49 protein-coding genes and 1 riboswitch (1 of these 50 running past the window's edge) are annotated in these 57,671 nt (G+C 72.7%); of the genes, 19 read left to right on the forward strand and 30 right to left on the reverse strand.

Going from position 1 to position 57,671, the window contains the following annotated elements; all coding sequences use genetic code 11:
• Nucleotides 1-217: 217 nt before the first annotated feature.
• From ABZ805_RS04715 to ABZ805_RS04760, 10 genes are all read left to right on the forward strand, one after another.
• Nucleotides 218-307 carry a putative leader peptide gene (locus tag ABZ805_RS04715; protein WP_358434363.1) on the forward strand — a complete coding sequence of 30 codons (90 nt, stop codon included), beginning with the start codon at nucleotides 218-220 and terminating at the stop codon, nucleotides 305-307.
• 127 nt (nucleotides 308-434) lie between these two features.
• The gene (locus ABZ805_RS04720; protein WP_358434366.1) at nucleotides 435-2,147 is read left to right on the forward strand and encodes a nitrite/sulfite reductase; all 1,713 of its coding nucleotides are present in this window, start codon (nucleotides 435-437) and stop codon (nucleotides 2,145-2,147) included.
• Nucleotides 2,144-2,317, forward strand: a complete 174-nt coding sequence (locus ABZ805_RS04725; protein ID WP_224962664.1) for a hypothetical protein — start codon at nucleotides 2,144-2,146, stop codon at nucleotides 2,315-2,317. Before ABZ805_RS04720 ends, ABZ805_RS04725 begins: the two co-directional genes overlap by 4 nt.
• Before the next feature lie 15 nt (nucleotides 2,318-2,332).
• A complete protein-coding gene (locus tag ABZ805_RS04730) occupies nucleotides 2,333-3,073 on the forward strand; it encodes a phosphoadenylyl-sulfate reductase (RefSeq protein WP_358434370.1) in 741 nt (246 codons plus the stop codon).
• 46 nt (nucleotides 3,074-3,119) lie between these two features.
• Nucleotides 3,120-4,070, forward strand: a complete 951-nt coding sequence (gene cysD, locus ABZ805_RS04735; RefSeq protein ID WP_358434373.1) for a sulfate adenylyltransferase subunit CysD — start codon at nucleotides 3,120-3,122, stop codon at nucleotides 4,068-4,070.
• Nucleotides 4,070-5,416: a GTP-binding protein gene (locus ABZ805_RS04740; RefSeq protein WP_358434376.1), complete on the forward strand. Its 1,347-nt coding sequence runs from the start codon at nucleotides 4,070-4,072 to the stop codon at nucleotides 5,414-5,416. The genes cysD and ABZ805_RS04740 overlap by 1 nt, the downstream gene beginning before the upstream one ends.
• A 5-nt stretch (nucleotides 5,417-5,421) precedes the next feature.
• Nucleotides 5,422-6,177, forward strand: coding sequence for a sirohydrochlorin chelatase (locus tag ABZ805_RS04745; protein ID WP_358434379.1), 756 nt, complete (start codon nucleotides 5,422-5,424; stop codon nucleotides 6,175-6,177).
• A 447-nt stretch (nucleotides 6,178-6,624) separates the two neighbouring features.
• Nucleotides 6,625-12,087 carry a type VII secretion system-associated protein gene (locus ABZ805_RS04750; RefSeq protein ID WP_358434382.1) on the forward strand — a complete coding sequence of 1,821 codons (5,463 nt, stop codon included), beginning with the start codon at nucleotides 6,625-6,627 and terminating at the stop codon, nucleotides 12,085-12,087.
• A 10-nt stretch (nucleotides 12,088-12,097) separates the two neighbouring features.
• Complete coding sequence (locus ABZ805_RS04755; RefSeq protein WP_358434385.1) at nucleotides 12,098-14,521, forward strand: ADP-ribosylglycohydrolase family protein; 2,424 nt, start codon at nucleotides 12,098-12,100, stop codon at nucleotides 14,519-14,521.
• A 71-nt stretch (nucleotides 14,522-14,592) separates the two neighbouring features.
• Nucleotides 14,593-15,366 carry an enoyl-CoA hydratase-related protein gene (locus tag ABZ805_RS04760; RefSeq protein WP_358434387.1) on the forward strand — a complete coding sequence of 258 codons (774 nt, stop codon included), beginning with the start codon at nucleotides 14,593-14,595 and terminating at the stop codon, nucleotides 15,364-15,366.
• A 13-nt stretch (nucleotides 15,367-15,379) separates the two neighbouring features.
• On the opposite strand, the gene ABZ805_RS04765 is transcribed toward ABZ805_RS04760, so the two are convergent.
• The 11 genes from ABZ805_RS04765 to ABZ805_RS04815 all read right to left on the reverse strand — a co-directional run bounded on the left by ABZ805_RS04765 (nucleotide 15,380) and on the right by ABZ805_RS04815 (nucleotide 26,384).
• Nucleotides 15,380-15,742 (reverse strand): barstar family protein, encoded by a 363-nt coding sequence (locus ABZ805_RS04765; protein ID WP_358434389.1) that lies wholly within the window; start codon nucleotides 15,740-15,742, stop codon nucleotides 15,380-15,382.
• 124 nt (nucleotides 15,743-15,866) lie between these two features.
• A complete protein-coding gene (locus ABZ805_RS04770; RefSeq protein WP_358434392.1) occupies nucleotides 15,867-16,088 on the reverse strand; it encodes a hypothetical protein in 222 nt (73 codons plus the stop codon).
• On the reverse strand, nucleotides 16,085-16,303 hold the full coding sequence (locus ABZ805_RS04775; RefSeq protein ID WP_309148749.1) for a hypothetical protein: 219 nt from the start codon (nucleotides 16,301-16,303) through the stop codon (nucleotides 16,085-16,087). The genes ABZ805_RS04770 and ABZ805_RS04775 overlap by 4 nt, the downstream gene beginning before the upstream one ends.
• Before the next feature lie 102 nt (nucleotides 16,304-16,405).
• The gene (gene mmsB / locus ABZ805_RS04780; protein ID WP_358434395.1) at nucleotides 16,406-17,338 is read right to left on the reverse strand and encodes a 3-hydroxyisobutyrate dehydrogenase; all 933 of its coding nucleotides are present in this window, start codon (nucleotides 17,336-17,338) and stop codon (nucleotides 16,406-16,408) included.
• 53 nt (nucleotides 17,339-17,391) lie between these two features.
• Nucleotides 17,392-18,438 carry an enoyl-CoA hydratase/isomerase family protein gene (locus ABZ805_RS04785; RefSeq protein ID WP_358434398.1) on the reverse strand — a complete coding sequence of 349 codons (1,047 nt, stop codon included), beginning with the start codon at nucleotides 18,436-18,438 and terminating at the stop codon, nucleotides 17,392-17,394.
• The gene (locus ABZ805_RS04790; protein ID WP_358434401.1) at nucleotides 18,435-19,619 is read right to left on the reverse strand and encodes an acyl-CoA dehydrogenase family protein; all 1,185 of its coding nucleotides are present in this window, start codon (nucleotides 19,617-19,619) and stop codon (nucleotides 18,435-18,437) included. The genes ABZ805_RS04785 and ABZ805_RS04790 overlap by 4 nt, the downstream gene beginning before the upstream one ends.
• A gap of 63 nt (nucleotides 19,620-19,682) precedes the next feature.
• Entirely contained in the window at nucleotides 19,683-21,182 is a 1,500-nt protein-coding gene (locus tag ABZ805_RS04795; RefSeq protein WP_358434404.1) for a CoA-acylating methylmalonate-semialdehyde dehydrogenase, read from the reverse strand.
• 195 nt (nucleotides 21,183-21,377) lie between these two features.
• Nucleotides 21,378-23,081, reverse strand: coding sequence for a dihydroxyacetone kinase family protein (locus tag ABZ805_RS04800; protein ID WP_358434406.1), 1,704 nt, complete (start codon nucleotides 23,079-23,081; stop codon nucleotides 21,378-21,380).
• Nucleotides 23,082-23,171: 90 nt separating this feature from the next.
• Nucleotides 23,172-24,509: an SLC13 family permease gene (locus ABZ805_RS04805; protein WP_358434409.1), complete on the reverse strand. Its 1,338-nt coding sequence runs from the start codon at nucleotides 24,507-24,509 to the stop codon at nucleotides 23,172-23,174.
• A 101-nt stretch (nucleotides 24,510-24,610) separates the two neighbouring features.
• A complete protein-coding gene (locus tag ABZ805_RS04810) occupies nucleotides 24,611-25,375 on the reverse strand; it encodes an SDR family NAD(P)-dependent oxidoreductase (protein WP_358434411.1) in 765 nt (254 codons plus the stop codon).
• Between the two features lie 202 nt (nucleotides 25,376-25,577).
• Nucleotides 25,578-26,384 (reverse strand): sugar phosphate isomerase/epimerase, encoded by an 807-nt coding sequence (locus ABZ805_RS04815; RefSeq protein WP_358434413.1) that lies wholly within the window; start codon nucleotides 26,382-26,384, stop codon nucleotides 25,578-25,580.
• 135 nt (nucleotides 26,385-26,519) lie between these two features.
• On the opposite strand from ABZ805_RS04815, the gene ABZ805_RS04820 reads away from it, so the two are divergent.
• Both ABZ805_RS04820 and ABZ805_RS04825 read left to right on the forward strand, forming a co-directional pair.
• Nucleotides 26,520-27,188 (forward strand): GntR family transcriptional regulator, encoded by a 669-nt coding sequence (locus tag ABZ805_RS04820; protein ID WP_358434416.1) that lies wholly within the window; start codon nucleotides 26,520-26,522, stop codon nucleotides 27,186-27,188.
• Between the two features lie 248 nt (nucleotides 27,189-27,436).
• Nucleotides 27,437-28,444, forward strand: a complete 1,008-nt coding sequence (locus tag ABZ805_RS04825; RefSeq protein WP_358434418.1) for a methyltransferase — start codon at nucleotides 27,437-27,439, stop codon at nucleotides 28,442-28,444.
• On the opposite strand, the gene ABZ805_RS04830 is transcribed toward ABZ805_RS04825, so the two are convergent.
• The gene (locus ABZ805_RS04830; RefSeq protein WP_358434421.1) at nucleotides 28,419-29,051 is read right to left on the reverse strand and encodes an MOSC domain-containing protein; all 633 of its coding nucleotides are present in this window, start codon (nucleotides 29,049-29,051) and stop codon (nucleotides 28,419-28,421) included. The two genes, ABZ805_RS04825 and ABZ805_RS04830, sit on opposite strands and share 26 nt — an antisense overlap.
• A 91-nt stretch (nucleotides 29,052-29,142) precedes the next feature.
• Entirely contained in the window at nucleotides 29,143-30,195 is a 1,053-nt protein-coding gene (locus tag ABZ805_RS04835) for a nitronate monooxygenase (protein ID WP_358434424.1), read from the reverse strand.
• Between the two features lie 316 nt (nucleotides 30,196-30,511).
• Here ABZ805_RS04835 and ABZ805_RS04840 point away from each other — a divergent pair, with 316 nt between their 5' ends.
• The gene (locus tag ABZ805_RS04840; protein ID WP_358434427.1) at nucleotides 30,512-30,730 is read left to right on the forward strand and encodes a hypothetical protein; all 219 of its coding nucleotides are present in this window, start codon (nucleotides 30,512-30,514) and stop codon (nucleotides 30,728-30,730) included.
• 87 nt (nucleotides 30,731-30,817) lie between these two features.
• On the opposite strand, the gene ABZ805_RS04845 is transcribed toward ABZ805_RS04840, so the two are convergent.
• Nucleotides 30,818-31,381, reverse strand: a complete 564-nt coding sequence (locus ABZ805_RS04845) for a Uma2 family endonuclease (RefSeq protein WP_358434429.1) — start codon at nucleotides 31,379-31,381, stop codon at nucleotides 30,818-30,820.
• A 332-nt stretch (nucleotides 31,382-31,713) separates the two neighbouring features.
• Nucleotides 31,714-33,036, reverse strand: coding sequence for an isocitrate lyase (gene aceA / locus ABZ805_RS04850; RefSeq protein ID WP_358434432.1), 1,323 nt, complete (start codon nucleotides 33,034-33,036; stop codon nucleotides 31,714-31,716).
• Between the two features lie 120 nt (nucleotides 33,037-33,156).
• On the opposite strand from aceA, the gene ABZ805_RS04855 reads away from it, so the two are divergent.
• Entirely contained in the window at nucleotides 33,157-34,617 is a 1,461-nt protein-coding gene (locus ABZ805_RS04855; RefSeq protein ID WP_224960355.1) for an XRE family transcriptional regulator, read from the forward strand.
• 33 nt (nucleotides 34,618-34,650) lie between these two features.
• On the opposite strand, the gene ABZ805_RS04860 is transcribed toward ABZ805_RS04855, so the two are convergent.
• The 7 genes from ABZ805_RS04860 to ABZ805_RS04890 all read right to left on the reverse strand — a co-directional run bounded on the left by ABZ805_RS04860 (nucleotide 34,651) and on the right by ABZ805_RS04890 (nucleotide 43,179).
• Nucleotides 34,651-35,715: a MerR family transcriptional regulator gene (locus tag ABZ805_RS04860; RefSeq protein ID WP_358434436.1), complete on the reverse strand. Its 1,065-nt coding sequence runs from the start codon at nucleotides 35,713-35,715 to the stop codon at nucleotides 34,651-34,653.
• A 90-nt stretch (nucleotides 35,716-35,805) separates the two neighbouring features.
• Complete coding sequence (locus ABZ805_RS04865) at nucleotides 35,806-36,699, reverse strand: LysR family transcriptional regulator (RefSeq protein WP_358434439.1); 894 nt, start codon at nucleotides 36,697-36,699, stop codon at nucleotides 35,806-35,808.
• Nucleotides 36,700-36,810: 111 nt separating this feature from the next.
• Nucleotides 36,811-39,171, reverse strand: a complete 2,361-nt coding sequence (locus tag ABZ805_RS04870; protein WP_358434442.1) for an arylsulfatase — start codon at nucleotides 39,169-39,171, stop codon at nucleotides 36,811-36,813.
• A gap of 312 nt (nucleotides 39,172-39,483) precedes the next feature.
• Nucleotides 39,484-41,340, reverse strand: coding sequence for a translation elongation factor 4 (gene lepA / locus ABZ805_RS04875; protein ID WP_358434445.1), 1,857 nt, complete (start codon nucleotides 41,338-41,340; stop codon nucleotides 39,484-39,486).
• 99 nt (nucleotides 41,341-41,439) lie between these two features.
• Nucleotides 41,440-41,820: a VOC family protein gene (locus tag ABZ805_RS04880; RefSeq protein ID WP_358434448.1), complete on the reverse strand. Its 381-nt coding sequence runs from the start codon at nucleotides 41,818-41,820 to the stop codon at nucleotides 41,440-41,442.
• 92 nt (nucleotides 41,821-41,912) lie between these two features.
• Entirely contained in the window at nucleotides 41,913-42,116 is a 204-nt protein-coding gene (locus ABZ805_RS04885) for a cold-shock protein (RefSeq protein WP_358434451.1), read from the reverse strand.
• A gap of 256 nt (nucleotides 42,117-42,372) precedes the next feature.
• Nucleotides 42,373-43,179, reverse strand: a complete 807-nt coding sequence (locus tag ABZ805_RS04890) for a TSUP family transporter (RefSeq protein WP_358434454.1) — start codon at nucleotides 43,177-43,179, stop codon at nucleotides 42,373-42,375.
• Between the two features lie 228 nt (nucleotides 43,180-43,407).
• On the opposite strand from ABZ805_RS04890, the gene rpsT reads away from it, so the two are divergent.
• On the forward strand, nucleotides 43,408-43,668 hold the full coding sequence (gene rpsT, locus ABZ805_RS04895; RefSeq protein ID WP_224960363.1) for a 30S ribosomal protein S20: 261 nt from the start codon (nucleotides 43,408-43,410) through the stop codon (nucleotides 43,666-43,668).
• A 264-nt stretch (nucleotides 43,669-43,932) separates the two neighbouring features.
• On the opposite strand, the gene holA is transcribed toward rpsT, so the two are convergent.
• Nucleotides 43,933-44,916, reverse strand: a complete 984-nt coding sequence (holA, locus tag ABZ805_RS04900; RefSeq protein WP_358434458.1) for a DNA polymerase III subunit delta — start codon at nucleotides 44,914-44,916, stop codon at nucleotides 43,933-43,935.
• Between the two features lie 106 nt (nucleotides 44,917-45,022).
• Nucleotides 45,023-45,150, forward strand: a riboswitch (SAM riboswitch).
• A 12-nt stretch (nucleotides 45,151-45,162) separates the two neighbouring features.
• On the opposite strand from holA, the gene thrC reads away from it, so the two are divergent.
• The gene (gene thrC / locus ABZ805_RS04905; RefSeq protein ID WP_358434461.1) at nucleotides 45,163-46,431 is read left to right on the forward strand and encodes a threonine synthase; all 1,269 of its coding nucleotides are present in this window, start codon (nucleotides 45,163-45,165) and stop codon (nucleotides 46,429-46,431) included.
• A gap of 56 nt (nucleotides 46,432-46,487) precedes the next feature.
• Here the strand turns inward: thrC and ABZ805_RS04910 are convergent, their stop codons facing one another.
• The 5 genes from ABZ805_RS04910 to rsfS all read right to left on the reverse strand — a co-directional run bounded on the left by ABZ805_RS04910 (nucleotide 46,488) and on the right by rsfS (nucleotide 51,807).
• A complete protein-coding gene (locus tag ABZ805_RS04910) occupies nucleotides 46,488-48,857 on the reverse strand; it encodes a ComEC/Rec2 family competence protein (protein WP_358434464.1) in 2,370 nt (789 codons plus the stop codon).
• Complete coding sequence (locus ABZ805_RS04915; protein WP_358434467.1) at nucleotides 48,854-49,768, reverse strand: ComEA family DNA-binding protein; 915 nt, start codon at nucleotides 49,766-49,768, stop codon at nucleotides 48,854-48,856. Before ABZ805_RS04915 ends, ABZ805_RS04910 begins: the two co-directional genes overlap by 4 nt.
• Nucleotides 49,769-49,927: 159 nt before the next feature.
• A complete protein-coding gene (locus ABZ805_RS04920) occupies nucleotides 49,928-50,788 on the reverse strand; it encodes a DegV family protein (RefSeq protein WP_358434470.1) in 861 nt (286 codons plus the stop codon).
• A 27-nt stretch (nucleotides 50,789-50,815) separates the two neighbouring features.
• Nucleotides 50,816-51,427 carry a histidine phosphatase family protein gene (locus tag ABZ805_RS04925; RefSeq protein WP_358434473.1) on the reverse strand — a complete coding sequence of 204 codons (612 nt, stop codon included), beginning with the start codon at nucleotides 51,425-51,427 and terminating at the stop codon, nucleotides 50,816-50,818.
• Entirely contained in the window at nucleotides 51,424-51,807 is a 384-nt protein-coding gene (gene rsfS / locus ABZ805_RS04930) for a ribosome silencing factor (protein ID WP_358434476.1), read from the reverse strand. Before rsfS ends, ABZ805_RS04925 begins: the two co-directional genes overlap by 4 nt.
• Nucleotides 51,808-51,954: 147 nt before the next feature.
• Here rsfS and ABZ805_RS04935 point away from each other — a divergent pair, with 147 nt between their 5' ends.
• Together ABZ805_RS04935 and ABZ805_RS04940 are read left to right on the forward strand one after the other, a co-directional pair.
• Nucleotides 51,955-52,449 (forward strand): GNAT family N-acetyltransferase, encoded by a 495-nt coding sequence (locus ABZ805_RS04935; protein ID WP_358434479.1) that lies wholly within the window; start codon nucleotides 51,955-51,957, stop codon nucleotides 52,447-52,449.
• Between the two features lie 181 nt (nucleotides 52,450-52,630).
• Entirely contained in the window at nucleotides 52,631-53,101 is a 471-nt protein-coding gene (locus ABZ805_RS04940) for a GNAT family N-acetyltransferase (protein ID WP_358434482.1), read from the forward strand.
• 333 nt (nucleotides 53,102-53,434) lie between these two features.
• Here the strand turns inward: ABZ805_RS04940 and nadD are convergent, their stop codons facing one another.
• Nucleotides 53,435-54,058: a nicotinate-nucleotide adenylyltransferase gene (gene nadD, locus ABZ805_RS04945; protein ID WP_358434485.1), complete on the reverse strand. Its 624-nt coding sequence runs from the start codon at nucleotides 54,056-54,058 to the stop codon at nucleotides 53,435-53,437.
• Between the two features lie 93 nt (nucleotides 54,059-54,151).
• The gene (locus ABZ805_RS04950) at nucleotides 54,152-55,456 is read right to left on the reverse strand and encodes a glutamate-5-semialdehyde dehydrogenase (RefSeq protein ID WP_358434735.1); all 1,305 of its coding nucleotides are present in this window, start codon (nucleotides 55,454-55,456) and stop codon (nucleotides 54,152-54,154) included.
• A gap of 108 nt (nucleotides 55,457-55,564) precedes the next feature.
• Here ABZ805_RS04950 and ABZ805_RS04955 point away from each other — a divergent pair, with 108 nt between their 5' ends.
• Nucleotides 55,565-57,671, forward strand: partial view of a RecQ family ATP-dependent DNA helicase gene (locus tag ABZ805_RS04955; RefSeq protein ID WP_358434488.1) — the 5' portion only. The gene runs 11 nt beyond the window's last position; 2,107 of the gene's 2,118 nt are visible here — the first part of the coding sequence; the start codon lies at nucleotides 55,565-55,567; the stop codon falls past the right edge of the window.

Consider the following 57,671-nt stretch of genomic DNA (forward strand, 5'->3'; position numbering starts at 1 on the left):
AACAGGACCACCCGCGGGTCCTCAGCGGCCTCCTCGCGAGGACAGCGATTTCTCCTGTGGCGGAGCCACCGGTGAAATCGATCCCGCAGCGAGGACGCCGCTGAGGTTCCGCCACCCGACCCGCTCAGCAAGGCTCCCCGGACAACCCTTTTTGACCCACGTCTCAGTATTCGGTTGATGTTGGACCACAGGGTGGACGCGTGGCACGCTGGCCGTCATGGGTGCGCCTGCGAAGCTGCTGCTGGTCGCCCGTCGCTACGTGGATCTGCGACGGGTCTCCAGCGCGCTGTGCCGTTCCACCGGCTGATCCCGCCGCTGCGTTCCGAACTGTCCAGTCGGCGCCGGGAGCACGCCGACTGCGAGCGCCCCTGTTCCCGTGGGCTCCGCGCGGTGTGGTCCTGAGCGCCACCAGCCACCACCACGGAGGTCGGGCCATGGTCCCCCCGACGGAAGCTCAGAGCCGCACCGAGCGCCGCACCCCCGCCCGCAAGGGCAAGACGCGTGGTGAGGGGCAGTGGGCGCTCGGCTACCGGGAGCCGTTGAACGCCAACGAGCGCTCGAAGAAGGACGACAACCCGCTCAACGTCCGCCACCGCATCGAGACGATCTACCAGCACGGCGGTTTCGCGTCGATCGATCCGGCCGACCTGCGCGGCCGGTTCCGCTGGTGGGGCCTGTACACGCAGCGCGCCGAGGGGATTCCGGGCGCGCGCACGGGCACCATCGAGCCGGAGGAGCTCGACGCCTCCTACTTCATGATGCGGGTGCGGGTGGACGGCGGAGCGCTGACCACGGAGCAGCTGCGGGTGATCGGCGAGATCTCGCAGACCTACGCCCGCGACACCGCCGACATCACCGACCGGCAGAACATCCAGCTGCACTGGATCCGGGTCGAGGACGTGCCCACGATCTGGGAGAAGCTGGAGGCGGTGGGCCTCTACACGACGGAGGCGTGCGGGGACTGCCCGCGCGTGCTGCTGGGTTCGCCGGTGGCCGGGGTGGCCGCGGACGAGATCATCGACGCGACCCCGGCGATCAAGGAGATCACCGAGCGCTACATCGGCGACAAGTCGCTGTCGAACCTGCCGCGGAAGTTCAAGACGGCGATCAGCGGTTCGCCGCGCTGGGACACGGTCCCGGAGATCAACGACATCTCGCTGGTCGGCGTGGTGCACCCGGAGCACGGTCCCGGTTTCGATCTGTGGGTCGGCGGCGGGCTGTCGACGAACCCGAAGCTGGCGGTGCGGCTCGGCGCCTGGGTGCCGATCGAGGAGGCCGCCGAGGTCTGGCATGCGGTGACCTGCTTGTTCCGCGACTACGGCTACCGCAGGCTGCGGCACCGGGCCCGGTTGAAGTTCCTGGTGGACGACTGGGGCGCGGAGAAGACGCGGCAGGTGATCGAGGACGAGTACCTGGGCCGGAAGCTGATCGACGGCCCGAAGCCGGAGACGCCGAGCGGGCACCGCGATCACCTCGGGGTGAACCCGCAGGTCGACGGCAACTTCTACGTGGGCGTGAAGTCGCAGGCCGGCCGGGTCAGCGGTTCGACCCTGGTGGAGATCGCGAAGGCGGCGGAGCGCGTCGGTTCGTCCCGGGTGCGCACCACGGTGGAGCAGAACCTGCTGGTGCTGGACGTGCCGCAGCAGCAGGTCGAAGGCCTGGTGTCCGATCTGGCCGGGCTGGGGTTGCACAGCTCGCCGACGCCGTGGCGGCGGAACGTGATGGCCTGCACCGGCATCGAGTTCTGCAAGCTCGCGATCGTGGAGACCAAGCAGCGCGCCATCGACCTGATCGGTGATCTGGAGCAGCGGCTGGCGGACGTGCAGGGCGACGTCCGGGACCCGGTGACGATCAACCTGAACGGCTGCCCGAACGCGTGCGCCCGCACCCAGACCGCGGACATCGGCCTCAAGGGGCAGATGGTGCGCGATGACGACGGCAACCAGGTGGAGGGCTTCCAGGTGCACCTGGGCGGCGGGCTCGGCCTGGACGCCGGGTTCGGCCGCAAGATCCGCGGGCACAAGGTGACGTCGGCGGACCTCGGGGACTACGTGGAGCGCCTGGTGCGGCACTACCTGGGCGAGCGCTCGGACGGCGAGCGCTTCGCCCAGTGGGTGGCGCGGGCCGAGGAGGACGCGCTCAAGTGACGTCCGGACCGGAAGGCGGGGCCGCCCCGGAGGGCCGGGCGGTCCCGTTCTACTGCCCGTATTGCGGGGACGAGGAACTGGTTCCGCAGGCCGAACCCGCGGGCGCCTGGAAATGCGAGGCGTGCCTGCGGGTGTTCACCGTTCGGCTCGTCGGACTGGCGAGCGGCTGAGGAGACGGAGATCCCATGACTGCCGAGACCACCATCACCGACCTCTCCACCGGCTTGGGCGTGCGCCGCAGCGACGAGGAGCTGCGGGCGCTGGTCGAGGAGGCCGCCCCGCGACTGGCCGAGGCGAGCGCCGAGGAGGCGCTGCGCTGGGCCGCGGACACCTTCGGCGACGGGCTGATCGTCGCCTCGAACATGCAGGACGCGGTGCTGGTGGACCTGGCGGCGAAGGCGCGGCCGGGAGTGGACGTGCTGTTCCTGGAGACCGGCTACCACTTCGCCGAGACGATCGGCACCCGCGACGCGGTCGCCCAGGTCTACGACGTGAACATCGTGGAGGCGAAGGCGGAGCAGTCGGTCGCCGAGCAGGACGCCGCGGAGGGCCCGAAGCTGCACGACCGCGACCCGGGCCGCTGCTGCTTCCTGCGCAAGGTGGTGCCGCTGCGCAACACGCTGGCCCGCTACGAGGCGTGGGTGACCGGGGTGCGCCGGGTGGAGGCCCCGACGCGGGCGGGCACGCCGATCGTGACCTGGGACGACCGCAACGGCCTCGTCAAGATCAATCCGATCGCGCCGTGGAGCGACGAGGAGATGGACTCCTACATCGAGCGGCACGGGGTGCTGGTGAACCCGCTGGTGCCCGCCGGTTTCCCGTCGATCGGCTGCGCGCCGTGCACGGCGAAGCCCGCGCCGGGTGCCGATCCGCGCAGCGGCCGCTGGGCGGGCACGTCGAAGACCGAATGCGGCCTGCACGGCTGATCACCGCGCAAGGCCTACTGAGCAAGCACACCCGGAGAGGATGGGTATGACCGCCGAGCAGCAGCTCGACCTGCCGCAGGACCCGGTGTCCACGGGGGCACCTCCGCAGGTCGACAACTTGGACGCCTTGGAGTCCGAGGCCATCCACATCTTCCGCGAGGTGGCCGGGGAGTTCGACCGCCCGGTGATCCTGTTCTCCGGGGGCAAGGACTCGACGGTGCTGGTCCACCTGGCGATCAAGGCGTTCCGGCCGGCGCCGGTGCCGTTCCCGCTGCTGCACGTGGACACCGGGCACAACTTCGACGAGGTCATCGCGTTCCGGGACCGGCTCGTCGCCGAGCACGACCTGCGGCTGGTGGTGTCCTCGGTGCAGGACTACATCGACGACGGCAGGCTCGCCGAGCGCCCGGACGGCATCCGCAACCCGCTGCAGACGACGCCGCTGCTGGACGGGATCACGGAGAACAAGTTCGACGCGGTGTTCGGCGGCGGCAGGCGGGACGAGGAGCGGGCGCGGGCCAAGGAGCGCATCTTCAGCCTGCGCAACGCCTTCGGCCAGTGGGACCCGCGGCGGCAGCGCCCGGAGCTGTGGAACCTCTACAACGGCAGGCACCGCCCGGGGGAGCACGTGCGGGTGTTCCCGCTGTCGAACTGGACGGAGCTCGACATCTGGCGCTACATCCAGCGCGAGAAGATCGACCTGCCGGAGATCTACTACGCCCACCGCCGCGAGGTGTACCAGCGCGACGGCATGTGGCTGACCGCGGGCCCCTGGGGCGGGCCGCGCGAGGACGAGGACGTCGCGGACAAGGTCGTGCGGTACCGCACGGTCGGCGACGGTTCCTGCACCGGCGCGGTCGAGTCCGAGGCGTACACGGTGGACGACGTGATCGCGGAGGTCGCCGCGAGCCGGCTCACCGAGCGCGGCGCGACGCGGGCCGACGACCGGATGTCGGAGGCCGCGATGGAGGACCGCAAGCGGGAGGGCTACTTCTGATGACCGAGACCACGACCCGCACCGCACCGGATTCCGGCGCCGAGGTGGTGCTGCCGGTGCACACGGACCTGCTCCGGCTGGCCACGGCCGGTTCGGTGGACGACGGCAAGTCGACGCTGGTGGGCAGGCTGCTGCACGACACGAAGTCGGTGCTGGCCGACCAGCTGGACGCGGTGCACCGGGCCAGCGCGGACCGCGGGTTGCAGACCCCGGACCTGTCGCTGCTGGTGGACGGGCTGCGCGCGGAGCGCGAGCAGGGCATCACGATCGACGTGGCGTACCGGTACTTCGCGACGCCGCAGCGGAGCTTCGTGCTGGCCGACACCCCGGGCCACGTGCAGTACACCCGGAACACGGTGACCGGCGCGTCCACCGCGCAGCTGGCGATCCTGCTGGTGGACGCGCGCAAGGGCGTCATCGAGCAGACCCGCAGGCACGCGGCGGTGCTGGCGCTGCTGGGCGTGCCGCGGCTGGTGCTGGCCATCAACAAGATCGACATGGTGGACTTCGACGCCGCGGTGCACGAGCGGATCGCCGCCGAGTTCGCCGGGCACGCCCGCGCGCTGGGCTACGCCGACGACGCGGTGCGCACCATCCCGGTGTCGGCGCTGCACGGCGACAACGTGGTGGAGCGCTCGGCGAACACGCCGTGGTACTCGGGACCGTCGCTGCTGGAGCACCTGGAGACGGTGCCGGTGGCTCCGGACCCGTTCGACGCGCCGTTCCGGATGCCGGTGCAGTACGTGATCCGGCCGCGCACCGCGGAGCACCCGGACTACCGCGGCTACGCGGGCCAGGTCGCCGCGGGCGTGGTGGCGCAGGGCGACGAGGTCGTGGTGCTGCCCGCGGGCATCCGCACCCGGGTGTCCCAGGTGGACACCCCGGACGGCCCGGCACCGCGGGCGGCGGCAGGGCGTTCGGTGACGCTGCTGCTGGAGGACGACGTGGACCTGTCCCGGGGCGATCTGATCGCCGCCGCGGACTCGGCGCCGCAGGTCACCGACGAGCTGGACGCCACCGTGTGCTGGCTGGCGGAGAAGCCGTTGCAGCCCGGGGCCCGGGTGCTGGTCAAGCACGGCACCCGCACCGTGCAGGCGATGGTGACCGAGCTGTCGGCGCGCTTCGACGAGCAGGAGCTGGTCGGCGTGGACGCCCCGGATTCGCTGGCGCTCAACGAGATCGGCCGCGTGCAGCTGCGCACCGCGGAGCCGCTGCCGGTCGACGAGTACGCGGCGTCGCGGCGCACCGGTTCGTTCCTGGTGATCGACCCGGCGGACGGCACCACGCTGGCCGCCGGGCTGATCGGGCTGCCGCTGGCTCCGCTGGCGGCGGCGGTCGCGGGCTGATCCGGTTGGCACCCGCGCTGGTGGCCGTCGCGCACGGCAGCCGGGATCCGCGTTCGGCGCGCACCGTCCACGCCCTGCTGGACGTGGTGCGCGCCGAGCGCCCGGACCTGGACGTGCGGGCGGCGTTCCTGGACCTGTCCGCGCCGCGGGTGGGCGACGTGCTCGCGGCGGTGCGCGCCGACGGGCACCGCGAGGCCGTGGTGGTGCCGCTGCTGCTGGGCAGCGCGTTCCACGCGAAGGTGGACCTGCCCGCGGTGCTGGCCGAGGCGGGCGCGCGGCTGCCGGGGCTGGACCTGCGCACCGCGGACGTGCTCGGGCCGGATCCGCTGCTGGAGTCGGCGGCGCTGGACCGGTTGCGGGAGGCGGGTGCGCGCACCGACGACCCGGAGCTCGGGGTGGTGCTGGCCGGGGTCGGCTCGGCGCACGCTCCGGCGAACCGGCTGGTCGCGCAGGTCGCCGAGCGGTGGCAGGCGCGGCATTCCTGGGCGGGCGCGGTCGCCGCGTTCGCCACCGCCGCCGAACCGGACGTGCCCGCGGCGATCGCGCGGCTCCGGGAGCGCGGCGCCCGGCGCATCGCCGTCGGCTTCTGGTTCCTGGCTCCGGGGCTGCTGACCGATCGGGTCGTGGACGCGGCCCGCGCGCACGCACCGGACGCGCTGATCGGGACTCCGATGGCGGCCGCGGGATCGGTCGCCGAGCTCGTGCTGACCCGGTACCGCGAGGTGCTCGACCGCACCGAGGTCGGTTCCGGCGCGGCCTGAACCCGCTCGCGGGCGCGTTCGGCGCAGCCCGCACCACCGGGCGGCGCAACGTCCCCGGGCGTCCTTGCGAAATACCGACAAGTCCGGCCGAATCCGCGGCCGCGCGGGCAGGATGCGTTCCGTGCGACCGCGAACACGGGCGCACCACACGCCCGGCGGTGACGGGAAACCCCGACCTCCGGTCGCCGCCGGGCGGCCCGTTTCGTCCGCTGCCTCCTCGTTCCTCCCACCTCTGGCCGATAGCGGGATCGCTGACTCAGGGTGTTTTGGCGGAACACTAAACTTCACCCCAAGTGGCCATGAGAGAGTGCGGATCAACTACGCGACGGCGGCGCGTCGCAGCGCAGCCGAGCGGCATCGCGGCGCGGAACCACACTTTCGGGTGAGCCAGTGAACCTCGGCGGCAAGGATCAAGGTGCAACGACAAGTCGGGGGCGTGTGCGGGAGATGAACACCCAGCAGCCGAGCCGGCCGGTGATCACGCCGGCCATGCGCGAACAGGCCGCGAAGCAGCCGAACACGTGGCTGTACGTGGTGGATCCGATCTTCAGCGACCCCAGCTCCGAAGTCCCGCCCTGGGGCTTCATCGGCGGCTACCGGGTCGACGAGCGCGGTGAGCTCACCGAGGACTTCTCCCCCAACCCGAACTACCGCCCCTCCCCCGTCGCGCTACGGCTGCCCGCGCCGACCAACGATGTCGAACGCGCCCTGCAGCTGACCACCACCGGCTACGCGCAGGCGCCCACCCTGCTGGCCGCGCTGCTGGACGCCGAGCTGATCCTGTTCGCGCAGCCGCAGGGCAGCGGGCTGTTCACGATGGACCACGAATCCGGCAGGCGGCAGCTGCAGCTGTTCACCTCCGAGGGCTACCTGCCCGCGAACTGGACCAGCTGGCAGCGGATGACCGGCAGGCAGCTCGTCGAGCGCAAGCCGACCGGGATGGACCTGCAGATCAACCCGACCAGCCAGGTCAAGGCGCGCATCCCCGGCGAGGACCTGATCAAGGCCGCCGGTGGACCCAGCACGCCCGCACCGCCCGCCTCCTTCGCGGCGCCGTCCGCGCCCGTCGCACCCGCGGCCCCCGCCACCGCTCCCGCGACCCCGCCCGCACCGCCGTCCCCCGCCGCGGACGTCACGCAGCCCGCGAAGGTCCCCGGAGCCGCCAAGCAGGCGCCGGACCCGATCAGCAGCGACCACGGGCAGCGGTTCCTCGGCAGCATGCTGGCCGCCGCGGCCGGGGACGCGCTCGGCGCACCCGTCGAGACCTACCCGGTGGAGCAGATCCGCAGCCGCTTCGGCGAGCGCGGCATCACCGACTACGACCGCGCGGGCGAGCGTCCCGGCGAGTTCACCGACGACACCCAGCTGATCCTGTTCACCCTGGAAGGCCTCGTCCGCGGGCACGTCGCCACCCGCGGCGGCGCCACGGGCGGGCCGCTGCCCGCGGTGCAGCTGGCCTACCAGCGCTGGCTGCACACCCAGGGCCACGCGTGGGCGCACGTCGCAGGCCCGTTCGCCGAGCGGCACCCGGAACCGACCGGCTGGCTCGTCGCCGAACGCGACCTGTTCGCGGTGCGCTCGCCGAACGCCGAGTGCATCACCGCGCTGCGCGAGTTCGCCGCCAACGGCAGGCCCGGCACGTTCCAGCGACCGATCAACGACTCCGACGACAACACCGGCGTGGTGCGCGCCGCGCCGTTCGCGCTGTGGTCCGAGGACCCGCGCGAGGTGTTCCGGCTGGCCGCCGCGGGGGCCGCGCTGACCTGCGCGAAGCCCAGCGGCTACCTGCCCGCCGGGGTGCTGGCGGTGCTGGTGCACCGGCTGCTGCGCGGCGAGTCGCTGCCGGACGCGCTGACGCTGGCCCGCGAACTGCTCGCCGAGTGCGAAGGGCACCAGCAGACCGAACGGCTGCTGCTGGTGGCCGAGGACCTCGCCGCGCAGGGCGCACCGACCCCGGAGCAGCTCAAGGACCTGCTCGGCGCCGGCTGGACCGGGCAGGAGGCGCTGGCGATCGCGGTGTGCGCGGCGCTGAGCCACGACGGCGTCGGTCCGGCCGTGATGGCGGCGGTGAACCACTCCGGCGACAGCGACACGACGGGGGCGATCTGCGGTGCGATCGTCGGCGCCCGGCACGGCGCGTCCGCGCTGCCCGGGGTGTGGCTGCGCGACCTCAAGCAGCGCGAGCTCGTCGAGAAGCTGACCACGGACGCGCTGGTCGAGTTCGGCCCGCAGCCGCGCACCGACGAGACGTGGGCGCAGCGCTACCCGGCTTCGAAGGACCTGATCGACCTGGAGTTCCCCGCGGAGCTCCCGCGGTCGCCCCGGGAGGGTGCGGCGGAGAAGACCACCGAGCAGCCCGCGATCCGGGACGAGGCGGCCGAGAAGTCCGCTCCGGTGGCCAGGTTCCCGATCCCGGGTGGTGCCGCGCGCACCGGCGACGAGCAGCCGGGCGACGGCGCGGCCGAGTCCACTTCGGACGGTCCGGCGGGCCTCGCGCCCGGTGGCCGCACCGCGGCGGTATCCGGTGCCGACGACGACGCGGCGACCGGTGCCGCCGAGCAGTCCGCGTCCTCGGCGGCGGCCGAGCAGTCCGCGGCATCGGCGGAGCGCGAGCAGAGCGCGGGCTCGGCGCAAGAAGAGCAGAGCGCGGGTCCGGCGCAGGAGAAGCAGGGCACGGCCGCGGTTCAGGACGAGCAGGGCACGGCTTCCGCGCAGGACGAACACCGCGCGAACTCGGCGGAGACCGCGAAGCCCGCGGAGACGACTCCGGAACGGCCCGAGCAGGACGCGGCGGCGGAGCAGAAGTCCGACCAGAACCCCGAAGCCGGCCAGAGCCCCGAAGCCGAGGACGCCGAGCAGACCGCCCGCCCGGCCGCACCGCTGCCCACGATGGGTTCCTGGCCCTCGACCTCCTCGAACGGCCGCGACGCCGACGCCGAGCCGGACGAGGCCGCCGCCGAGGACGAGCCCGCCGGAGCCGAGGACACCGCGAAGAAGGCCGCTGCGGAGAAGACCACCGAGTCGAAGGCCGCCGAGGCCGGGTCGGCCGAGGCCGAACGCACGGCCGACGCGGCGCAGCGCGGGCCCGCGGCAGCCGCCCCGCTCACCGAGCGCATCGCCATGCCGAAGTCCCGCCCGACCGCGCAGCCCACCGGCCGGCAGGCACCCGGTCCGCAGACGACCGGTGCGCAGGCCACCGGCCCGCAGACCGCGCGGCAACCCGCCGCGAAGCAGCGCCCGGCGACCACCCGCGAACTCGCCGAACCGGCCACCGAACGCGGCGCCCGCATCCTGGGCTGCCTGCTCGGCGGCGCGGTGGGCGACGCGCTCGGCTACCCGGTGGAGGACGACTCCATCGAGAAGATCCGCGCCGAACACGGTGCGGCGGGCGTCGTCGACTTCGCCGACGCGCACCGCCCCGGCGGGTCGATCAGCGACGACACCCAGCTGACCCTGTTCACCGCCGACGGCCTCATCCGCGCCTCGATCCGCCGCAGGCTCTACGGCGAGACCGATCCGGCGCAGCAGGTCCAGCACGCCTACCAGCGCTGGCTGCACACCCAGGGCTTCGACTGGAAGGACGCGGGCGGACCGATCGCGGCGACCCCGCCGGACGGCTGGCTGATCCGGGAGAAGGGCCTGTTCGTGCGCCGCGCGCCCGGCGCCACCTGCGTGCAGGCGCTGCACGGCTACGCGACGAGCGCTCGGCTGGGCACCCTGACGAACCGGATCAACGATTCGAAGGGCTGCGGCGGCGTGATGCGCGCGGCGCCCGCCGGGTTCTGGTCCGACGACCCGACCGAGACGTTCCGGGTGGGTGCGGCCACGGCCGCGCTGACCCACGGGCACCCGAGCGGTTTCCTGCCCGCGGGCGCGCTCGCGGTGATCGTGGCGCAGCTGCTGGGCGGCCGGTCGCTGCCGGAGGCAGTGGACCGCGCGCTGACCGAGCTGTCGGGCTGGGAAGGCCACGAGGAGACGACGAGCGCGCTGCGCCGCGCGATCGAGCTGGCCACCGAGGGCACGCCGACGCCGGAGCAGATCCAGCACCGGCTCGGCGACGGCCGGGTCGGCGAGCAGGCGCTGGCCATCGCGGTGTGCGCCGCGCTGGCGCGCCCGTTCTCCTACACCGATGCGGTGGTGCTGGCGGCGAACCACTCGGGCGACAGCGACGCGACCGCGTCCATCTGCGGCAACATCATGGGCACCGCGCACCTGGCGAGCGCGATCCCGGAGAGCTGGCGGCAGCGGGTGGAGCTCGGCGAGGTCGTCGAGCAGCTCGCGCAGGACGCCACCGAGGAGTTCGGCGAGCACCCGCCGTCGGTGCCGGAGTGGCTGCGCCGCTACCCGGCGGGCAGCGCGCCCGCGAAGCCGAAGTCCCAGCCCGCCCGGCCCGCACCGGTGCCGGAGACCGCGGCGGAGCAGACCATGGTGATGGCGCCCATCCCCGCCGTCACCGACGAACCCCCGGCGAGCGGATCCGCGCCGGAGCCCGCCGAGAGCGCTCCCGAACCGGCCGCCGACCAGCCCGCGGCGGAACGGGCCGTCCCCGCGGAGCAGCCCGCGTCCGAGGCACCGGCGGCAGCCGAACCGGTGGCAGCCGCCGTCCCCGCCGCACCGCCCGAACCCGCCGCGGCGGACGAGGATTCCGGCGACGGCCTCAACGACGAGGAGCTTCGGCTGCTCGCCGCGTGGCGCAAGTTCCGCGACGGCGAGGACGACACGCCCAACGACCTCTCCGAGGGGCTGCACAAGCTGCTGCAGGAGGCGTTCGGCCCCGAGCGCGCCGCGCAGCTGGTCGCCGCGAACGAGGCCGACGGCGAGCTGCCCGCGGAGGTGCCCGCCGAGCTGGATCGCCTGGACCGGCTCGCCGGATGCGCGCTCGGCGTGCTCGCCGGTGACGCGCTGGGCGCTCCGTGGACGTTCCTGTCGCAGCGGGCGATCCTGCGCCGCAACCCGGACGGGGTGCGCGAGCTCGCCGAGCACCTGGGCGGCCGCGGCCGGTCCACCTCGATCGGGCAGCAGTCGGTGTTCCTGCTCGACGGCCTGCTCCGCTCGTCCGTCCACAAGGGACTGAACAAGCCGGGTCCGACGCCCGCCGAACTGGTCCGCGGCACCCTCCAGCACTGGGTGATCGCGCAGGGCGCCCCGGTGGAACCGGCGCTGCGGCCCGTGGAACTCGCCGCGGAGCCCGCGTTCGGCGCGCAGCGCTTCCCCGACGAAGCGGGCGTCACCGCGCTGGCCACCTGGGACGGGCAGAGCCCGCTGCCGACGCCGAGCACCCCGCCGAACCAGGCCACCGGCGCGGCCGCGGCCGCCCGCGGCGCCGTCGTCGGCCTGCACGCCGACGCGCCCGGCACCGCGGTCGAGCTCGGCATCGCCACCGGCGTGCTCACCCACGGCCACCCGGACGGCTACCTGCCCGCCGCGGCCGTCGCGGGCATGGTCGCCGCGCTGAACTCCGGGCAGACCCTCGCGGAGAGCGTGCACACCACGCTCACCGAGCTGAAGGCCTGGGAGGGCAGCGAGAACACGGTGCGGTCGCTGCGCGACGCGCTGGAGCTCGCCGAGCACGGCCCGGTCCCGGTGCCCGCGCTGGAGAAGCTCGGCGCGGGCAGGCACGCGCCCGCCGCGCTCGGCGTCGCGGTCGCCGCCGCGCTGACCCACCCGGACTCGTTCGCCGACGCCGTCGCGCTCGCCGCCACCCACTCCGGGGACAGCGCGGCCACCGCGGCGCTGTGCGGCGGACTGCTCGGCGCCGCGCGCGGTGCGGCGGAGATCCCGGCGGAGTGGCTCGATCAGCTGGAACTCGCCGATCACGTGCAGCGCCTCGTCGCCGATGCCCGGCGGGTCGACACCGATCTCGCCCCGGACGGCACGGCGCCGGACTGGACCCGGCGATACACGCAGTAACGTTGCTCAGGTGAAGGATTCTCGCGACGGGCTCACCGAGGCGGAACGGGCGTTGCTGGCGGCGTTCCGGGAACGGCGCCGGGCGGGGTCGCCGGACGCGCCGCCCGCGACCGCCGCGGAGCCCGGCGCGGAATCCGGTGCACTGCCCGCCGGACCAGCCGACGCGGACGAGCGGGTGTTGCTGGAGAAGTGGCGTTCCTGGCGCGACCGGCCGCTGACCCGGCCGCCGTGGTTCGCGGCGCTGCGCCAGCGGATCGGCACCGATCCCGCGCCACCGGTGCCCGCCACCGGGCTGGCCGACTCCTCCGGTTACCGGCCGGACGCGGCGAGCCGGTTCGCCGGGATGCTGCTGGGCGCGGCCAGCGCCGAGCACACCGCCACCGGCCGGGTCGGCGAACGCACCGCGGCGCTGCTGTTCGCGCTGGAAGGCGTGATCCGCGCGCACACCGCGCTGCGCGCGCACGGCGCCACCGACCTCACCGCTTCCGTCCTCAGTGGACTCCAGCGGTGGTTGCACACCCGCGGCGTGCCGTGGCAGGACTGCGTCGCCGAACCCGCGGGCGAACCGGACGGCTGGCTCGTCGAGCAGCGCGAGCTGCACGGCGACACCGTCGAGGACCGGGCGCTGCTGACCGCGCTGACCCGCATCGCCGCCGGCGGCCGCGCCTCCGCGCACGCCGCCGGGGCCGGTGCGGTCCCGCTGGGCGCGGTGGCCGCGCTGTGGTCCGGCAGCGAGGTGTTCGGCACCGCCGCGAACCTCGCCGCGCTCACCCACGGCCACCCCGACGGCAACCGCCCCGCCGGGGTGCTCGGCGTCGCGATCTCGTTGCTGCTGCGCGGAAATCCGTTGCCCGCGGCCTTGGACGGCGCGCTCGCCGCCTGGGAACCCGCCGATTCCCGGCCCGCGCTGCTCGACCGCGCCCTGCACCTCGGCAGCACCAGCCCCGTCGGGTTCGTGCCCGGTGCCGCGCAGCTCGACGCGATGAGCCCGGGCCGGACCGGCACCGAAGCCCTCGCCGCCGCGCTGCGCATCGTCGCCGCGTGCCCCGACGACTTCCCCGCCGCCATCGCCGCCGCCACCGACCACGGCGGCGACACCCGCACCACGGCGGTGCTGTGCGGCCAGCTGCTCGGCGCCGCCCACGGGCCCGCCGCGATCCCCTTACCCGGCACGGGGAAACCGGCCGCGCTCGCCGTGCTGGAACGGCTCGCCGAGGACGCCGCCGCCGAATTCGGCCCCTACCCGGACGAATCCGAGGAATGGCTGCGCCGCTACCCCGTCGGCGCCCCCGCCCGCGAACCCGATCGGCGAAGGAGCCTGCACGCCGTGCCCAGACTCGCCGCGTCCAGAGACCGCTTCCTCGGCGCCGTGCTCGGCTGCGCCATCGGCGAAGCCCTCGGCACCCCCATCGCCGGTGACGGCTGGGACGAGATCCAAGACCGGCACGGGCCGCAGGGGCTGCGCAACTACGTGCCCGCCGGACATCCCGCGGGCAGGCTCGGCAGCGACACCCAGCTGCTGCTGTTCTCCCTCGAAGGCACCATCCGCGCCGGGGTGAGCCGCCGCAGCAACGAGGTCGCCGACCCGTCCCGGCACATCCAGCACGCCTACCAGCGCTGGCTGCACACCCAGCACCTCAGCTGGGGCCGCGCCGCCGGCGAATTCCTCAAGCACACCCCCGCGCCGGACGGCTGGCTGGTGGGGCACCGCGCGCTGTTCCAGACCCGCAACCCGGGGCGCACCATGATGCGCACCCTCATCGCCTTCGCCAAGGGCCAGCAGCCGATGGGCACCCCGGAACACCCGGTCAGCGACTCGCAGGGCAGCACCGCCGTGATGCGGGCCGTCCCGGCCGCGCTGTGGAGCTCCGACCCGGCCGAGGTGTTCCGCGTCGGGCAGAACACCGCCGCGCTCACCCACGGCGACCCGGTGGCCTACCTCAGCGCGGGCACGCTCGCGTTCCTGGTGTCCCGGCTGCTGGACGGGTGCGCCCTCCCCGTCGCCGTCGACGAGGCGCTGGACGAGCTCAGCGGGCACCGCGGCCACCAGGACGTCACCCGCAAGGTGTCCGCGGCGGTGCGCTACGCCGCCTCCGCCGAGACCACGCCCGGGCACCTGGAGAGCGGCATCGGCAACGGGTGGAGCGCCGCCGACGCGCTCGGCATCGGCCTGTACGCGGCGCTCGTCGCGGACGGGGACATCGACGCGGCGCTGCCGCTGGCGGTCAACCACTCCGGCAACTCGGCCACCACCGGTGCGGTCTGCGGCAGCCTCGTCGGCGCCCGGTCCGGGGCGGCGAAGATCCCGGACCGGTGGCGGACCGAGCTGGAGCTGCACGACGTCATCGAGCAGCTGGCGCACGACGCGAGCCTCGAATTCGGCCCCCACCCGCCGGACACCGACGACTGGACCACCCGCTACCCGCCGACCTGACGGGCCGTCGGGGCGGAAACCGGTCGTCGCGGCACCTCGGAACGCCCGCGGCAGGCGGTAGCGTGCGGCGCATGGCCGACGAACTCGTGCACCGCAGCACCGCCTCCGGCATCGCGACGATCACCCTCGACTCCCCGCACAACCGCAACGCGCTGTCCGCGCAGCTGCGCCGGGAACTGCGCGAGCACCTGGCGGCGGCGCTCGCCGAGGACGCGGTGCGGGTGATCGTGCTCGCCCACACCGGGACGGTGTTCTGCTCCGGGATGGACCTCAAGGAGTCCCGGTCCGCCGGCGCCGACGATCAGGGGGTGCGGGAGCTGCCGGAGCTGCTGAACACCCTGTGGACCAGCCCGAAACCGGTCATCGCCAAGCTCGCCGGACCGGCGCGGGCGGGTGGCGCGGGCATCATCGCGGCCTGCGACCTGGCGGTCGCGGCGGACACCGCGACGTTCGGGTTCTCCGAGGTCCGCATCGGCGTGGTGCCCGCGGTGATCTCGCTGACCGTGCTGCCCCGACTACAGTCGCGCGCCGCGCACGAGCTGTTCCTCACCGGGGAGAACTTCGACGCCGAGCGCGCCGTGCGGATCGGGCTGCTCACCTCGGCGGTGCCCGCCGACCGGCTCGACGCGGAGGTCGACCGATACGCCGGGATGCTGGCGAAGGGCGCGCCGCACGCGCTGGCCGCCACCAAGGCGCTGCTGCGGCGCCCCCGTTCCGCGGACATCGGGGCGGACTTCGACGAGGTCCTGGAGCTCTCCGCCCGCCACTTCGCCTCCGCCGAGGGCCAGGAGGGCATGCGGGCCTTCGCCGAGAAGCGGCCCGCCGCCTGGGTCCCGCAGGACTGAGGGCGGCGGGGCTTCAGTCGCGGGTCAGGACGGTGGCGAAGGCGCGGCCGCAGATCGGCTTGCTCGCCGCGTCCCGCAGCACCGTGTTGATCTTCTCGTAGGCCTTGGGGTCGTGCTGCGCCAGGTTCTGCGCCCCGGACCAGATGAGCACGTGCTCACCCTCCGGCAGCCAGGACAGGTCGGTCAGGCAGTCGTAGAGCGCGTCCAGGTTGCGCCCCGCCCACTCCGGGAACGACAGCACCGCCGCGATCCCGTCCAGCGCGGTGCGCTTGTTGACCAGGTCGCTGCCGTCGAGCACGTGCACGGCCGCGCCGCGCCGCTCGGCGTCCTCGGCCGCCGTCTTGGCGCTCACGCCAGGCTGCTCCAGCTCGCTCACCGCCGGCTCCTTCCGGGAGACCTGAGGCTTTTTCGTCGCAAACATCCCACTCAACCACACACGTCGACAACCAGGAAGAAGCTTCGTTCACCGCAATGCCGGGGCGGTCGGGCCGCCCGCAGCGTCACGCGGGCGAGATGAGCGGTTCAGCAGCCCGCCACGGCACCGTTCCCGGTGAATCCGGCAGAACGGGCACAGCCTGCCACACCGCGGCGGAACCACCGGCGGGCGGCATGGCCCTGCCGTGCGCGGCGGCACCCTGCTGGACGAACCAGCCGATGACGACGAGCGCGATCAGCCCGATCAGGGCGACCGTGATGCGCTTGCGCGAGGTCAACCGGTTCATGGCACGTCCGTTCCGCGCGGGGTCCGCACCGGCGGTTCGGCGTCGCGCACGCGGGTCAGCCGCGCGCCGATCCCATCGATGGCCCGGTCGAGGAAGCGCGCCAGGTACCAGCACACCGGCAGCAGCACGACCAGGACCAGGGTCACCAGCAGCGGGTACCAGAGCTGGACGAGCCACAGCTCGACGCCGTCCCACCACTCGAACAGCCAGTCCATCACGAGGCGCCAGAGTACGCCGGGCCTCCGGGGCCTTCACCCCGCCCCGGCCCCGCCCGGTGCGCCCGGTTCCCGCGGGCGCCCGGACGCGTCCGCGGGCGGTCAGGCGGTGCCGGTGACCTCGGTCGACGGGCTCCCGGCGCGCTCGCCCGCCGCCGAGCGCTCGCGGATGGAGCGGATGATCGCGCCGAAGTCGTACCCGCCGCCGCCCTCCTCGTTGAACCGCTGGTAGAGCTCGGTCGCCAACCGGCCGACGGCCGCGTCGGTGCCGCTCTGCTCGGCGGCGGACTCGGCCAGTTTGAGGTCCTTGAGCATCAGCGCCGCGGAGAAGCCCGGCTCGTAGTCGTGGTTGGCCCGGCTGGTCTCGACCAGGTCCGGGACCGGGCAGTTCGTGGTCAGCGCCCAGCACTGCCCGGTGGAGATCGAGGCGACGTCGTAGAGCGCCTGGTTGCTCAGGCCGAGCCGCTCGCCGAGCACGAACGCCTCCCCGACCGCGATCATCGAGGCCCCGAGCACCAGGTTGTTGCACATCTTGGTGACCTGGCCGTTGCCCGGCCCGCCGCAGTGGATGACCTTGCGGGCCATCGGCGCCAGCAGCGGCTCCGCCCGCTGGAAGTGCTCGTCCGCGCCGCCGACCATGAACGTGAGCGTGCCCGCCTCGGCGCCCGCGGTGCCCCCGGAGACCGGGGCGTCCAGCGAGCCGAACCCGGCGGTCCCGGCCAGGGCGTGCGCGGCGCGGGCGTCGGCGACGTCGACCGTGGAGGAGTCGACCAGCAGCGCGCCCGGCTCGACCGCGGGCAGCACCTGCTCGTAGCAGTCCAGCAGGTGCTTGCCGCCCGGCAGCATCGTGATCACCGCTTCGGCGCCGGTCACGGCCTCGACGGCCGAGTCGACGGTGGTCACCCCGTTCGCCCGGGCCGCCTCCAGCGCCGCGGGCGACAGGTCGAACCCGCGCACCACGTGCCCGGCCGCGACCAGGTTGGCCGACATCGGGCCGCCCATGTGGCCGAGCCCGATGAATCCGATGACAGCCATTGTCATTCCCTTCTGCGGGTGCGGTGGTCGAGCCGGGCGCGGGGCCCGGCGGCTCAGCCGGACAGGCCGAGCTCGTCCTCGCCGAGCGTGGCGAAGAAGCGCTGGACGAGCTCCGGGGTGACGCCGTCCAGTCCGTTCGGCGACCACTTCGGGTCGCGGTCCTTGTCGACGAGGGTGGCGCGCACGCCCTCCACGAAGTCGCCGGCGTTCAGGCAGCGCAGCGCGATCCGGAACTCCTGGTCCAGCGCGGCTTCCAGGGTCGCCGGCCTGCTGCGCAGCGCGCGCAGCGTCACCTTCAGCGAGGTCGGGGACTTCGCGTCGATCGCGGCGGCGGCGTCCGCGGCGGCCTGCTCGGGGCGGGCGCGCAGCCGGTCGAGGATCTCGGCGACGTCGTCGGCGGCGTAGGCCGCATCGATCCACTCCCGCTGCGCGGCCACCGGCGACTCCGGCGGGGCCTCGGTGAACCGGGCCAGCGCCGCGTCCACGTCGCCGCCGGTCAGCGCCTTGATCAGGTCGTCGATGCGCTCGCTCGGCAGGTAGTGGTCGGCGAGGCCCAGCGCCACGGCGTCCGCGCCGCTCACCGGCGCACCGGTGAGCGCCAGGTGCGTGCCCAGCTCACCGGGGGTGTGCGCGAGCAGGTAGGTGCCGCCGACGTCGGGCACGAAGCCGATGCCGACCTCCGGCATGCCGACCTTGGAGCGTTCGGTGACGACCCGGTGCGAGCCGTGCGCGGAGATGCCGACGCCACCGCCCATGCACACCCCGTCCATCAGCCCCACCACGGGCTTCGGGTAGTGCGCGAGCATCGAGTTGAGCCGGTACTCCTCGCTCCAGAACGCCTTGGGGAGCTCCTCGTCCCCGGCCTTCGCCGCGTCGTGCAGCGCCCGGATGTCGCCACCCGCGCACAGCCCGCGTTCCCCGGCGCCCTCGACGAGCACCGCCCGCACCTGCTCGTCGGTGCTCCACCGCCGCAGCGCGGCGGTCATCTCGCGCACCATCTCCAGGGTGAGCGAGTTGATCGCCTTGGGGCGGTTGAGGGTGATGCGTCCGAGCGCGCCCTCGACGCTGAGCAGAACCTGCTCCGGGGCGGGTGTTGTCATGATGCCGACTCCAGCAGTCCACGGGAAATGATCAGTCGCATGATCTCGTTGGTGCCTTCGAGGATCTGGTGCACCCGCAGGTCGCGAACGATCTTCTCGAGGCCGTACTCGGCAAGGTATCCGTATCCGCCGTGGATCTGAAGCGCCTCGTTCGCCACGGTGAAGCCCACGTCGGTAGCGAGCCGCTTCGCCATCGCGCACAGCCGGGTCGCGTCCGGGTCGCGGGCGTCCAGCGCCCACGCCGCGCGCCACAGCAGCATCCGGGCGGCCTCCAGCTCGGTGGCCATGTCGGCGAGCTTGAACTGCAGCACCTGGAACTCGCTGAGCTTGGAGCCGAACGCGGTGCGCTCCCGCACGTAACCGAGGCTGCGGTCCAACGCGTCCCGCGCCCCGCCCAGCGAGCAGGCCGCGATGCTGAGCCTGCCGCCGTCCAACCCGGCCATCGCGATCTTGAACCCGATGCCCTCGGGCCCGAGCCGCTGCGCCGCGGGCACCCGCACCCCGTCGAGCACGACCTGCCGGGTGGGCTGCGCGTTCCAGCCCATCTTCCGCTCGTTCGGGCCGAACGAGAGCCCGGCCGCGTCGCCTTCCACGATGAACGTGGAGATGCCCTTCGAACCGTCCTCGCCGGTGCGGGCCATCACCACGTACACGTCGGAGCTGCCGCCGCCGGAGATGAACTGCTTCACCCCGGTCAGCACGTAGTCGTCGCCGTCGCGCACCGCGCGGGTTCGCAGCGCCGCCGCGTCCGAACCCGCCTCCGGTTCGGTGAGGCAGTAGCTGGCGCGGGCGGTCAGCGAGCACAGCGGCGGCAACCAGCGGGCGCGCTGCTCCTCGTCGCCGAAGCGGTCGATCATCCCGGCGACCATGTTGTGGATCGACAGGTACGCCGCCACCGACGGGTCGCCCGCGGCGAGCTCCTCGAAGATGAGCGCCGAGTCGAACCTGCCCAGCCCGGTGCCGCCGCAGGCCTCGTCGACGTAGATGCCGCCGATGCCGAGCTCACCCGCGGCGCGCAGCACCTCCACCGGGAAGTGCTTGTCCTGGTCCCACTGCACGGCGTGCGGGGCGAGCTGCTCGGCCGCGAACTCGCGGGCCAGCTGCTGGATGGCCCGCTGGTCCTCGGTCAGCGCGAACGGGGACACCACGCCGGAGGGGCCGGAAACCGCTGCTACCGACACGTCCACTCCTCACCTTCGAGAGTCCGGTCCCGGGCGGGCGCGGTGGCCCGCCCGGGGCGCGGGTCAGTTCATCGTGGGGATGGTGAAGCTGGCGCCTTCCTTGAGCCCGGAGGGCCAGCGGGAGGTCACCGTCTTCGTCTTGGTGTAGAACTTGATCGAGTCCGGTCCGTGCTGGTTGAGGTCGCCGAATCCGGACCGCTTCCAGCCGCCGAAGGTGTGGTAGGCGATCGGCACCGGGATCGGCACGTTCACCCCGACCATGCCGGTGTTGACGCGACTGACGAACTCGCGCGCCGCGTCCCCGTCCCTGGTGAAGATCGCGACGCCGTTGCCGTACTCGTTCTCGCTGGGCAGCCGCACCGCCTCGTCGTAGTCGGCGGCGCGCACCACCGACAGCACCGGGCCGAAGATCTCCTCCCGGTAGATCCGCATGTCCGGGGTGACGTGGTCGAACAGCGAGGCGCCTGCGAAGAACCCGTCCTCGTGACCCTCCAGCGCGAACCCGCGGCCGTCGACGAGCAGCGAGGCACCCTCCTCGACCCCGGCGGCGACGAGCTCGTCCACCCGCTGCAGCGCCTGCCTGGTCACCAGCGGCCCGAAGTCGGCGTCCGCGTCGAAGCTGGTGCCGATCTTGAGCTTGCGCACCCGCTCGACGAGCTTCTCCACCAGCGCGTCGGCGGTCGCCTCGCCGACCGGCACCGCCACCGAGATGGCCATGCACCGCTCGCCCGCCGAGCCGTAGCCCGCGCCGACCAGCGCGTCCACCGCCTGGTCCAGGTCCGCGTCCGGCATCACGATCATGTGGTTCTTGGCGCCGCCGAAGCACTGCGCGCGCTTCCCGTGCGCGGCGGCGGTGGCGTAGATGTACTCGGCGATCGAGGAGGAGCCGACGAACCCGACGGCCTCGATCCGGGGGTCGGTGAGCACCGCGTCCACCGCCACCTTGTCGCCGTTGACCACGTTGAGCACGCCCGGCGGCAGGCCCGCCTCGACGAACAGCTCGGCCAGCCGCAACGGCACCGACGGGTCCCGCTCGGAGGGCTTGAGCACGAAGGAGTTGCCCGCCGCGATCGCCGGGGCGGCCTTCCACAGCGGGATCATCGCCGGGAAGTTGAACGGCGTGATGCCCGCGACCACGCCCAGCGGCTGGCGCAGCGAGTACACGTCGATGCCGGTGCCCGCGTTCTCGCTGTACTCGCCCTTGAGCAGGTGCGGGACGCCGACGGCGAACTCGACGACCTCCAGGCCGCGCTGGATGTCGCCCTTGGCGTCGGCGACGGTCTTGCCGTGCTCGGCGGAGAGCAGCCGGGCCAGCGAGTCCATCTCCTCGCCGACCAGTTGCAGGAAGCGCATCAGCACCCGCGCCCGCTTCTGCGGGTTCTGCGCGGCCCACGCGGGCTGGGCCTCGGCCGCGTTCGCGACCGCGGCCGCGACCTCCTCGGCCGAGGCGAGCGGGACCTTGGCCTGCACCCCGCCGGTGTTCGGGTCGAACACGTCACCGAAGTTCCCGGAGGTTCCGGCGACCCGTTCGCCGCCGATGAAGTGCTCCAACTCCTGGGACATACCGCACCGCACCTTTCGCCGTTCGCACCGTTGATCCCGGCCCGCCCGCGCCGTCCACCGCTTCCCGCGGCCGGTCATTTAGTCGGGCTTCCAACTTTCGGTGACCCAATCATCAGCCTAGTCGGTACGGCTGCAACAGGTGCTGCAGATCACAGCCTCCGAACGGGTGAAGAACGCTCCGGTGCCCGCGGGGCGTCACTCCGAGTCGGTCCGCACCGCCGCCGCGATGGCCTCCGCGATCAGCGCGAACGACAGCGCTCCCGGGTCCGGCGTGCCCAGGCCCCGCTCCGCGGACTCCCGCGCCCGGCCGTGCTTCGGGCGCAGCGACGCCGTCCCCGCCGCCGCCCGGCGCGCCGCCGTCGCCGCCCGCGTCCACGAACCCGATTCGGCGAACTCCGCGGCGAACGGCGCGAGCGCGTCCACCACCGTCTTGTCCCCGGGGCGCGCGCCGCTGGTGCGCACCACGGACTCCGCGAACGCCGCCACCCCCGCGGTCAGCTCCGCCGTCGTCGGCGCCCGCTCGTCGGAGAGCTCACCGGCGAACGCGCGCAGGCCGGTGCCCCACAACATCCCCGACGTACCGCCCCCGCGGCCCGCCCACGCGTCGCCCGCGCGCGCCAGCGTCGAACGCGCCCCCGCACCGGCCCGCACCGCCAGCTCCGCCGCCTCGTGCGCCGCCGCCGTCCCGCGCACCATCCCCCGGCCGTGCGCGCCGTCCCCGACCACCGCGTCCACCCGGCCCAGCTCCGCGGCGTGGTCCGCCACGATCCGGCGCACCGCACCGAACACCGCGGCCAGCGCCGAGGCCGCCTCCCGCGAATCCACCCCGGTGCCGGTGTGCTCGGCACCGCGCACGATCCGTTCGAGCGCCACCGCGGGGTCGGGGCGGTCCGGGATCCGGCGGCGGGCCCGCTTCCGGTACGCGGGCGTATCGGCCGGGGCGCGCCAGAACCGCTCCAGCTCCGCGTCCAGCCAGATCAACGTGAGCGAGACGCCCGCCATGTCCAGGCTCGTCACCAGCTCACCGGCCTCCGGCTCCACCGGTTCCAGCCCGGCGCCGCGCAACCGCCGCGACACGTCGTTCCACAGCACGAACAACTCCTCGCCGCCGGTGCTGCCCAGCCCGTTGAGCAGCACGCCGACCCGCGGTCCCGCGCCCGCCGGGGCCTCCGCCAGCAGCCCGTCCACCAAGATCTCCGCGAGCCGATCGGCCGACGGGAGCTCCACTTCCGACGAGCCCGGCTCGCCGTGCACGCCCAGCCCCAGGCCCATCTTCCCGGCCGGCACCTCGAACAGCGGCTCGCTCCCGCCGGGCAGCGTGCACCCGTCGAACGCGACGCCCAGGCTGCGGGTGCGGTCGTCGGCCAGCCGCGCGATCCGCTCCACCTCGTCGAGCGGCTGCCCCTCGTCCGCGGCCGCGCCCGCCACCTTGATCACCGCGAACGCGCCCGCGATCCCCCGGCGCGCCGACCGCAGGCCCGCGGGCGCCGAAGCGATGTCGTCGGTGACCACCACCGACCGGCAATCGATGCCGTCCAGCCGCAACCGCTCCTGCGCGGCACCGAAACCCGTCCCGTCGCCCGCGTAGTTGCCGAACACGAACAGCAGCCCGCCCCCGCCGTGCGCGGCGCGCGCCACCGACAGCACCGCCCGCGGCGACGGCGGGGTGAACACGCCGCCCACCACGGCGGCATCGGCCGAACCGGGCCCGATCAGGCCGAAGAACGCCGGGTAGTGCCCGGCTCCGCCGCCGATGACCACCGCCACCCGGCCCTCGTCCGCGGGCAGCGCCCGCACCACCCCGCCCTCGACCCGGCGCACCCGATCGGGGTGCAGGTCGCAGAACCCGGCGAGCGCGTCCTCCGCGAACGAGGCCGGATCGTCGAACAAGCGCGTCATCGTTCCCTCACTGGATCACCGGCGGGCGCTCCCGCGCCGGTCACCAGGGTGCGGTGCGCGGACACCGCCGCGCCGGATGACCTTCCGGACTCACACCACCAGGTCCGCGGCCAGCACCAGCAGCAGCGCCACCACCGACATGATCGACTGCGCGACCGTGTACACCTGGAACGCGCCGCGGGTGGACAGCCCCAGCATGGTGCGGAACATCCAGAAGGTGTTGTCGCTGACGTGCCCGCCGAAGCTCGCCCCGGCCGCCGCGGCCAGCGCCACCAGCACCGCGGGCGTGCTCAGACCACCCACCACCGGCGCCAGCAGGGTCGCCGCGGTGATCGCCGCGACCGAACCCGAACCCTGCGCCAGCCGCAGCAGCGCCGCGACCAGCCACGCCAGCAGCAGCGGCGACGCGCTGCCCGCGTGGAACATCCCGGAGACCACATCGCCCACGCCGGTCCGGCTGATCACCTCGCCGAGCGAACCCGCCACCCCGGTGAACAGCAGGATCGTGCCGCTAGTGGACGCGCCCCTGGTCAGCGCCCGCTCCACGGCGTCGCGGGACAACGTCCACGCGGTCAGCGCGCACCCGATCAGCAAGCCGATCAGCAGCGCCACCACCGGATCGGCCAGGAACGACACCCAGCCCACCGGCGCGCCCACCGTCTCCGTCACCGTGCCCAGCACGATCAGGGCCAGCGGCACCAGCACCGGCAGCACCAGCACGACCAGCGGCAGGGTGCGGCGCGGCGACTCCGCCGGGGCCACGTCCATGCCCTGGAAACCGTCCCCCGCGGGCGCCTCGTCCCTGGCCGGGTTCCAGGTGCGGCGCATCAACCGGCCGTGCAGGAACACCGAGATGACGATCGAGAGCACCCCGATCCCGATGCCGCACAACAACATCGCGCCCAGCCCGACGCCGAGCGAGCCGCTCACCGCCAGCGCCGCCGCACCCGGCAGCACCATCAGCAGGCCCACCTCCAGGCCGATCGCCAGCGAACCACCGACGGCCGCCACGCTCGCCCCGGTGCGCGCCGCCACCGAACGGGCGATCGGCGCCAGCATCACCAGCGCCACGTCGAAGTAGATCGCCGGGAACACCACGCCGGACGACAGGCCCAGCGCGTACGGCGACCGGGACTTCCCGAACGCCTTCAGGAACAGCTCGACGATGCGCTGCAACGTCCCGGTCGCCGACAGCAGCGACCCGAGCAGCACGCCGAACCCGATGATCAAGCCGACCTCGGCCATCAGCCCGCCGAAGCCGTCGGTGACGGCTTTCGCCGTGCCCTCGAACCCGAGGCCGGTCGCCAGCCCCAGGTAGAGCGAACCCAGCACCAGCACGATGACCGGGTTGAGCCGTGCCCCGACGATCAGGGCGACGATGCCGACGACCGCGATCGCCGTGTGCAGCAGCAGGAAGGAGGAGGCCAATGTTCGCTCCGTGATCCTCGTCGTTGAGGGCGGTGCCGCGGGCGGGACGTGAGCTTCCACCAGCACGTCCCCGCACGTCGCAGCGGGTCGGTCCGAGCTCGTCAGTTGATGTGCGAGCCGCCGTTGATGTCGAAGGTGGCGCCGGTGATGTAGCCGACGTCCTCGCCCGCCAGGAACGTGATCGTCGCCGCGACGTCCCCGGTCCGACCGTTGCGGCCCACCGGCACGTCGGCGATCAGCTTCTCCTTGCGCTCCCCGGTGAGCAGGCCCCCGGTGATGTCGGTGTCGATCAGCCCGGGGGTGACGGCGTTGACCACGACCCCGTTCGGGCCGACCTCCCGCGCCAGCGCCCTGGTCAGGCCGAGCACGGCGGCCTTCGCCGCGGAGTAGTGCGAGCCGCCGAACACGCCGCCGCCGCGCTGCGCGCTCACCGAGGACACGTTGACGATGCGGCCGTAGCCGCGTTCCACCAGGCCGGGCAGCACCCGCTGGGTGACCAGGTACGTGCCGGTGACGTTGACCTTGAACACCAGGTCCCACTCGGCGGGCGGGATGTCCAGGAAGCGGGTGGGCCGGGTGATGCCCGCGTTGTTGACCAGCGCGGCGATCGGGGGCAGCTCCGAGTTCTCGACGGCGGTCACGGCGGCGTCCACCGAGTCCTGCTCGGTGACGTCGGCCCGCACGCCGAGGGCGCGCACGCCGTGCTCGGCCGCGACCAGGGACGCGGTGCTCTCGGCGGCGGCGCCGTCGAGGTCCAGCACGGCGATGTCGAAGCCCGCGGCGGCGAGCCTGCGGGCGGTCTCCCGGCCGATGCCGCGCTCGGAGCCGGCTCCGGTGATCAGGGCGGTGCGGGCGGTGTCGGACATGCGGGTCCTCCTGGTTCGGATGGGCGCGGCGCCGGGGTGGTGCCGCGGGGTGTGGCGGGGTGCCGTGCATCGCGGAGTGCCGCCGGGTGGCGGCTCGGTGTCGTGGGGTGGCGGCTCGGTCTCGTGGGCTGACGGCTCGGCGTCGTGGGGTGGCGGCGTCGTGGGGTGGCGGCGTCGTGGGGTGGCGGCTCGCCGTAGCGGGTCAGAGCAGCGCGGTGATCGCGTCCTTCGCGGCGGCGGCCGCGACGGGGCGCTCCTGCTCGCTCACGTCGTGCGTCTCGAGCTCCAGCACGTACCGGCCGCCGTACCCGGCGTCCCGCAGCGCCCGCACCACCCCGGCGAAGTCGGCGCGGCCGCGGCCGATGCTGAGGTTGATGTCGCCGGGTTCGGCGTCGCGCAGGTGCACGTGCTCGATGCGTTCGGCGAAGTCCTCGGCGAACGCGACCTCGTCGAACCCGCCCGCCACCACGTGGCTGACGTCGAAGACGAACCCGGCGGACTCGGCGGGGACCCGCTCCAGCAGTGCGGCCGCGCGGTCGGCGGTGTGGCAGAAGCGGAAGTGGTGCAGGCCCTCCACCAGCAGCCGCACGCCTCGTTCCGCCGCGAGGTCGCCGAGCGCGCGGAGGCCGCGCGCGATCCGGTCCAGGTCGGTCCGCTCGTCCGCGAACGGCTCCCGCTGCTGCGCGCCGCACGGCACGATGACCGCGGCGTCCAGCCGCGACGCGAGCTCCACGAGTCCGCGCCCGGCGGTGCGCAGGTCCCGCTCGTCGAGCCGCGGGTCGTTGAGCGGCCCCGGATCGACGTTGATCGCCCAGGTGCGCAGCCCGGAGTCCCGCACCAGTTCGACGAGCTCGTCCGCGGGCCCGGTCAGCGGGGTGGGGATGTGGTCGCACACGCCGGGCAGGCCGCCGAGGTCGATGCCACCGAAGCCGAGCTCGCGGATGGTCGCGAGCGCCTCGGCCACCGGCATCCGGCGGAACGAGATCGTCGAGCAGCCCAGCTCCGGCATCTTCCTCACTCCTTCGTGCGTCAGGTGGCGCACAGTTAACGACGTGCCGAGTCGACTGTCAACAGTCGACCGTTATTCGCCGACCCGTTCGTCGACTACGATGTGCGGGTCAGCGAGCAGAGAGGCGATCCACTGGTGTCCCTGGATGTTCCGGCGCTAGGCGGCGTCGACCGGCAGACCCTGCGCGAGCAGTCGCTGCGCAAGCTGCGCGAGGCGATCAGCAGCGGCCAGCTCGAACCCGGCAGGCGGCTGATCGAGACCGAGCTCAGCGAAGCGCTGTCCGTCTCCCGCGGGACGCTGCGCGAGGCCCTGCGCCACCTCGTGCAGGAAGGACTCGTCGTCGCCGACGAACGCGGCAAGCTCCTGGTCCGGGCGCTCACCGGCGCCGAGGTGCGGGACATCTTCGCCGTGCGCGCCGCCCTCGAATCGCTGGCCGTGGAGACGTTGTGCGGCGCCACCGACCGCGCCGCGCTCGTCGCGGAGCTGCGCACGGCGGTCGACCGGCTGCGCGAGCTCGACCAGGACATGGCCGCACTCGTCGAAGCGGACCTGGCCTTCCACCAGCGGATGTGCGAGCTCACCGGCAACGCCGCGCTCGTGCAGTCCTGGCAGCACATCTCCGGGCTGACCCGCGCCACCATCGTGCGCTCCGGCCCGGAACTGGCTGTGCGGAACATGGCCTGGCAACGGCACTCGCCGATCGTCGACGCCATCGAGGCGGGCGATTCCGCTCGGGCGCGCGAGGTCATCGGTGAGCACATGCGGGAGACGGCCGAGCGGATCGTCGCGGCGCTGCAGGACTGAGCTGCCTGACTGGGCAGCTGGGCTGGGCAGCTGGGCTGGGCAGCTGGGCTGGGCAGCTGGGCTGGGCAGCTGACTGAGCTGCTGGACCGGGTTGCCGGGTGGGACTGGGTTGCCGGGTGAGACTGGGCCGCCGGGTGGGACTGGGTTGCCCGGGTGGGACTGGGTTGCCGAGTGGGACTGGGCCGCCGGGCCGGTCAGGCCGCGTCGGATCCGCTGCCGGTGACCGCCGCGGCACCTATCCTCCCCGCATGGCCTCCGAGCCGGTGGACGTCTGGGCGATGGCCGACCTGGTCACGCCCTTCGCGGTGCGCACCGCCGCCACGCTGCGGCTGGCCGACATCGTCCAGGACGGGGAACTCCCGCTCGACGAGATCGCGAAGCGGTCCGGGACCGAGGCCGACCCGCTCGGCAGGGTGCTGCGGTTCCTGGTGCGGCGCGGGGTGTTCACCGAACCGGAACCGGACGTGTTCGGCCCCAACGAGGCCTCCCGCGTGCTGCGGACCGACGCCCCGGGCGGCACCCGCGAGTGGCTCGACCTGGACGGCGCCGTGGGTCGCGCCGATCTGGCCTTCGTGGAGCTCGTCGAGCAGGTCCGCGGCAGGCATCCCGCCTATCCCGCCGCGTTCGGCCGCTCCTTCCGGGAGGACCTCGCGCACAGCCCGCAGCTGTCGGACTCGTTCGACGACCTGATGGAGACCAAGTCCGACGAGCTGGCCCCACTGGTCGCCGCGGCGACGGCCTGGGACCGGTTCGAGCGGGTGCTCGACGTGGGCGGTGGCAAGGGCGTCCTGCTCGCCGAGATCCTGGAACGCCACCCGGACCTGCGCGGCACGCTGGTGGACCTGCCCGGGCCCGCCGCGGCGGGCGAGCGCTACCTGGAGTCGCGCGGGGTCCGCGATCGTGCCGACGTGGTCGCCGGCGACTTCTTCGACCCGCTGCCGCCGGGCGCCGACGCCTACGTGCTGTGCGATGTCCTCGGCGACTGGGAGGACGAGGACGCGGTGCGGCTGCTCGGCCGGTGCGCCGAGGCGGCGGGCGCGGACGGCCGGGAGGGCAGCGTGCTCATCGTGGAGCTCCTCCCGGACCCGGACGGCGAGTTCACCGAGATGGACCTGCGGATGATGATCTACGTCGGTGGCCGGATGCGGGACCTGGACCAGACCGAGCGCATCGCCGCCGCGGCCGGGCTGTTCATCGCCTCCGTCATCAGGCTCGACGACGGTCACGGCATCATCGAGTGCCTTCCGGACCGGTGAGCTCGGCGAACCCCAGCTTGACCCGCAACTTCTCCGGCAGGTCCGCGGCCGCCGCGGCGACGTGCTCACGGCGGTCCCGGTCGCCCATGTTCAGCGCGAGCACGTCGGCGACGGTGACCGCGTGCGCCGGTCTGCTCAGCACGTCGACCGCGTCCCCCGCGGTGATCTCACCGGGCTGCTCCACCGCCAGGTAGGCACCGGGGCGCCCGACCGCGGCGAACCGCTTCACCAGGCCCTTGACGTCCCAGAACCCGGCGAACACCCGGCACGGGTCGCGCGGCGCGGTCACCCGCAGCACCGCGCCACCGATCCGCCAGCGCTCCCCCACCAGCGCGGTGCTCGAATCGCAGTCGCGCAGGCTCAGGTTCTCACCCGCGTTGCCGGGCACCAGTTCCGCGCCCAGCTCCGCCGACCAGAACCGCAGGTCCTCGACGTCGAAGGCGTAGGCCGCCTGGTACCAGGCGCCGTGGTGCTTGCGGTCGATCACGGTGTCGCCGTGCACGCCGCTCTCGGTGAACCGCACCGGCCCCTGCACCGGACGCTTGTCGATGCCGGTGCTGCCCATCCGGCCCGTCCACTCGCCGGTCCGCAGGACCGCGACGTTCACTGCCTGCACATGGCCCACCCGGCCAACCTATGTTCGCCCCCGACCTCGGCGCACGAGGATTTCGGCCACACGACCGAGCGGCCGGGACCGCTCAGCCCAGGCGGGTGCGTGCGGTGTCGAGCGCGGTCCGGGCCTGCGCGACGAGGTCGTGGACCAGGTCCGCGGCGGGCAGCGGTGTCGCCTGGGCGTAGGTCTGCCCCGCCCACAACGACATCGCCTCCGGGTCGTCGGCGCGTCCGGCCGCACCGCGCACCGGCTTGGTGAGGTGGTGCAGCTGCGGATAGGCGGCCGGGGCGTGCGGTCCGTGCTCCGCCAGGAAGCGGTTGACCAGTCCCCGCGCCGGACGGCCGCTGAACGCCCTGGTGATCGCGGTGTTCCTGGTTCCGGCTTCGAGCGCGGCGCGCTGGGTCGGCGCGGTGCCCGCCTCCGCCGACACCAGGAACGCGGTGCCGAGCTGCGCCGCCACCGCACCGGCCGACAGCACCGCGGCGAGGTCCGCGCCGGTCACGACACCGCCGGCGCCCACCAGCGGGAGGTCGACCGCTCCGGAGATCGTCCGCAGCGCGCCCAGCAGGCCGAACAGCTCCCCACCCGCGGGCGAGTCCGGGTCGTCGTCGAACACGCCGCGGTGCCCACCCGCTTCGGAACCCTGCACGCACAGCAGGTCGACACCGACCTCGGCGGCCCGCCGCGCCTCGTCGGGAGTGGTGACCGTGCAGACCACCTGCGCCCCGACCTCGTGCAACCGTTCCACTGTGGACTTCTCCGGGCGGCCGAAGGTGAACGACACCACCGGAACCCGTTCGGCGATCACCAGCTCCACCTTGGCCTGGTAGAGGTCGTCGTCCCAGTGGGCCGATCCGGCCTGCACGCCGTACCGCTCCGCCTCAGCCGACACCCGCGCCCGGTACTCCGCCAAGTCCAGGTCGCGCCGCGTCCCCGGCACGAACAGGTTCACCCCGAAGGGAGCCGAGCCGAGTTCGCGCACCCGCCGGATCTGCCCGACCAGCTCCTCTTCGGAGAGGTAGCCCGCGGCCAGGAAGCCGAATCCGCCCGCACCGCCGACCGCCGCCACCAGTTCGGGCGTGGAGATCCCGCCCGCCATCGGCGCCGCGATCACCGGGGCGCTCCGCTGCTCGATCATGTCCCGGACCCTAGTGACGCCCCGGAGCACGCGCGAGTGCCCGCGAACTCCCGGCCGGACGGATCACACCGCCGGATGGATCACACCTCTTCTGCTCGTCCCTGGTTCCCCCTGCGCCGCCGGTCGATCCCGATCGCCGCCGTCCCTGGCGGATGCGGCGCTCTCGCACCACCACCGAAGGTCTGCGACCCGCGACACGAGTTCGCCGAACGTGTACCGAACGGGAAAACGAGCTGTGAACGACCTTGCCCCAGGTCATCACGACGGCGAATCTCTTGGCACAGCAAGCGATCGAGCACGAGAACGGGTGATCCTCATGAACACGACCGCCGAACAGACCACCACCGCCGAGCCCCGCTCGCACGTCCGCCGCATCGCGTTCGCCGCGCTGGCGGTGCCCGCCCTGATGGTCGGTCTGGCGCTGCCCGCGAACGCCGCGGAGCTCACCCCGATCGCCGAGGCCCTGGACTCGACGGTGGCGGCCACGCTGTCCTCGGTCGGTGCCGCGCTGGACGCGCTGGGCCTGGCGGCCTGATCAGGCGATCGGCCACCCGGCACGTGGGCGGCCGAAGCACACCCCGGGCGGGGCGGGAACCGGTTCTGGTCCCCGCCCCGCCCGCGCTCATGGCCGCAGGCCCGCCACCAGGTCGGCAGGCGTCAGCTTGACCGGGAACGGGTGCTGCACCTCGAACGACTCGTCCCCGAGGGCCCGGGCGATGCGCTGGTACCCGGAGCCGCCCACCAGTTCCCACGCGGTGATCGCGGGTTCCTCCAGGTCCGGGTCCACCAGCCAGAAGAACCGGGTGCCCAGGCGCGCGTAGACCTCCTTCTTCAGCGTCGTGTCCTTGAGCCTGCTGCTCGGCGAGACCACCTCGACCGCCAGCACCGGCGCCGCGGGCAGGTTCCGCAGCGTCAGGTCGTCGTGCCGGGCCACCAGGACGTCCGGCCGCAGCTCGGTGAACGGGTCCGGCCGCACCGCGAACGGCGCGGGCAGCACCCGGTACTCCGCGGTGCAGGCGATGTGCAGCTGCGAGGCCAGCTCCACCACCGCCGCCTGGTGCGGCCACCCGGGCAGCGCGCTCACCATCAGCTCGCCGTCGACCAGCTCGTACCTGCGGCCGTCCTCCGGAGATCCGTCCAGGTCGTGCACGCTGAACGGCCGTCCCGCTCCCGCTTCGATCCGCATGATCGCCACCTCTTCCCGCTCGTGCGCTGCGTCCCGGCGGCGCGGCCGCCGGAACCGGTCTGCGATGAAGAGGGGCGCACCCGCCGTCCTGATACAGCGCTCACCGGAAGGTGTGACAACGCAGTGGGCGGGAGCCCCCGTTCGGGGACTCCCGCCCACTCGCACCATTGCGATCACGCACACCCCGCCACAGGGCCGCTGGTGCGTCTGAGATGAGCGCTCCCGCGACGAGCGCTCAGCCGTACTTCCGGGTCAGGGGCGCGGTTCCGGCCGCCGCGGACCGGAACCGCTCCCCCGCCCGCTCGGTGCCTCGGCACCGGGTCGGGTCGCGATCAGAACTGCGCGGTCTCGGTCGAGCCGGCCAGCGCGGTGGTCGACGAGTCGGGGCTGACCGCCGTGCTGATCAGGTCGAAGTAGCCGGTGCCCGCCTCGCGCTGGTGGCGGGTGGCCGTGTAGCCCTGCGCCTCGGCGGCGAACTCGCGCTCCTGCAGGTCCACGTAGGACGTCATGCCGTCCGCCGCGTAGCCCTTGGCCAGGTCGAACATGCCGTAGTTCAGGGCGTGGAAGCCGGCCAGCGTGATGAACTGGAACTTGTAGCCCATGTGGCCGAGCTCGCGCTGGAACTTGGCGATGGTGCTGTCGTCCAGATTCTTCCGCCAGTTGAACGACGGCGAGCAGTTGTAGGCCAGCATCTGGTCCGGGTACTTGGCCTTGATCGCCTCGGCGAACTGCTTGGCGACCTCCAGGTCCGGCTTCGAGGTCTCCATCCAGATCAGGTCCGCGTGCGGCGCGTAGGCCAGGCCGCGGGTGATGCAGGGCTCGATGCCGTTGGTGACCTTGTAGAAGCCCTCGGAGGTGCGCTCACCGGTCACGAACTGCTGGTCGCGCTCGTCGATGTCGCTGGTCAGCAGCGTCGCGGCCTGCGCGTCGGTGCGGGCGACGACCAGCGAGGGCACGCCCGCGACGTCGGCGGCCAGGCGCGCGGCGTTCAGCGTCTTGACGTGCTGGCTGGTGGGGATGAGGACCTTGCCGCCCAGGTGGCCGCACTTCTTCTCGGAGGCCAGCTGGTCCTCCCAGTGCACGCCGGCGGCACCCGCCTGGATCATGCCCTTCATCAGCTCGTAGGCGTTGAGCACGCCACCGAAGCCCGCTTCGGCGTCGGCGACGATCGGGGCCAGCCAGTGCGTCGGCTCCGACTCGGTCTCCGCCGCCTCCGGGTCCAGCGCCTCGGACCAGCTGATCTGGTCGGCTCGCTTGAGGGCGTTGTTGATCCGGCGGACCACCTGCGGGACCGAGTTCGCCGGGTAGAGGCTCTGGTCCGGGTAGGTCTCGCCCGCCAGGTTGGCGTCCGCGGCGACCTGCCAGCCGGACAGGTAGATGGCCTTCAGCCCGGCGCGGACCTGCTGGACCGCCTGGTTGCCGGTGAGCGCGCCCAGCGAGTTGATGTAATCGGTCTCGTTCAGCAGGTTCCACAGCCGCTCGGCGCCGAGCCGGGCCAGGGTGTGCTCCTCCTGCACGGAGCCGCGCAGCCGGACGACGTCGGCGGCGGTGTGGGTGCGCTCGATGCCCTTCCAGCGGGGGTCGGTGTCCCACTCGCGCTGGAGTTCCTCGGCGGCCTTGATCGCCTGCTGGCGGCTTCCGGGCTGGAGGCTCATGGTCTTCCCCTTTCGGGATGTTCGTTGCGGCGTTGCTGAACCCAGTGTTGCCGGAGAACCACCCCGTTCAGCGAAGAAATCCTAGGAAATTTCGGCGGTTTTTCTGCTAGCATCAACGTCATGGCCGAGTTCGCCCCCGAAGAAGACCGCAATTTTTCCACCGACCAAGACCTCCTGGTGTTCGGTCAGAGATTGCGCCACCTGCGCCGCGCCGCCGGGCTCACCCTGGTTGAGCTGGGCGAACGCGTCGGCCGCGCGCCATCCCAGCTGTCCCTGCTGGAGAACGGTCACCGCGAGCCGAAGCTCTCGCTGCTGCGCGCGCTCGCCGACGCGCTCGGCAGTTCCGTGGACGAACTGCTGTCGAAAAAACCGCCGAATCGCCGCGCGGAGCTCGAGATCGCCGTCGAGCAGGCCCAGCTCGACCCGCTCTACCAACGGCTGGACGTACCACCGCTGAAGGTGGGCAAGCGGGTGCCGACCGAGGCGCTGGAGCACGTGCTGGCGCTCTACGACGAGCTCAAGCGGCGGGAGACCAAGCAGGTCGCCACGCCGGAGGAGGCGCGCAAGGCGAACGCCGAGCTGCGGCAGATGATGCGCGAGCACGGCAACTACTTCCCGGAGATCGAGAAGGCCGCCTCCGGCATCCTGGAGCGGGTCGGCTACCACGGCGGCGCGCTGTCCGAAGGGGTCATCCAGTCCATCGCGACGCACATGGGCTACGGGCTGCGGTTCGTCACCGACCTGCCGCGCTCGGTGCGCTCGATCACCGACATGCGGCACAGCCGGATCTTCCTGCGCCGCGAGTCGCTCGGCATGCACAGCCCGCGCACGATCCTGCTGCAGACCCTCGGACACCTCACCCTCGGGCACAGCCAGCCGCGGGACTTCGCGGACTTCCTGCGCCAGCGGGTCGAGGCGAACTACTTCGCCGCCGCGGTGCTGATGCCGGAGCAGGCCGCGGTCGGCTACCTGAAGCAGGCGAAGGCGGACCGCGACCTGGCGGTGGAGGACCTGCGGGACGTGTTCTCGGTGTCCTACGAGATGGCGGCGCACCGCTTCACGAACCTCGCCACCCAGTACCTGGACCTGGTCTGCCACTTCGTCCGCAACGACGAGACCGGGATCATCTACAAGGCCTACGAGAACGACGGGCTGGTGTTCCCCACCGACCCGGCCGGCGCCATCGAAGGCCAGCGGATGTGCCGGCACTGGGCGGGGCGGATGGTGTTCGCCTCACCGGACCGCTACTCGACGCACTACCAGTACACCGACAAACCCGGTGCCACCCACTGGTGCGTGGCGCACGTCGACCCCAACCGGGGCCGCGACTTCGCCATCACCCTCGGCGTGCCCTACACCGAATCCCGCTGGTTCCGCGGGCGGGAGACGACGAACCACTCGAAGTCGCGCTGCCCGAACGGCGAGTGCTGCCAGCGACCACCGACAGAGCTCTCGAACCGCTGGCAGGGCATGGTGTGGCCATCGGCGCGGGCCCATTCGCACGTGCTGTCCGCACTGCCGTCGGGGACCTTCCCCGGGGTGGACGAAGCCGACGTGTACGCCTTCCTCGAATCGCACTGACCGGTCCCGGTTCCCGCCGGTGGTCGGCGGGAATCAGGGCCGGGACCGCGCCGGGATCGGCATCACCAGCGCGGTGAGATCACCGTGATCGGCGGAGCGAACGGTGGCCGGCTGCTCGGCACCGCGCAGGTCGAGCAGCAGGTCGGCGCCGATAGCGGTGCTCACCGCGGGGTAGAGCGTGGTCAGCTGGAACCGGATGTCGAGGTCGGGACCCGTCACCAGAGCCGGCACCGGCGAACCGACCCCGGAATCCCCGGTCAAGGTGAGGCCGTCCCGCCGGACGGCCAGGGACGGCTCGGCGGCGGAACTCACCTCCAGCGCGCGGAGGAGATCGACCTTCTCCACCGCGACGCGGGTGGTGACGGCGGGCAACGCCTCGAGCATCGCCCGGTGGTCCGGGAACGGTTCGGCGAGCAGCCGGCAGTGCTGCTCCGCCGCCCCGTCCAGCACCACCCGGACACCGTTGCGCGCCAACGCGACCGATACCCGGTGGCTCCGATGCACGCCGGACAAGACGGACCGCAGGTCGTCCGCGTGCACCGTCGCCGACCAGCCGACCGTCACCTGCTCCACCGGGAGCAGGGTCCGCGTCGCCGACCGGTACCGGTCGGTGGCGGTCACCGTCACCGCCTCCGGACCGCATTCGAAGAACACCCCGTTGAGCACGGGGATCTCCGATTCCCGAGTGGTCGCGGACAGCACCTGCTCGATCGCGGCGGCGAACACCGGGCCGCTCAACGCGATCGGCTCCGACGGCGGCTCGCCCGCCCACGACGCGGTGATGCTCGCGGCATCGCGCTGCGCGGTCGCGGCATCGCCCAGGACCTTCCGCACGTGTTCCTCCACCAGGCGCACCGCGCGCTCGGCATCGGCGTCGAGCACGTCCCCGACCGCAGCGAGCGGCATGCCGATCTCGCGCAACCGCCGCAGCAACACGGCCCGATCCACCTGGCCCTGCTCGTAGAACCGATAACCGGAGCCCGCGTCGACCCGCGCCGGAGCGAGGAACCCGGAGTCGGCGTAGAAGCGCAACGCACTGGCCGTCAGGCCGGTGCGCTGGGCGAAGGAACCGATGGACATCACTTCAGAACTGGACACCGCGCCATCATCGAGCTTCGACCGACTTGAGGGTCAACGATGCCGAACCGAACGATTCCGGACCACACCCGGCCGCCGGGACCCGGCGAGCTACCGGGCGCGCTTCTCCCGCGGCCGCACCGAGCTCATCGCGAGATCGACGAAGCGGGCCGCCGCGGGCGACAACGGCCCCGGCCGCCAGAGCAACCGGCTGGTGCGGACCACCTTGGGCCGCAGCGGCAACACCGTGGCGCCTTCCTTGGCCGCGCCCACCGCCATCGACTCCGGCAGCAGGGTGACGCCGGCTCCCGCCAGCACGAGCGGCACGACCATGGCGAGGTGCGCGGTCTCCACCGACACCTTCGCGCGGAGCCCCCGGGCGGCGACCACGTCCTCGATGACCGCGCGCGTCGCGGTGCCCTCCGGAGTGGCGACGAAATCCCGGGCGGCCAGCTCGGACAGCCCGATCCGCTTCGGCCCCTGCTCCCCCGGCGGCAGCACGGCGTAGATCTGCCTGCCCGGCAGCACGAACTCCTCCATGCCCTCCGGATCCGTGCTGGCGTCGACCATGCCGAGCTCGCACTGCCCCGCCCGAACGCTGCCGGTCGCGGTCTTGCCCAGTTCCTGGTCGAACACCCGCACGTCGACCTGCGGGAAGTGCCGGAGGAACTCGCCGATCAACCGGGCCAGCGGATCGACGGCGAGCGTGGTCTGCGCGACGATGTCCAGCCGTCCCGACGCCAGCCCCAGCACTTGGCGCACGGAATCCTGCGCGGTGCTCAAGTCCCGCATCACCTGGCGGGCCGGCTCCAGCAGCGCCTCACCCGCCGCGGTCAGCCGCACCCCGTGCGGGAGCCGGTGGAAGAGCTTGCCGCCCAACCGGTTCTCCAGTTGTCCGATCGCGGTCGACAGCGACGGTTGTGCGACGCGCAGCGACTTCGCCGCACCGGTGAAGCTGCCGTGCTCGGCGATGGCCAGGAAGTACTTCACTTCACGACGCTCCACGACGGCCTCCCCTCCTGCGCCCACCGTAACCAGCACGGCGCGAACGGCCCGCGCGAACGCCCGGCCCGGCGGGTGCACCGCCGGGCCGGGAGGTACGGCTCGGGAGACCGCTCAGTCGTGCGCGGCCCGGAACCGCTCCCGCGCCTCGTCGTCCGCGACATCGCTGGCCAGGTCGTCGCCGAGGTCGAAGCGCACCGACCGCAGCCGCCCGGTGAACGCGTTGTCCACCGGCGCGTAGTCGTCCACCACCGGCGATGCCCGGTCCACCCCGATGTCGAAGGTCTCGTCGAAGGCGAAGTAGTACGGGATCGTGGCCTCCACCCGGCCATCGGCGACCTCGGTGCCGTCCACGGTCAGCACCGCGCGACCGCCCTTGCCGACGCCACCGCCGTCGTAGGCGAAGTCGAGGCGCACCTCGTGCGCGCCCGGCTCCAGCACCTGCCCGCTGATCTTGTAGATGTCGGTGCCGAAGTAGTTGTAGGCGTAGCTGGGCCGTCCCTCGTGGAAGTACAGCGACCAGCCGCCGAACCGGCCGCCCTGCGCGACGACCACGCCGTCGGCCCCGCCTTCGGGCACCTCCAGCTGCGCGGTGATCACGTACGAGCGGTTCTTGATGTTCGGCGCGGTCTCCTCGGTGAGTCGCTTCGCCCCGGCGTGGAAGGTGATCGTGCCGCGGTCGCCGAACAGGTCCAGCCGTCCCGCCTCCTTCGGGTTCTCCCGCTCCGTCATCCGGTCGTCCAGCGGGAACACCTGGTGCTTGGCCGCCTCCACCAGGAACAGCTGCTGCAGCTCGCGGAGCTTGCCCGGGTGTTCGGCGGCGATGTCGTGCGCCTGGCTCCAGTCCACGTTGGTGTCGTAGAGCTCCCAGCGGTCGTCGTCGAAGGACCGGCGCGTGCCGTCCTGCACCATCTCCCACGGGGTGCCGTGCCTGGTCACCGCCATCCAGCCGTCGTGGTAGATGCCGCGGTTGCCGACCATTTCGAAGTACTGCACGCGGTGGCGGTCCGGCGCGTCGGCGTCGTTGAAGCTGTAGAGCATGCTGGTGCCCTCGATCGGCTGCTGCGGCACGCCCTGCACCGAAGTCGGGTGTGGGAGGCCCGCCGCCTCCAGGATCGTCGGGACCACGTCGATCACGTGGTGCCACTGGTCCCGGATGCCGCCGCGCTCCTCGATGCCGCGCGGCCAGTGCACGATCATGCCGTCCCGGGTGCCGCCGAGGTGCGAGGCGACCTGCTTCGTCCACTGGTACGGGGTGTTCATCGCCAGCGCCCAGCCGACCGGGTAGTGCGCGTGGGTCGTGGCGTCGCCGAGCGCGTCGCGGTTCGCGTTGATGAACTCGGCGCTGTCCGGGATGCCGGTGGCGAACCGGTGCTCGTTCAACGTGCCGCCGAGACCGCCCTCGGCCGAGGCGCCGTTGTCCCCGAGGATGTAGATGAAGATCGTGTTGTCGAGCTCGCCCGTCTCCTCCAGCGCGTCGACGAGCCGGCCGACCTGGTCATCGGTGTGCTCGGCGAACCCGGCGTAGAGCTCCATCAGCGACGCCGCCGCGCGCTGCTCCTCCGCGGACAGCTCGTCCCAGTGCGGGACGCCCTCCGCCCACGGGGCGAGTTCGGTGTCCGGCGGCACCACGCCGAGTTCCTTCTGCCGCGCCAAGGTGATCTCGCGCTGCCGGTCCCAGCCGTGGTCGAACTTGCCGCGGTACTTGTCCCGGTACTCCTGCGGCACGTGGTACGGCGCGTGCGTGGCGCCGAACGGCAGGTAGGTGAAGAACGGGGTGTCCGGCTTCAACGTGTGCCGGGTGCGCACCCAGTCGATCGCCTGGTCCACCAGGTCCTCGGACAGGTGGTAGCCGTCCTCGGGGCGGCGATCCGGCTCCACCGGGTTGGTGCCGTCGAACAGCACCGGGTACCAGTGGTTCATCTCGGCGCACAGGAAGCCGTAGAACTTCTCGAAGCCCTCACCGGTGGGCCACCGGTCGAACGGTCCCGCCGGGCTCACGTCCCGCGCCGGGGTCTGGTGCCACTTGCCGAACGCGGCGGTGTTGTAGCCGTTGCCGTTGAGCAGCTGGCCGAGCGTGGCCGCGCTGCGCGGGCGGATGCCGCAGTAGCCGGGGGCAGCGCTGGACATCTCGGTGGTCACGCCCATGCCCACCGAGTGGTGGTTGCGGCCGGTCAGCAGTGCCTGGCGCGTCGGCGAGCAGATCGCGGTGACGTGGAACCGGGAGTAGCGCAGTCCGCCGTCGGCGAGCCGCTGCGCGGTCGGCATCTCGCACGGTCCGCCGAACGAGCTGGAAGCACCGAAACCCATGTCGTCGATGAGCACCAGCACGACGTTGGGCGCGCCGGCGGGCGCGTTCAACGGCTGCGCGGGGGTGAAGGCCGGGTTCTGGTCGCGCGCGTCGAGCGCGGTGACGGCGGTGGGCGGGGCGTCCGGGATCGGCAGGTGTTCACGCGATACGTCGGATGCTCCCATGTGCGACCTCCTGTGCGGTGCGGCGGACGAGCACGGGAGACGGCGAAACCGCAAGCGGCGCAAGGGTTTCCGCGTCCCCGCGGTGCGGCTCGAATGCTAGTCGGCGAACCGCCGCGAGCAAGGGTTCCCACGAGCCGGACACCGCGGGCCGGCGAGTCCCGCACCACATCCACACAAGATCACCGCAGGTGGCAGATCGCCACCGCGGAGGGAAGACCGATTCACGATGCACGCCATAGCCGACGCCTATGGCACCGCTGCCGAACCGCCCGCCCCGGGAAACCGGTCATGAGGCGAGCGGTCGGCGGCACGTCACTTCTTCGGCTTGGACTTGTCGTCCTTGCTCGCGGAGTCGTCGGTGGACAGCGCCGCGACGAAGGCCTCCTGCGGGACCTCGACCCGCCCGATGGTCTTCATCCGCTTCTTGCCCTCCTTCTGCTTCTCCAGCAGCTTGCGCTTCCGGCTGATGTCACCGCCGTAGCACTTGGCGAGCACGTCCTTGCGGATGGCGCGGATCGTCTCGCGGGCGATCACCCGCGACCCGATCGCGGCCTGGATCGGCACCTCGAACTGCTGGCGCGGGATGAGCTCGCGCAGCTTCGAGGTCATCTTGGTGCCGTAGGAGTAGGCGGAGTCCTTGTGCACGATCGCGCTGAACGCGTCCACCGGCTCGCCCTGCAGCAGGATGTCCACCTTGACCAGCTGGGAGCTCTGCGTGCCCGACTCCTCGTAGTCCATCGAGGCGTAGCCGCGGGTGCGGGACTTGAGGTGGTCGAAGAAGTCGAACACGATCTCGGCGAGCGGCAGCGTGTAGCGCAGCTCGACCCGGCTCTCCGAGAGGTAGTCCATGCCTTCGAGGCGGCCGCGCCTGCTCTGGCACAGCTCCATGATGGTGCCGACGAACTCGGACGGGGCGATGACGGTGCACTTCGCGATCGGCTCGTGGATCTCGCCGATCTTCGCCTCCGGCCAGTCCGACGGGTTCGTGACCTCGATGTCCTCGCCCTCTTCGAGCTTCACCTGGTAGACGACGTTGGGCGCCGTCGAGATCAGGTTCAGGCCGAACTCGCGCTCCAGCCGGTCCCGGGTGATCTCCAGGTGCAGCAGGCCGAGGAAACCGCAGCGGAAGCCGAAGCCGAGCGCACCCGAGGTCTCCGGCTCGTAGGTCAGCGCGGCATCGTTGAGCTGCAGCTTGTCGAGCGCTTCGCGCAGGATCGGGTAGTCCGAACCGTCCACCGGGTACAGCCCGGAGTAGACCATCGGCTTCGGTTCGCGGTAGCCGCCGAGCGCCTCGGTCGCGCCCTTGCGCTCCGCGGTCACCGTGTCGCCCACCTTGGACTGGCGGACGTCCTTCACACCGGTGATCAGGTAGCCGACCTCGCCGACGCCGAGCCCGGCGGAGGGCTTCGGGTCCGGCGAGATGATGCCGACCTCGAGCAGTTCGTGCGTGGCATTGGTCGACATCATCCGGATCCGCTGCCGCGGGGTGATCTTGCCGTCGACGACGCGGATGTAGGTCACCACGCCGCGGTAGGTGTCGTACACCGAGTCGAAGATCATCGCGCGGGGCGGCGAGTCGTGCACGCCCTGCGGGGCGGGGATCTGGCGGACGACCTCGTCGAGGACCTCGCCCACGCCCTCACCGGTCTTCGCCGACACCCGCAGCACATCGGTGGGCTCGCAGCCGATGATGTGCGCGAGCTCCGCCGCGTACTTGTCCGGCTCCGCCGCGGGCAGGTCGATCTTGTTGAGCACCGGGATGATCTGGAGGTCGTGCTCCATCGCCAGGTACAGGTTCGCCAAGGTCTGCGCCTCGATGCCCTGCGCCGCGTCGACCAGCAGGATCGCACCCTCGCAGGCGGCCAGCGACCGGCTCACCTCGTAGGTGAAGTCGACGTGCCCCGGGGTGTCGATCATGTGCAGCACGTGGTCGACGCCGCCCGCGGTCCACGGCAGCCGCACGTTCTGCGCCTTGATCGTGATGCCGCGTTCCCGCTCGATGTCCATCCGGTCGAGGTACTGCGCCCGGTACGCCCGCTCGCCCAACACCCCGGTGAGCTGCAACATCCGGTCGGCCAGCGTCGACTTGCCGTGGTCGATGTGCGCGATGATGCAGAAGTTCCGGATGCGCTCCGGGTCCGTGAAGGTCGTATCGGCGAAGCTGCTCACTCGGTGTTCCTTGGGATCTCGGGGTCCTCGCGGGGCGCGCGTGCAACCCACATCGTCCCACGCGGCGACCTGCCACCGGAGCCCAACTCCGGGGCCGGCTCAGCGCGGTCGCTGGTCGGTGCGGATCGGATGATCCGCGGGAACCTCCACGAGCACGATCCGCGTGCCGTCCGGGTCGGCGATCCACGCCTCGTCCAAGCCCCACGGCTGCCGGACCGGCGCGGCCTCCACGGCGACTCCGAGCTCGGCGAGCCGGTCGAACTCGGCGTGCAGGTCGCGGACCTGGATCCACAGCACCTGGTCCGGGCTGGGGCCGTGCTCGCCGCGACCGGAGATCTCCAGGAAGCCCTGCCCGAGGAAGAACACCGTGCCGCCCGGGAACTCGCGGGAGATCGCGAGACCGAGCACGTCCCGGTAGAAGCGCAGCGAGCGCTCCGGGTCGCGCGGGCGGAGGATCGTGCGGCTGTTGACGACGTCCATGCGTCCCGTTGTACCGCGACACCGGCCCGGGCGAAAAAGACGGCGGGCCCCCCACCGCGAAGGTGGAGGGCCCGCCGAGCGGATCACCGCACTCAGACCGCGCGAACGCCGCTGGCCTGCGGGCCCTTCTGGCCCTGGGTGATCTCGAAGGTCACGGTCTGGTTCTCTTCCAGGGTGCGGAAGCCGTTGCCGTCGATGGCCGAGTAGTGGACGAACACGTCCGGGCCGCCACCGTCGGGGGAGATGAAGCCGAAGCCCTTCTCGGAGTTGAACCACTTCACAGTGCCCTGTGCCATCTCTGTCTCCTCACAGCTGATGAGTAACCGGTGCCCGCACCGCGCGAACACCGGGGCCTAGTCCAGACGGCGAACTCTCCAGCTTGCGCTCAGGACAGAGTCGCGCCCGCAACTTTCGCGAGCGTGTCGAACACGAACACAAAAATCGGCCGACTCATACAACCACACCCCGGGGCAGATCATTCCCGCGACCCGCCGGTGTTCTCGATCTCACATCACGCCTGACGTGGCCTCTTGACTGATCGCCCGGAAGGGTTCAGAGACCGGCGGCGAGCTTCCAGCCGAGGCTGGCCACCAGCGCCACCACCACGGTGAGGAACACCTTGCGCACCCAGGCCGATCCGCGGCTGGACGCCAGCGCAGCGCCCAGCACGCTGCCGCTCGCGTTGCTCACCGCCATCACCAGGGCCAACCCCCACAAGATCTTGCCCGCGGAGATGAAGAACAGCAGCGCCCCCAGATTGGTGGCCACGTTGACGACCTTCGCGGTCGCCGACGCCCCCACGAACGCGAAACCGACCAGGCCGACGAGCAGGAACACCAGGAACGAGCCGGTGCCGGGGCCCGCGATGCCGTCGTAGAAGCCGATCGCCAGGCCGCCCGCCACCATCACCCAGACCTGCTGGACGGGCCCGAAGCGCGGCGCCGCGACCGACCCCAGATCGGGTTTGCGCCACGTGTAGATGCCGACCGCGATCAACGCCACCAGCACCACCACGGTGAGCACGAGCTGCGGCAGCGAGGCGGCGAACACGGCACCGCCCAGCGCGCCCAGGAATGCGACGGCCGCCATCGGCAGCGCACTGCGCCACGGCACCGGGGTCCGCTTCGCGTAGGTCCACGCGGCGGCGGTGGTGCCCGCGACAGCGGCGAGCTTGTTCGTCCCGAGCGAGTAGATGATGTTCCCGCCGGGCACCAGCAGCAGCATCGCGGGCAGCTGGATCAGGCCGCCGCCCCCGACGATCGCGTCCACCGCTCCGGCGAGGAACGCCGCGCAGCACAGGAAGACGAGCCCGGCCAAGGAGAGATCGGCGAAGCCGGGCCAATCCAATGGGGTGAACACGGGGCGCGAGCCTATGCCGCCGACCACCGATCGAGTCCTGTCGTGTGAGCGTCCTCGCACCCGATGCCGACGCGGGCCGGCACGAGCACCGTTGCTAGGATCGTCGACCGTGCCGTGCGGCGTTCCGCCAGGGAGGAAAGCTGCGCACACCGCGGGCCGTCGAGCTCCGGTGCGGCAGCGCCGATTCAGCGCGGCACGACGAATCCGATCGAGGAAAGAGGCGCCCCAGTGGCCAACATCAAGTCTCAGATGAAGCGGATCAAGACCAACGAGCGCAACCGCCTGCGCAACAAGTCGGTGAAGTCGTCGGTCAAGACCGCCATCCGCAAGTTCCGCGAGGCCGTTGCCGCCGGTGACAAGGACAAGGCCCTGGAGCTGCAGCGCGCCGCCTCGCGCACCCTGGACAAGGCCGCCGGCAAGGGCGTCATCCACGCCAACCAGGCCGCGAACAAGAAGTCGGCGCTGGCGCAGGCCGTCAACAAGCTCTGAGCCCGAGCGCGGCCGGGCCCTCCGTCCGGCACGCGCACCGGCCCGAAGCGGGGTCCGTCCTTCCGGGGACGGGCCCCGTTTCGCGTTCTGGGGGGCAGGTCGCGGGCTCAGTGGTTTTCGCGCGCGGGGTTGAGGGCTCGCGTGCCGTTCGTGCGGCACCGCGCACCGCGCACCGCGCACCGCGCACCGCGCACCGCGCACCGCGCACCGGCGATGATCGTCGCCGGACGGTGCGGGCAGGGCTCGCCGGGTGACGACCGCGGGTCAGTTCCGGGAGGAGTGCAGTTCGACCAGCCGCAGCACGGCGCGCTCCAGCGCGTGGTCCGCGTCGGCGGCCATGCCCTTGACGTCCGCGTTCAGCACGGCGACCGCGCGCAACGCCTCAGCGACGGTGGCGCTGCTCCAGCCCCTGGCCTGCGCCTGCGCCTTCTTCACCTTCCACGCGGGCATGCCGAGGTCTCCGGCGAGCCGGAACGGGTCGCCTCGGCCGTAGGCGGCGACGCGGCCGATGGTGCGCACCGAATCGGCCAGGGCGTCCGCGATCAGCACGTGCGCGACGCCCAGCTGGAGCGCCCAGCGCAGCGCTTCCAGCGCTCCGGCCAGGTCACCGGTGACGGCTTTCTCGGCCACCGCGAAGCCGGTCACCTCGGCGCGGCCGCGGTGGTAGCGGCGCACCTCCGACTCGTCGATCTTCCCGCCGGTGTCGGCGACCAGCTGGGAGGCCGCCGAGGACAGCTCGCGCAGGTCGAAGCCGACCGTCTCGATCAGCGCGCCGACTCCGGCGGCATCGATGCGGCCACCCGCGCGACGCACCTCGTCCTTGACGAACGCCTCTCGCTGCGGCCCCTTCGTGATCTTGTTGCACTCGGTGACGCGGGCGTTGAGCTTGCGCAACGCGCTCGGCAACTCCTTGGCGTTCTTCCCACGGCCGCCTCCGCTGTGCACGATCACCAGCACCACGCCGTCCGCGGGCTGCCGCGCGTGCGACAGGATCGCCTCGGCGATCTCCTTGCCCGCGTCCTGAGCGGCTTCCAGCGCCACCACGCGGCCTTCGGCGAACAACGAGGGGCTCAGCAGTTCGTCCAGCTCCGGCGGGGTGAGTTCACTCACCTTGATCCTGCGCAGCTCGGTTTCCGGATCGGCCGCGCGGGCCGCTCCGACCGCCTCCCACAGCGCGCGCTCCACCAGCAGTTCCTCGTCCCCGAGGATCAGGTGCAGCGGATCGCAGACCACCGACGGCGAACTCATAGGGGCATCGTCGCACGACCCTGCGACACCACCGCCGGTCCGTGCGCCGGTACCCGTGCTGGCCAGGACGCGGCGGCCTCCCGTAACGTTGCAGCCACAACCGAATAGCTCATCCAGAGGGGCAGAGGGAACGGCCCGATGAAGCCCCGGCAACCATCTCGACCTTTCGCGGCATTCGCGAGGTAGTCGAAGAAATTGGTGCCAACTCCGACCCGCCCGCGGGACAGATGAGGAAAGGACCTCGCGATGACCGCTGCCGCCCATGCCCCGAACTCCACCGGCAAGACCTACGACCTCGGTCCGGCCGTCGAGCTGGTGTCGAAGGAAGAGGGGCACCGCCAGCCGCTGGCGCCCGAGTTCGTGTCCCTGGAGGACTTCTCGCCGCTGGAGGTCGCCTACGACTTCGGGCGCATCCGCCGCGAGGACATCGAGGCAGGCCCCCGCTCCATCTGGCGCTACAAGAAGCTGCTGCCGGTGCCGACGAACGTCGAGGAGCACCCGAACACCGAGCCCGGCTGTACCCGGCTGGTGCGCGCGGACAACCTCGCGAAGGCGCTCGGCGTCAAGCGGATCTGGATCAAGGACGACACCGGCAACCCGACGCACTCCTTCAAGGACCGCGTGGTCGCGGTCGCGCTGGCCGCCGCCCGCGAGTTCGGGTTCAAGGTGCTGGCCTGCCCGTCCACCGGCAACCTCGCCAACGCCGTCGCCGCCGCCGCGGCCCGCGCCGGCTGGGACTCGGTGGTCCTCGTCCCGTCCAACCTGGAGCGGGCGAAGATCCTGATGAGCGCGGTCTACGACGGCTCGCTGCTCGCGGTGGACGGCAACTACGACGATGTGAACCGGCTGGCGACCGAGCTCGCCGCCGAGCACGAGGACTGGGCGTTCGTCAACGTCAACGTGCGGCCGTACTACTCGGAGGGCTCCAAGACCCTCGGGTTCGAGGTCGCTGAGCAGCTCGGCTGGCGGCTGCCGGAGCAGATCGTGGTGCCCATCGCCTCCGGTTCGCAGCTGACCAAGGTGGACAAGGGCTTCCGCGAGCTCGGCCAGACCGGTCTGGTCGAGCAGAGCCCGTACCGGATCTTCGGCGCGCAGGCCAACGGTTGCTCGCCGGTGGCCAGCGCGTTCAAGCAGAACCACGACGTGGTGCAGCCGGTCCGCCCGGACACCATCGCGCGTTCGCTGGCGATCGGTGCTCCCGCCGACGGCCCGTACGTGCTGGACGTGGTCCGGCGCACCGGCGGGGCCATCGAGGACGTCACCGACGAGGAGGTCGTCGCCGGTATCCGGCTGCTGGCCCGCACCGAGGGGATCTTCGCCGAGACCGCCGGTGGCGTCACCGTCGCGACCGCGAAGAAGCTCATCGAGGCCGGTCAGATCGACCCGGACCAGGAGACGGTGCTGCTCATCACCGGCGACGGCCTCAAGACGCTGGACGCCGTGCAGGACCAGGTCGGTCCGAAGGCGACCGTCGCCCCGAACACCGATGCCGTGAACGAGGCCCTCGGCCTGTGATCGGTGGCCGTGGGCCGCGGAGCACCGCGGCCCACGGTCCCGGACCGGTGCGCCGGTCACTTCTCGTCCGGCCGCAGCGGATCGCCCCGCTCCACCGCGGTGCTCCCGCCACGGCCCGGGACGATCGCGATGTCCCCGGACCGGTCCGTGCGGTGGATCCGCGCACCCAGCCGCTGCAGCTCGCCCAGGATGAGCGGGCTCGGGTGGCCGTAGTCGTTCCCGGCGCCGACGCTGATCACCGCCAGCCGCGGGCGCACCTGTGCGAGCAGCCGCGGCGTCGTGAACCGGGACCCGTGGTGCGGCACCTTGAGCACCTCCGCCCGCAGGTCCGCACCTGACGTGAGCAGCGCGGCCTGCCCGGGCAGCGCGATGTCCCCGGTCAGCAGCACCCGTCCCGCCCGGGTGGTCGCCTTGACCACCAGCGACGCGTCGTTGGCGTCCTCCGCGGACGTGCTGCGGGCGAGCGCTCCCCGCGGCCCGAGCACGTCGAGCACCAGTTCCGGCCACTGCAACCGCTGTCCCGCGCGCAGCGGGATGACGGGTGCCCGGTGCGTGCGGGCGGCCGCCCGCACTTCCCGGGCCGCCCAGGCCGGTTCGTCCAACGGCCCGACCGCGACCGCACCGACCTGCCGCCCGGACAGCACCGCCGAGATGCCGCCGACGTGGTCGGCGTGCAGGTGGGTCAGCACCACCAGCGGGACGCTGCGGATCCGCAAGCGGCGCAGGCACTCCGCCATCAGCGCCGGGTCCGGTCCGGTGTCGACCACGACCGCTTCCCGGTCCCGCCCGGTGGCCAGCACCAGCCCGTCGCCCTGCCCCACGTCGCAGGCGACCATCGACCACCCCGGCGCCGGCCAGGGGAACACCTGCTGGCGGACCGGGATCACCACCACCACGACGACCAGCACCGCGCTGATCAGCACCAGCCGGGCGATGCGGCCGCGCAGCACGATCAGCAGCACCGCTGAGAGCACCGCCAGCGCGATCCCGCCCACCGCACCGGACGGCCAGTCGACGACCGCCCCCGGCACGGCCGCCGAGTGCCGGGCGACCGCGAGCACCCACTCCAGTTCGGGTCCTGCCAGCCACACCAGCGCCTTCGCCGGCAGTGCCCACCACGGGGCCACCACCGTCGCCGCGACCCCGAGCACCGTCGCGGGTGCCACGAGCGGCCCGGCCAGCAGGTTCGCCACCACCGCGACCAGGCTGACCTGTCCGGAGATCGCGGCCACCAGCGGCGCGGTGACCAGGTGCGCCGCCGCGGGCACCGCGAGAGCCTCGGCGAGCCCGACCGGCACTCCCCTGGCGTGCAGCGCCGCCGACCAGCCGGGTGCCAGCAGCACCAGTCCCGCCGTCGCCGCCACCGACAGCGCGAACCCCGCCGTGGTCGCCAGCCCGGGAGCGAGCAGCAGCAGGCCGATGACGCTGCCCGCCAAGGTCGGCAGTGCCGAGCGCTCGCGGCCCAGTGCCAGCGCGAACAGCGTGATCGCGCCCATCACGGCGGCCCGCAGCACGCTCGGTTCGGGTCCCGCGAGCACCACGAACCCGGCCATCGCCACCCCGGCACCGACCGCGCACGGCACCGGTCCCGCACCGATCAGGCGCAGTGCCAGCAGCACCGCCCCGCACACGATGGCCAGGTTCGCCCCGGACACCGCCATCAGGTGCGTCAGCCCGGCGGTCTCGAACTGCTCCACCACTTCCGGTGGCAGCAGCCCGGTGTCGCCGACGACCAGCCCCGGCAGCAGGCCCGCCGCTTCCGGACCCAGCACGGTCCGGGAGGTCGAGCGCAGGCCGTCCCGCAGGCCCTCCGCGACCCGCTGCCAGCCCGGTGCCGGGCGCACCTGCTCCGGTCCCTGGCCGACTTGGATCGCGGCGGTCAGCAGTTCCCCGCCGCGCGGCGGCGCGGCTCGCCCGGTGGCGGTCACCTGCTGGCCCGCGATCAGCGAGCGCCACGGTTCCGTCGGCACCAGGAGCAGCGCCCGGCCGCCGGCCGCGATCCGCCGGTCGCCGACGTCGACCGAGTGCAGCCGCACCGGCACCACCGAGCGGTCCTGGGCGCGCCGAGCGCCGTAGGACGCTCCCCGCAGCGGTTTCGGGCGTGCGGTGAGCGACGCCCGCACCACTACCCGTTCGCCCTGCTGCGCGGCGAGGTGCAGCGGGTGCACGGCGACCGAGTGGGTCCGGATGCCCACGCCGGTCGCGGTGATCCCGGTCAGGACCAGCACCACCAGCAACCCGTTGCGCCAGCGCCGGGCCCGCCTCGCCCGCACCAGCGGCAGCAGCACCACCGCAGAGATCGCCAGCGCGGCCGCCACGCCCCACCCGCCGAGCAGACCGGCCAGCGTCACCGACCAGGTCACCACGGCCGCGGGCACCAGTCGCAGGTCGAGCACGCCGGTCCGGGGGTAGGACGTGACCTTCACACCTGGACCAGGTCGCGGAGCTTGGCCAGCTTCGCCGCGCCGATACCGTCGACGTCCTGGAGTTCGTCCACGGAACCGAAGCGACCGTGCTCGGTGCGCCACTGCACGATCCGTTCCGCGGTGACCTCGCCGACTCCTGGTAGCGCATCGAGTTCCTCCTCCGTGGCGGTGTTCAGGTCGACCTTGGACGGTGTCGTCCCGGAACCGGGTGGGTTCGCGGCCTGCCCGGTGTCCGCGCCCGGCGGTACCGGGACGGCGACGTAGAGCTGCTCCCCGTCGGTGAGTCGGCGGGCGAGGTTGAGCACGGTGATGTCGATCTCCGGCCCGGTGGTGCCACCGGCGGCGCGGAGCGCGTCGGCGACCCTGGAGCCCGGTGGCACGGTGACCAGCCCGGGCCGGGTCACCTCTCCGACGACGCTGATCACCAGTTCCGGTGGCGGCGGCGGTGGCTCCGGTTCGGCGACCGCCACGGGCAGCGGGGCCGGCGGGGCAGGAGCGGGTTCGGCGACGGGACGGCCCAGCCAGGTGGTGACCGCGACGACGAGCAGTGCCAGCACGGCGGCGAGCAGCAGTCCGATCCGTCCCGCGCGGCCGGGATCGATCCTGGCGCGCAGCACGGATTCGGGCAGCCACCGCTGCAGGTGCCTGCGCATTCCGGCGAACTGCCCGCGGAACGGTTCGCGGGCGGAATGCCTACCGGCGGAATCGGGTCCGGCGCGCGATTCCGGTTCGCCCGGCACATCGGGTGGATCGGCGCTGTCGTCGTCGGACGTGCGGTACCGGAGCGTTCGTCCGGTGCCCGCGCCATCGCGCGCTGCCTGCTGCTTCAGCGCCAGCAGGCGGCTGCGCGGGGTGTCGTCGGGGGCGGCGGAATCCTCGAGGATGCCGCGGAAGAGAGTGGGGACGGCCATGGATTCGACGGTAGGAGCGGGCGCCGAATGCGCGCCAGACCCGAATTCAACATCTGTGGATGAATCGGCACCCTGTGGACAACTCGGCGCAATTCCTCACGAACGGGCGATGAAGAGTTCCCCGGAACGAAGCCGTATCCGAATTTCGCTACTGGAAATTCATCCCGCCAGCCGCCAGCCACCGGGCAGCACCACGGCTCCCAGCGCGCCCGGACCGATGTGCGCCCCCACCACCGGCCCCACCTCGGAGACCACGCAATCCAGCGCCACAGACACCTGGCGCCGCAACTGCTCGGCCAACCGCTCCGCCCACTCCGGGGCGTCCAGGTGGTGGATCGCCACCGACAGCGACCCGGACTCCGCGCCGCGGGCCACCAGGTCGAGCAGCCGGGCGTGCGCGCGGGCCGTGGTCCGCACCTTCTCCAGCAGCTCCACGCGACCGTCGTGGACGTGCAGCAGCGGTTTGATGGCCAACGCCGTGCCCAGCACCGCGGCCGCGGCGCCGATCCGGCCACCGCGGCGCAGATGTTCCAAGGTCTGCACGGAGAACAGGGTGCGGGTCCGCTGCGCGATCAGGGCCGCCCGGCTCTCCACCGCCGACAGGCCCGCCCCGGCCCGGGCGCTGTCCGCCGCGCCCAGCGCCGCGAATCCCAGCCCCATCGCCGCGGACCGCGAGTCGACCACCCGGATCCGATCCGGATCGACCTCGCGAGCCGCCAGCCGAGCCGCGTCCCAGGTACCCGACAACCGGCGGGACAGGTGCACCGACACGACGCCGTCCGCGCCGCTCTCCAGCGCTTCCCGGTAGGCGGTGGCGAACTCGCCCGCACTCGCGCCGGACGTGGTCACGCGCTCCTTGCGGTCCCAGGCGGCCGTCAACCGGCCCGAGTCGAACTCGTGCTCCGGGATCGAATCCGCGCCCTGCACGCTCACGTGCAGCGGGACCACCCGGAGCGCGTGCCGCTGCGCGAAACCCGCGGGCAGGTACGCGGTCGAATCGGTGACGACGGCTACGGACACGCGCGCCACCCTAACCAGGAGCGGTGCTCAGGCGGGGACACCACCGTTGTACGTGGTCAGCCGCCACCGGTCGGTCCCGGTGCGGCGCGTCAGCACCACCCAGTGGCAGTTGGAGATCCCGCCGAGGCTGGGCCACAGCTCCACCGGCAGCTCCAGCATCCGGGCCGTCAGCCCGGTGATGAGGCCGCCGTGCGCGCAGACCAGCGCGGTCTCCTGGTAGGTGGTGTCCAGCTCGGACACGACCTCGAAGGCCCGTTCTGCCACCTCGACGCGGGATTCGCCGCCCGGCGGGGACCAGGTGGCGTCCGAACGCCACACCGCCATCGAGCCCGGCCAGCCGTGCTCCACCTCGGCGCCGCTGAGGCCCTGCCACTCGCCCAGGTGCGTCTCCCGCAGCCGCTTGTCCTGCCGCACCGGCATCCCGGAGAGCTCGGTGAACGCGGCAGCGGTGGCGCTCGCGCGGCGCAGGTCCGACCCGACCGCGACCTCCGGTTCGAAGGCCGCGACGACCGGGGCGGCCCGCTGCGCCTGCGCGATACCCGCCTCGGTCAGCGACGTGTCCAGGTGCCCCTGGATGCGGCCGGCGGCGTTGTAGTCCGTCTCACCGTGCCGCCAGAGCACCAGGCGAGCCAAGCTCACTCGTCGCCGTCCCGCTGCTCGGCGCTGTCCACGAAGTCGATCCGCGGGCAGTCCTTCCACAGCCGTTCCAGCTCGTACACCTCGCGCTCTTCGGTGTGCTGCACGTGGACCACCACGTCGACGAAGTCGAGCAGCACCCAGCGCCCCTCGCGCGCGCCTTCGCGCCGCACGGGCTTGGTGCCCGCGGCGCGCATCTTCTCCTCGACGTTCTCCACGATCGAATCGACCTGGCGCTCGTTCGGCGCCGAGGCGATCACGAAGCAATCGGTGATGACCAGCTGCTCGGAGACGTCGAGCAGCACGAGGTCGTTCGCCTTCTTGTCGGCCGCGGCCTGCGCCGCGACCAGGGCCAGCCTGCGGGCTTCCTCAGTGGCTGCCACGTCTCTCCTCTCAGGCGGGCACGGTTCCGCCCACGCGCCCCAGGATAGCCAGCGCGTGCACGCCTCCCGCGACCCGCCGGGGTCGGACGGCGGAACGGGAAAACCGGTTGCCGCCGATCGGACACTGGAACGGGGCGAGGAGGCGAGATGCGGGTGCGTTCGGCACGGCACGACGACGAGCGGGCGCTGGCGCGGATCGTGCGCGCCGCGTGGACCCCGGAATCATCCGTGTTCCCCCGACCCGCCGCCGACGCCCCGTTCTTCCGCGAGCCGGTCGTCCCGGAGAACGTCCTCGTGGCGCTCGCCACGGACGAGCCGATCGGCTTGATCAAGCTCGTCCCGATGGCGGCGGCCCAGCCCCGGCTCGGCGTGGCCGCCGCGCACGTGCAGCAGATCTACGGCCTGTCGGTCGCACCGGAGCACCAGGGTGGCGGGGCCGGGACCGAGCTCCTCGGCGCCGCTCGCGCGGAAGCGGTCGCCCGGGGCGCGCGCCGCATCACCATGCGGGTGCTCGGCAGCAACGCGCGGGCGCAGCGGTTGTACGAGCGGCTCGGCTACCGGGTCGAGGGCGTCGAGCGCGAGCAGTTCCTGCTCGGCGGGGCCTACGTCGACGACGTCCTGCTCGCCCTGGACCTGACCTGACCGCAGTCTTGGCGGCATACCGGGTCCGGTGCTCGGGGTCGTACCACTGCCACCGGATGAGCGCCCGGCACCGGCTGCTGGACGGGGGCGCGAGTGGTTCCGCACGACGGCCGCGCGCCGGTTCCGGACCGCTACGTCGGCTTTCGTGACTCATGAGCGGACACCGTCCCTCCAACCGGCGATGTCGGCGGACGTGCCCGGTCTCCACCGGCTTCGGCGGGAGCTCGAGGACTGGCTCCGGGTGAAGGACGTCGACCAGTGGAAACCCGGCGAGGTGCGGCCGCACGACATCGCGGCCCAGATCGCGCGACGCGAGTGGTACGTCCTGCGCGACGCCGATCTCGGTCTCGTCGCGGCCTTGCGGATCCTCCGTTCCGACCCGGCCTCCTGGGGCGACGACCCCACACCGGCCGTCTACGTACACGGCCTCATGGTGAGCCGGCGGAAAGCCGGGCACGGGCTCGGCTCTTCGTTGCTGCGGTGGGCAGGCGATCGAGGTCGGGCGAGTCGGGCGCGGTTCCTGCGGCTGGACTGCGGCGAATCGAACGAGGTCCTCCGCGCCTTCTACCGCGACCTCGGTTTCCGCGAGGTCGGACGCCGCGACTTCACCGACGGCCTGTTCAGCGTCACCCTGTTCGAGAAGGTGCTCTGACCGCGGCGGGCCTCGCCGATGTCGATCTCCACCGCGGGCGCGCACGGCGCCGCAGGGCTGCGTCCGTCGTGGTCCCGACCTCCGCCCGGAGCGGCGCGGACGCGGCGGCGAGTTCGGCCGGACGAGCCGAACGCTGTCGGACGCGCACCCGGCGCCGCGCAGGCTCGCGCAGCACGACGACACCGGCGCGCAGGCCGATATCTCCCCCCGCGCGGACCCGCTGAACGCCTACGCGCACGACTGACCTGGAGCGATCGACAGCACGCGCACCTCGGTCGACGTGGCGCTACGCGGGCGATCCCGAGCGAGTCGTACCGAGGTCGTACCGGACGATCACGGACCCCACTCCGGGGCCGGTCCGCCCTCGTCCGGGCGGTAGAGGCCGCGCTTGGTGATGTACTGGACGATCCCGTCGGGGACGAGGTACCAGACCGGCAGTCCGGCGTGGACGCGTTCGCGGCAGCCCGTGGAGGAGATCGCCATCGCCGGGATCTCCACCAGCGACACCGATCCCTGCGGCAGGTGCGCGCCGTTGAGCGAGTAGCCGGGGCGCGTCACGCCGATGAAGTGGGCGAGGTCGAACAGCTCCTCCACCCGGTGCCAGGACAGGATCTGCTCCAGCGCGTCGGCGCCGGTGATGAAGTACAGCTCGGCGTCCGGGTACAGCGCGCGCAGGTCGCTGAGGGTGTCGGCGGTGTAGGTGGGGCCGCTGCGGTCCACGTCCACCCGGCTGACCAGGAACCGCGGGTTGGAGGCGGTGGCGACCACCGTCATCAGGTAGCGGTCCTCGGCGGGGCTGACCGCCTCGTGGCCCTTCTGCCACGGCTGACCGGTCGGCACGAAGATCACTTGTTCGAGGCCGAACTGGGCCTGCACTTCACTGGCCGCTACGAGGTGGCCGTGGTGGATCGGGTCGAAGGTGCCACCCATGACCCCGATACGGCGCCGACGAGTCATGACTGCAGACCCTAAACGAGCGACGCCTCGACCAGCCCCGATGAACGTCCTGACGGTGACCGATCCCACCCCGGGGATCGGTCACCGGCGGTCTCAGCTCGCGGGGCGCACGTGCCCGTCGCCGTACACGAGCCACTTGGTGGAGGTCAGCTCCGGCAGCCCCATCGGGCCGCGCGCGTGCAGCTTCTGGGTGGAGATGCCGATCTCGGCGCCCATGCCGAACTCGGCACCGTCGGTGAACGCGGTCGAGGCGTTGACCATGACGGCCGCCGAGTCGACGCGGGCGGTGAAGGAGCGGGCGGCCCGCACGTCGTCGGTCACGATCGCCTCGGTGTGCCCGGAGCCGTGCGCACGGATGTGCTCGGTGGCGACCTGCAGCGAGTCGACGACGGCGGCGGCGATGTCCAGCGAGCCGTACTCGGTGTCCCAGTCGGACTCCTCGGCGGCGACGACGCCGGAGCCGCCGAGCCGGGCGACCTCCTCGTCGCCGTGCACGGTGACGCCCGCGGCGCGCAGCTCGGCGACGGCGCGGGGCACGAACTCGGCAGCGATGTCCCGGTGCACCAGCACCGTCTCGGCCGCGTTGCACACGCTGGGGCGGCGGGCCTTGGAGTTCAGCAGGATGCGCAGCGCGGTGTCGACGTCGGCGCGGGCGTCGACGTAGACGTGGCAGTTGCCGACGCCGGTCTCGATGGTGGGCACGGTGGACTGCTCGACGACGGTCGAGATCAGTCCGGCGCCGCCGCGCGGGATCACCACGTCGACCAGCCCGCGCGCGGTGATCAGGTGCCGCACCGAGGCGCGGTCGTGGCTGGGCAGCAGCTGGATCGCGTCCGCGGGCAGCCCCTGCTCGACGAGGACGTCGCGCAGCACCGCGACCAGCGCGGTGTTCGAGCGCTCGGCGGAGGCGGAACCGCGCAGCAGCACCGCGTTCCCCGACTTCGCGGTGAGCCCGGCCGCGTCCACGGTCACGTTGGGCCGGCCCTCGTAGACGATGCCGACGACGCCCAGCGGCACCCGCACCTGCTGCAGCTGCAGCCCGTTGGCGAGCACGTTGCCGCGCACCACCTCACCGGTCGGGTCCGGCAGCCCGGCGACGGTGCGCAGGCCGTCCGCGATGCCCGCGACGCGGTCGGTGGTCAGCCGCAGCCGGTCGATCAGCCCGGCGGCGGTGCCGTTCTCCTCGGCCCGCGCGACGTCGAGCTCGTTCGCCGCCACGATCTCCGGGGCCCGTTCGACCAGCGCATCGGCCATGGCGTGCAGCGCGGCGTCCTTGGCGCCGCGCGGCAGCAGGGCCAGTTCCGCCGCGGCGTCGCGGGCGGCGCGGGCCGCCGTGCGCACCTGCTCGCGGAGCTCGTCGCCGGAGTCCTGCGCGTGCTGGTCGGTGGAGGCATCGATGCTCGTCGTCACGCACCCAGCCTAGTGGGGCGGCGCAACGGAGTTCCGCTGGTGACGAACCGGCGGGCGGTGCCGGGCGCGTCGGAGCCGTCCGGTAGGAATCGTGGCGTGGACGAACAAGCCCTGCGGGAACTCGCCGACGAACGGCTCCGCGCGCTGGCCGGTCCGGACGCCGTGCTGCGCGACGACCAGTGGCGCGCCATCGAAGCGCTCGTGCTGCACCGCCGCCGCGCGCTCGTGGTGCAGCGCACCGGCTGGGGCAAATCGGCGGTGTACTTCCTGGCCACGGCGCTGCTGCGCGAACTCGGCGAAGGTCCGACGGTGATCGTCTCGCCACTGCTGGCGCTGATGCGCAACCAGGTCGCCGCAGCCGAGGCCGCCGGGGTCCGGGCCGCCAGCATCAACTCGGCGAACCCGCAGGCGTGGCAGGCCATCGAGGAGCAGATCGCCGTCGGCGACGTGGACGTGCTGCTGGTGAGCCCCGAACGGCTGAACAATCCGGATTTCCGGGACACCGTGCTGCCGGAGCTCACCCAGAGCGCGGGCCTGCTGGTGGTCGACGAGGCGCACTGCATCTCCGACTGGGGCCACGACTTCCGCCCGGACTACCGCAGGCTGCGGACGCTGCTGGGCGAGCTCCCCGAGGGCGTGCCGGTGCTGGCCACGACCGCCACCGCCAACGACCGGGTGGTGCAGGACGTCTCCGAGCAGCTCGGCGTCGGCGGCGAGTTCAGCGATCCGCAGGAGACGCTGGTGCTGCGCGGCACCCTCGACCGGGAGAGCCTGCGGCTCGGCGTGGTGTCGCTGCCGACCGCGCAGGCCCGGCTGGCGTGGCTGGCCGGCAACCTCGGCGGGCTCACCGGTTCCGGGATCATCTACACGCTCACCGTCGCCGCCACCGAGGAGGTCGCCGGTTACCTGCGCGACCAGGGCTTCGAGGTGGCGTCCTACTCGGGCCGCACCGATCCGGAGGAGCGGCAGCGCGCCGAGGAGGACCTGCTGGCGAACCGGGTGAAGGCGCTGGTCGCCACCTCGGCGCTGGGCATGGGCTTCGACAAGCCCGACCTGGGGTTCGTGGTGCACCTGGGGGCGCCGTCCTCGCCGATCGCCTACTACCAGCAGATCGGTCGCGCCGGGCGCGGGGTGCGGCGGGCGGAGGCGCTGCTGCTGCCCGGCCCGGAGGACCAGGAGATCTGGCGCTACTTCGCGTCGATGGCGTTCCCGCCGGAGCCGACCGTGCGCGCCATCCTCGACGCGCTCGCCGAAGGGGGCACGCTGTCCACCGCGGCGCTGGAGCCGCGCGTGGACCTGGGCCGGTCCCGGCTGGAGATGGTGCTCAAGGTCCTCGACGTGGACGGCGCGGTGCGCCGGGTCAAGGGCGGCTGGGAGGCGACCGGCGAGCCGTGGACCTACGAGGCCGAGCGCTACGGGTGGATCGCCGCGGAACGCGCCGCCGAGCAGCGGGCGATGCTGGACTACCTCGCCACCGCGGACTGCCGGATGGAGTTCCTGCGCCGCCAGCTCGACGACCCGTACGCGGAACCGTGCGGGCGCTGCGACAACTGCACCGGCGAGCACCACTCCGCCGAGGTCGACGAGCAGGTGGTGCAGCGGGCGAACGAGCGGCTGCGCCGCCCCGGCGTGGAGCTGGAGCCGCGCAAGCTGTGGCCGACCGGGATGGACGCGCTGGGCGTGCCCGTGTCCGGGCGGTTGCCCGCGGCGGAACGCGCCGAGCAGGGGCGGGCCGTCGGCAGGCTCACCGACATCGGCTGGGGCAACCGGCTGCGCGACCTGCTGGGCACCGGCGTCCCGGACCAGGAGCTGCCGGAGGACCTGTTCCAGGCGTGCGTGCAGGTGCTCGCCTCGTGGGAGTGGGAGCAGCGGCCGGTCGGCGTGATCTCCATCGGCTCGAACAGCAGGCCGCTGCTGGTGCGCAGCCTCGCGCAGCGCATCGCCACCATCGGCAGGCTGCCGCTGCTCGGCGAGGTCGCCACGAATCCGGACGGCACGCCGCGGCGGGGCAACAGCGCGCAGCGCGTCGGCTCGCTCCGCGGCCAGTTCAAGATCCCCGACGAGCTCGCGGCGCGAGTGGCCGAACTGGACGGCCCGGTGCTGCTGATGGACGACTACGCCGACACCGGCTGGACCGCGGCGATCGTGGCCCGCACGCTGCGGCTCGCGGGCGCCCCGGCGGTGCTGCCGTTCGCCCTCGCCT

Source organism: Saccharopolyspora sp. NPDC047091 (assembly GCF_040643635.1).
Taxonomy (GTDB): Bacteria; Actinomycetota; Actinomycetes; order Mycobacteriales; family Pseudonocardiaceae; genus Saccharopolyspora_C.

Coding starts and splice junctions, on each gene's coding strand:
- ABZ805_RS04715 (WP_358434363.1), top strand. CDS start 218: ATGGGTGCGCCTGCGAAGCTGCTGCTGGTCGCCCGTCGCTACGTGGAT.
- ABZ805_RS04720 (WP_358434366.1), top strand. CDS start 435: ATGGTCCCCCCGACGGAAGCTCAGAGCCGCACCGAGCGCCGCACCCCC.
- ABZ805_RS04730 (WP_358434370.1), top strand. CDS start 2,333: ATGACTGCCGAGACCACCATCACCGACCTCTCCACCGGCTTGGGCGTG.
- cysD (WP_358434373.1), top strand. CDS start 3,120: ATGACCGCCGAGCAGCAGCTCGACCTGCCGCAGGACCCGGTGTCCACG.
- ABZ805_RS04740 (WP_358434376.1), top strand. CDS start 4,070: ATGACCGAGACCACGACCCGCACCGCACCGGATTCCGGCGCCGAGGTG.
- ABZ805_RS04750 (WP_358434382.1), top strand. CDS start 6,625: ATGAACACCCAGCAGCCGAGCCGGCCGGTGATCACGCCGGCCATGCGC.
- ABZ805_RS04760 (WP_358434387.1), top strand. CDS start 14,593: ATGGCCGACGAACTCGTGCACCGCAGCACCGCCTCCGGCATCGCGACG.
- ABZ805_RS04770 (WP_358434392.1), bottom strand. CDS start 16,088: ATGAACCGGTTGACCTCGCGCAAGCGCATCACGGTCGCCCTGATCGGG.
- ABZ805_RS04775 (WP_309148749.1), bottom strand. CDS start 16,303: ATGGACTGGCTGTTCGAGTGGTGGGACGGCGTCGAGCTGTGGCTCGTC.
- mmsB (WP_358434395.1), bottom strand. CDS start 17,338: ATGGCTGTCATCGGATTCATCGGGCTCGGCCACATGGGCGGCCCGATG.
- ABZ805_RS04785 (WP_358434398.1), bottom strand. CDS start 18,438: ATGACAACACCCGCCCCGGAGCAGGTTCTGCTCAGCGTCGAGGGCGCG.
- ABZ805_RS04795 (WP_358434404.1), bottom strand. CDS start 21,182: ATGTCCCAGGAGTTGGAGCACTTCATCGGCGGCGAACGGGTCGCCGGA.
- ABZ805_RS04800 (WP_358434406.1), bottom strand. CDS start 23,081: ATGACGCGCTTGTTCGACGATCCGGCCTCGTTCGCGGAGGACGCGCTC.
- ABZ805_RS04810 (WP_358434411.1), bottom strand. CDS start 25,375: ATGTCCGACACCGCCCGCACCGCCCTGATCACCGGAGCCGGCTCCGAG.
- ABZ805_RS04815 (WP_358434413.1), bottom strand. CDS start 26,384: ATGCCGGAGCTGGGCTGCTCGACGATCTCGTTCCGCCGGATGCCGGTG.
- ABZ805_RS04825 (WP_358434418.1), top strand. CDS start 27,437: ATGGCCTCCGAGCCGGTGGACGTCTGGGCGATGGCCGACCTGGTCACG.
- ABZ805_RS04835 (WP_358434424.1), bottom strand. CDS start 30,195: ATGATCGAGCAGCGGAGCGCCCCGGTGATCGCGGCGCCGATGGCGGGC.
- ABZ805_RS04840 (WP_358434427.1), top strand. CDS start 30,512: ATGAACACGACCGCCGAACAGACCACCACCGCCGAGCCCCGCTCGCAC.
- ABZ805_RS04845 (WP_358434429.1), bottom strand. CDS start 31,381: ATGCGGATCGAAGCGGGAGCGGGACGGCCGTTCAGCGTGCACGACCTG.
- aceA (WP_358434432.1), bottom strand. CDS start 33,036: ATGAGCCTCCAGCCCGGAAGCCGCCAGCAGGCGATCAAGGCCGCCGAG.
- ABZ805_RS04855 (WP_224960355.1), top strand. CDS start 33,157: ATGGCCGAGTTCGCCCCCGAAGAAGACCGCAATTTTTCCACCGACCAA.
- ABZ805_RS04870 (WP_358434442.1), bottom strand. CDS start 39,171: ATGGGAGCATCCGACGTATCGCGTGAACACCTGCCGATCCCGGACGCC.
- ABZ805_RS04880 (WP_358434448.1), bottom strand. CDS start 41,820: ATGGACGTCGTCAACAGCCGCACGATCCTCCGCCCGCGCGACCCGGAG.
- ABZ805_RS04885 (WP_358434451.1), bottom strand. CDS start 42,116: ATGGCACAGGGCACTGTGAAGTGGTTCAACTCCGAGAAGGGCTTCGGC.
- holA (WP_358434458.1), bottom strand. CDS start 44,916: ATGAGTTCGCCGTCGGTGGTCTGCGATCCGCTGCACCTGATCCTCGGG.
- thrC (WP_358434461.1), top strand. CDS start 45,163: ATGACCGCTGCCGCCCATGCCCCGAACTCCACCGGCAAGACCTACGAC.
- ABZ805_RS04915 (WP_358434467.1), bottom strand. CDS start 49,768: ATGGCCGTCCCCACTCTCTTCCGCGGCATCCTCGAGGATTCCGCCGCC.
- ABZ805_RS04935 (WP_358434479.1), top strand. CDS start 51,955: ATGCGGGTGCGTTCGGCACGGCACGACGACGAGCGGGCGCTGGCGCGG.
- ABZ805_RS04940 (WP_358434482.1), top strand. CDS start 52,631: ATGTCGGCGGACGTGCCCGGTCTCCACCGGCTTCGGCGGGAGCTCGAG.
- nadD (WP_358434485.1), bottom strand. CDS start 54,058: ATGACTCGTCGGCGCCGTATCGGGGTCATGGGTGGCACCTTCGACCCG.